56 protein-coding genes (2 of these 56 only partly in view) are annotated in these 57,026 nt (G+C 71.0%); 18 read left to right on the forward strand and 38 right to left on the reverse strand.

Annotation, left to right across the window (positions count from 1 at the left end; translation table 11 throughout):
• The 3 genes from ISU10_RS00890 to ISU10_RS00900 all read right to left on the reverse strand — a co-directional run.
• Positions 1–226, reverse strand: partial view of a M48 metallopeptidase family protein gene (locus tag ISU10_RS00890; protein ID WP_194694458.1) — the beginning only. Its footprint begins 305 nt before the window's first position; only the first 226 of its 531 coding nucleotides appear in the window; it begins with the start codon at positions 224–226; the stop codon falls past the left edge of the window.
• 44 nt (positions 227–270) lie between these two features.
• Positions 271–1,323, reverse strand: a complete 1,053-nt coding sequence (locus tag ISU10_RS00895) for a PHP domain-containing protein (RefSeq protein WP_370864487.1) — start codon at positions 1,321–1,323, stop codon at positions 271–273.
• A gap of 316 nt (positions 1,324–1,639) precedes the next feature.
• Positions 1,640–2,431: an enoyl-CoA hydratase/isomerase family protein gene (locus ISU10_RS00900; RefSeq protein ID WP_194694459.1), complete on the reverse strand. Its 792-nt coding sequence runs from the start codon at positions 2,429–2,431 to the stop codon at positions 1,640–1,642.
• A gap of 224 nt (positions 2,432–2,655) precedes the next feature.
• Here ISU10_RS00900 and ISU10_RS00905 point away from each other — a divergent pair, with 224 nt between their 5' ends.
• Together ISU10_RS00905 and ISU10_RS00910 are read left to right on the forward strand one after the other, a co-directional pair.
• Positions 2,656–2,814 carry a DUF5679 domain-containing protein gene (locus ISU10_RS00905; RefSeq protein WP_194694460.1) on the forward strand — a complete coding sequence of 53 codons (159 nt, stop codon included), beginning with the start codon at positions 2,656–2,658 and terminating at the stop codon, positions 2,812–2,814.
• Positions 2,815–2,944: 130 nt separating this feature from the next.
• Positions 2,945–3,802 (forward strand): hypothetical protein, encoded by an 858-nt coding sequence (locus ISU10_RS00910; protein ID WP_194694461.1) that lies wholly within the window; start codon positions 2,945–2,947, stop codon positions 3,800–3,802.
• Between the two features lie 21 nt (positions 3,803–3,823).
• Here ISU10_RS00910 and ISU10_RS00915 read toward each other — a convergent pair whose 3' ends face one another.
• The 6 genes from ISU10_RS00915 to ISU10_RS00940 form a co-directional block, all read right to left on the reverse strand.
• Positions 3,824–3,988: a hypothetical protein gene (locus ISU10_RS00915; protein WP_194694462.1), complete on the reverse strand. Its 165-nt coding sequence runs from the start codon at positions 3,986–3,988 to the stop codon at positions 3,824–3,826.
• Between the two features lie 141 nt (positions 3,989–4,129).
• Positions 4,130–4,405 (reverse strand): putative WhiB-interacting protein, encoded by a 276-nt coding sequence (locus ISU10_RS00920; RefSeq protein ID WP_503128327.1) that lies wholly within the window; start codon positions 4,403–4,405, stop codon positions 4,130–4,132.
• Positions 4,402–4,641 (reverse strand): putative WhiB-interacting protein, encoded by a 240-nt coding sequence (locus ISU10_RS00925; RefSeq protein ID WP_503128328.1) that lies wholly within the window; start codon positions 4,639–4,641, stop codon positions 4,402–4,404. The genes ISU10_RS00920 and ISU10_RS00925 overlap by 4 nt, the downstream gene beginning before the upstream one ends.
• Complete coding sequence (locus ISU10_RS00930; RefSeq protein WP_194694465.1) at positions 4,638–4,976, reverse strand: WhiB family transcriptional regulator; 339 nt, start codon at positions 4,974–4,976, stop codon at positions 4,638–4,640. Before ISU10_RS00930 ends, ISU10_RS00925 begins: the two co-directional genes overlap by 4 nt.
• A gap of 160 nt (positions 4,977–5,136) precedes the next feature.
• The gene (locus ISU10_RS00935; protein WP_194694466.1) at positions 5,137–5,346 is read right to left on the reverse strand and encodes a hypothetical protein; all 210 of its coding nucleotides are present in this window, start codon (positions 5,344–5,346) and stop codon (positions 5,137–5,139) included.
• A 159-nt stretch (positions 5,347–5,505) separates the two neighbouring features.
• The gene (locus ISU10_RS00940; RefSeq protein ID WP_194694467.1) at positions 5,506–7,539 is read right to left on the reverse strand and encodes an ATP-dependent DNA helicase UvrD2; all 2,034 of its coding nucleotides are present in this window, start codon (positions 7,537–7,539) and stop codon (positions 5,506–5,508) included.
• A gap of 107 nt (positions 7,540–7,646) precedes the next feature.
• On the opposite strand from ISU10_RS00940, the gene ISU10_RS00945 reads away from it, so the two are divergent.
• Positions 7,647–7,916 (forward strand): mycoredoxin, encoded by a 270-nt coding sequence (locus ISU10_RS00945; protein WP_194694468.1) that lies wholly within the window; start codon positions 7,647–7,649, stop codon positions 7,914–7,916.
• A 32-nt stretch (positions 7,917–7,948) separates the two neighbouring features.
• On the opposite strand, the gene ISU10_RS00950 is transcribed toward ISU10_RS00945, so the two are convergent.
• A complete protein-coding gene (locus ISU10_RS00950) occupies positions 7,949–9,625 on the reverse strand; it encodes an MFS transporter (protein WP_194694469.1) in 1,677 nt (558 codons plus the stop codon).
• A 2-nt stretch (positions 9,626–9,627) separates the two neighbouring features.
• Complete coding sequence (gene nudC, locus ISU10_RS00955; protein ID WP_194694470.1) at positions 9,628–10,557, reverse strand: NAD(+) diphosphatase; 930 nt, start codon at positions 10,555–10,557, stop codon at positions 9,628–9,630.
• A 19-nt stretch (positions 10,558–10,576) separates the two neighbouring features.
• Between nudC and deoD the strand changes: the two genes are divergently transcribed.
• Positions 10,577–11,290 (forward strand): purine-nucleoside phosphorylase, encoded by a 714-nt coding sequence (gene deoD / locus ISU10_RS00960; protein ID WP_194694471.1) that lies wholly within the window; start codon positions 10,577–10,579, stop codon positions 11,288–11,290.
• On the opposite strand, the gene ISU10_RS00965 is transcribed toward deoD, so the two are convergent.
• Entirely contained in the window at positions 11,277–14,507 is a 3,231-nt protein-coding gene (locus tag ISU10_RS00965) for an ATP-dependent helicase (protein WP_370864491.1), read from the reverse strand. The two genes, deoD and ISU10_RS00965, sit on opposite strands and share 14 nt — an antisense overlap.
• Positions 14,508–14,539: 32 nt before the next feature.
• Positions 14,540–17,764 (reverse strand): ATP-dependent helicase, encoded by a 3,225-nt coding sequence (locus tag ISU10_RS00970; protein ID WP_194694473.1) that lies wholly within the window; start codon positions 17,762–17,764, stop codon positions 14,540–14,542.
• 41 nt (positions 17,765–17,805) lie between these two features.
• On the opposite strand from ISU10_RS00970, the gene ISU10_RS00975 reads away from it, so the two are divergent.
• From ISU10_RS00975 to ISU10_RS00985, 3 genes are all read left to right on the forward strand, one after another.
• Positions 17,806–19,026 carry a CaiB/BaiF CoA transferase family protein gene (locus ISU10_RS00975; protein WP_194694474.1) on the forward strand — a complete coding sequence of 407 codons (1,221 nt, stop codon included), beginning with the start codon at positions 17,806–17,808 and terminating at the stop codon, positions 19,024–19,026.
• A 117-nt stretch (positions 19,027–19,143) separates the two neighbouring features.
• Complete coding sequence (locus tag ISU10_RS00980; RefSeq protein ID WP_370864492.1) at positions 19,144–19,551, forward strand: winged helix-turn-helix transcriptional regulator; 408 nt, start codon at positions 19,144–19,146, stop codon at positions 19,549–19,551.
• Entirely contained in the window at positions 19,548–20,051 is a 504-nt protein-coding gene (locus tag ISU10_RS00985; RefSeq protein ID WP_194694475.1) for a PaaI family thioesterase, read from the forward strand. Before ISU10_RS00980 ends, ISU10_RS00985 begins: the two co-directional genes overlap by 4 nt.
• 8 nt (positions 20,052–20,059) lie before the next feature.
• Here ISU10_RS00985 and bar read toward each other — a convergent pair whose 3' ends face one another.
• The 4 genes from bar to ISU10_RS01005 all read right to left on the reverse strand — a co-directional run bounded on the left by bar (position 20,060) and on the right by ISU10_RS01005 (position 25,016).
• Positions 20,060–21,154: a barbiturase gene (gene bar / locus ISU10_RS00990; protein WP_194694476.1), complete on the reverse strand. Its 1,095-nt coding sequence runs from the start codon at positions 21,152–21,154 to the stop codon at positions 20,060–20,062.
• Between the two features lie 20 nt (positions 21,155–21,174).
• Complete coding sequence (locus ISU10_RS00995; RefSeq protein WP_194694477.1) at positions 21,175–22,110, reverse strand: carbamate kinase; 936 nt, start codon at positions 22,108–22,110, stop codon at positions 21,175–21,177.
• Between the two features lie 70 nt (positions 22,111–22,180).
• Positions 22,181–23,446 carry an amino acid permease gene (locus tag ISU10_RS01000; protein ID WP_194694478.1) on the reverse strand — a complete coding sequence of 422 codons (1,266 nt, stop codon included), beginning with the start codon at positions 23,444–23,446 and terminating at the stop codon, positions 22,181–22,183.
• 124 nt (positions 23,447–23,570) lie between these two features.
• Complete coding sequence (locus ISU10_RS01005) at positions 23,571–25,016, reverse strand: MFS transporter (protein WP_370864494.1); 1,446 nt, start codon at positions 25,014–25,016, stop codon at positions 23,571–23,573.
• Positions 25,017–25,148: 132 nt separating this feature from the next.
• Between ISU10_RS01005 and ISU10_RS01010 the strand changes: the two genes are divergently transcribed.
• Entirely contained in the window at positions 25,149–25,697 is a 549-nt protein-coding gene (locus ISU10_RS01010; RefSeq protein ID WP_194694479.1) for a TetR/AcrR family transcriptional regulator, read from the forward strand.
• A gap of 186 nt (positions 25,698–25,883) precedes the next feature.
• On the opposite strand, the gene ISU10_RS01015 is transcribed toward ISU10_RS01010, so the two are convergent.
• Entirely contained in the window at positions 25,884–26,621 is a 738-nt protein-coding gene (locus ISU10_RS01015) for an SDR family oxidoreductase (protein WP_194694480.1), read from the reverse strand.
• A 10-nt stretch (positions 26,622–26,631) separates the two neighbouring features.
• The gene (locus ISU10_RS01020) at positions 26,632–27,309 is read right to left on the reverse strand and encodes an SDR family oxidoreductase (protein WP_194694481.1); all 678 of its coding nucleotides are present in this window, start codon (positions 27,307–27,309) and stop codon (positions 26,632–26,634) included.
• A 143-nt stretch (positions 27,310–27,452) separates the two neighbouring features.
• On the opposite strand from ISU10_RS01020, the gene ISU10_RS01025 reads away from it, so the two are divergent.
• From ISU10_RS01025 to ISU10_RS01035, 3 genes are all read left to right on the forward strand, one after another.
• Positions 27,453–27,908: a hypothetical protein gene (locus tag ISU10_RS01025; RefSeq protein WP_194694482.1), complete on the forward strand. Its 456-nt coding sequence runs from the start codon at positions 27,453–27,455 to the stop codon at positions 27,906–27,908.
• A complete protein-coding gene (locus tag ISU10_RS01030) occupies positions 27,905–29,398 on the forward strand; it encodes a multicopper oxidase family protein (RefSeq protein ID WP_370864496.1) in 1,494 nt (497 codons plus the stop codon). Before ISU10_RS01025 ends, ISU10_RS01030 begins: the two co-directional genes overlap by 4 nt.
• A gap of 81 nt (positions 29,399–29,479) precedes the next feature.
• Complete coding sequence (locus ISU10_RS01035; RefSeq protein ID WP_194694483.1) at positions 29,480–30,238, forward strand: SMI1/KNR4 family protein; 759 nt, start codon at positions 29,480–29,482, stop codon at positions 30,236–30,238.
• Between the two features lie 209 nt (positions 30,239–30,447).
• Here the strand turns inward: ISU10_RS01035 and ISU10_RS01040 are convergent, their stop codons facing one another.
• From ISU10_RS01040 to ISU10_RS01085, 10 genes are all read right to left on the reverse strand, one after another.
• Entirely contained in the window at positions 30,448–32,412 is a 1,965-nt protein-coding gene (locus tag ISU10_RS01040) for a hydantoinase B/oxoprolinase family protein (protein ID WP_194694484.1), read from the reverse strand.
• Complete coding sequence (locus ISU10_RS01045) at positions 32,412–34,511, reverse strand: hydantoinase/oxoprolinase family protein (RefSeq protein WP_194694485.1); 2,100 nt, start codon at positions 34,509–34,511, stop codon at positions 32,412–32,414. Before ISU10_RS01045 ends, ISU10_RS01040 begins: the two co-directional genes overlap by 1 nt.
• Before the next feature lie 48 nt (positions 34,512–34,559).
• Complete coding sequence (locus ISU10_RS01050; RefSeq protein ID WP_370864497.1) at positions 34,560–35,228, reverse strand: lysophospholipid acyltransferase family protein; 669 nt, start codon at positions 35,226–35,228, stop codon at positions 34,560–34,562.
• Between the two features lie 460 nt (positions 35,229–35,688).
• A complete protein-coding gene (locus ISU10_RS01055) occupies positions 35,689–36,387 on the reverse strand; it encodes an MOSC domain-containing protein (protein ID WP_194694486.1) in 699 nt (232 codons plus the stop codon).
• 421 nt (positions 36,388–36,808) lie between these two features.
• Positions 36,809–38,188 carry an amidase gene (locus ISU10_RS01060; RefSeq protein WP_194694487.1) on the reverse strand — a complete coding sequence of 460 codons (1,380 nt, stop codon included), beginning with the start codon at positions 38,186–38,188 and terminating at the stop codon, positions 36,809–36,811.
• Between the two features lie 83 nt (positions 38,189–38,271).
• A complete protein-coding gene (locus ISU10_RS01065) occupies positions 38,272–38,883 on the reverse strand; it encodes an SRPBCC family protein (RefSeq protein WP_194694488.1) in 612 nt (203 codons plus the stop codon).
• Complete coding sequence (gene cutA / locus ISU10_RS01070) at positions 38,880–41,279, reverse strand: aerobic carbon-monoxide dehydrogenase large subunit (protein ID WP_194694489.1); 2,400 nt, start codon at positions 41,277–41,279, stop codon at positions 38,880–38,882. Before cutA ends, ISU10_RS01065 begins: the two co-directional genes overlap by 4 nt.
• Positions 41,276–41,779 (reverse strand): (2Fe-2S)-binding protein, encoded by a 504-nt coding sequence (locus ISU10_RS01075; RefSeq protein WP_194694490.1) that lies wholly within the window; start codon positions 41,777–41,779, stop codon positions 41,276–41,278. The genes cutA and ISU10_RS01075 overlap by 4 nt, the downstream gene beginning before the upstream one ends.
• Entirely contained in the window at positions 41,776–42,606 is an 831-nt protein-coding gene (locus ISU10_RS01080) for an FAD binding domain-containing protein (protein WP_194694491.1), read from the reverse strand. The genes ISU10_RS01075 and ISU10_RS01080 overlap by 4 nt, the downstream gene beginning before the upstream one ends.
• A 94-nt stretch (positions 42,607–42,700) precedes the next feature.
• Positions 42,701–43,969: a PucR family transcriptional regulator gene (locus ISU10_RS01085; protein ID WP_194694492.1), complete on the reverse strand. Its 1,269-nt coding sequence runs from the start codon at positions 43,967–43,969 to the stop codon at positions 42,701–42,703.
• Positions 43,970–44,420: 451 nt separating this feature from the next.
• Between ISU10_RS01085 and ISU10_RS01090 the strand changes: the two genes are divergently transcribed.
• The 4 genes from ISU10_RS01090 to tpx are packed head-to-tail and all read left to right on the forward strand — an operon-like array spanning position 44,421 to position 48,238.
• Positions 44,421–44,921: an oxamate carbamoyltransferase subunit AllH family protein gene (locus tag ISU10_RS01090; protein ID WP_194694493.1), complete on the forward strand. Its 501-nt coding sequence runs from the start codon at positions 44,421–44,423 to the stop codon at positions 44,919–44,921.
• A complete protein-coding gene (locus ISU10_RS01095; protein ID WP_194694494.1) occupies positions 44,918–46,333 on the forward strand; it encodes an AllF/FdrA family protein in 1,416 nt (471 codons plus the stop codon). Before ISU10_RS01090 ends, ISU10_RS01095 begins: the two co-directional genes overlap by 4 nt.
• Complete coding sequence (locus tag ISU10_RS01100; protein ID WP_194694495.1) at positions 46,333–47,721, forward strand: YlbE family protein; 1,389 nt, start codon at positions 46,333–46,335, stop codon at positions 47,719–47,721. Before ISU10_RS01095 ends, ISU10_RS01100 begins: the two co-directional genes overlap by 1 nt.
• A 25-nt stretch (positions 47,722–47,746) precedes the next feature.
• Complete coding sequence (gene tpx, locus ISU10_RS01105) at positions 47,747–48,238, forward strand: thiol peroxidase (RefSeq protein ID WP_194694496.1); 492 nt, start codon at positions 47,747–47,749, stop codon at positions 48,236–48,238.
• A gap of 24 nt (positions 48,239–48,262) precedes the next feature.
• Here tpx and ISU10_RS01110 read toward each other — a convergent pair whose 3' ends face one another.
• From ISU10_RS01110 to moeZ, 8 genes are all read right to left on the reverse strand, one after another.
• The gene (locus ISU10_RS01110; protein ID WP_228499030.1) at positions 48,263–48,589 is read right to left on the reverse strand and encodes an MGMT family protein; all 327 of its coding nucleotides are present in this window, start codon (positions 48,587–48,589) and stop codon (positions 48,263–48,265) included.
• Positions 48,586–49,119, reverse strand: coding sequence for a hypothetical protein (locus ISU10_RS01115; protein WP_194694497.1), 534 nt, complete (start codon positions 49,117–49,119; stop codon positions 48,586–48,588). Before ISU10_RS01115 ends, ISU10_RS01110 begins: the two co-directional genes overlap by 4 nt.
• Positions 49,116–50,405, reverse strand: a complete 1,290-nt coding sequence (locus ISU10_RS01120; protein ID WP_194694498.1) for a DUF58 domain-containing protein — start codon at positions 50,403–50,405, stop codon at positions 49,116–49,118. Before ISU10_RS01120 ends, ISU10_RS01115 begins: the two co-directional genes overlap by 4 nt.
• 13 nt (positions 50,406–50,418) lie before the next feature.
• Complete coding sequence (locus ISU10_RS01125) at positions 50,419–51,423, reverse strand: AAA family ATPase (RefSeq protein ID WP_194694499.1); 1,005 nt, start codon at positions 51,421–51,423, stop codon at positions 50,419–50,421.
• A gap of 3 nt (positions 51,424–51,426) precedes the next feature.
• Positions 51,427–51,906: a hypothetical protein gene (locus tag ISU10_RS01130; protein WP_194694500.1), complete on the reverse strand. Its 480-nt coding sequence runs from the start codon at positions 51,904–51,906 to the stop codon at positions 51,427–51,429.
• The gene (locus ISU10_RS01135) at positions 51,903–52,625 is read right to left on the reverse strand and encodes a DUF4129 domain-containing protein (protein WP_194694501.1); all 723 of its coding nucleotides are present in this window, start codon (positions 52,623–52,625) and stop codon (positions 51,903–51,905) included. Before ISU10_RS01135 ends, ISU10_RS01130 begins: the two co-directional genes overlap by 4 nt.
• 195 nt (positions 52,626–52,820) lie before the next feature.
• On the reverse strand, positions 52,821–53,753 hold the full coding sequence (locus ISU10_RS01140) for a serine protease family protein (RefSeq protein ID WP_228499032.1): 933 nt from the start codon (positions 53,751–53,753) through the stop codon (positions 52,821–52,823).
• A 388-nt stretch (positions 53,754–54,141) separates the two neighbouring features.
• Positions 54,142–55,350, reverse strand: coding sequence for an adenylyltransferase/sulfurtransferase MoeZ (moeZ, locus tag ISU10_RS01145; RefSeq protein WP_194694502.1), 1,209 nt, complete (start codon positions 55,348–55,350; stop codon positions 54,142–54,144).
• 161 nt (positions 55,351–55,511) lie between these two features.
• Here moeZ and ISU10_RS01150 point away from each other — a divergent pair, with 161 nt between their 5' ends.
• The 3 genes from ISU10_RS01150 (at position 55,512) to ISU10_RS01160 (ending at position 56,766) form a co-directional block, all read left to right on the forward strand.
• Positions 55,512–56,162, forward strand: coding sequence for a TetR/AcrR family transcriptional regulator (locus ISU10_RS01150; protein WP_194694503.1), 651 nt, complete (start codon positions 55,512–55,514; stop codon positions 56,160–56,162).
• Between the two features lie 12 nt (positions 56,163–56,174).
• Positions 56,175–56,396: a DUF3107 domain-containing protein gene (locus ISU10_RS01155; protein WP_194694504.1), complete on the forward strand. Its 222-nt coding sequence runs from the start codon at positions 56,175–56,177 to the stop codon at positions 56,394–56,396.
• A 100-nt stretch (positions 56,397–56,496) separates the two neighbouring features.
• A complete protein-coding gene (locus tag ISU10_RS01160) occupies positions 56,497–56,766 on the forward strand; it encodes a GlsB/YeaQ/YmgE family stress response membrane protein (RefSeq protein ID WP_194694505.1) in 270 nt (89 codons plus the stop codon).
• 18 nt (positions 56,767–56,784) lie between these two features.
• On the opposite strand, the gene ISU10_RS01165 is transcribed toward ISU10_RS01160, so the two are convergent.
• Positions 56,785–57,026, reverse strand: the 3' end of a protein-coding gene (locus tag ISU10_RS01165; RefSeq protein ID WP_194694506.1) for a ferritin-like fold-containing protein. Its footprint extends 475 nt past the window's final position; 242 of the gene's 717 nt are visible here — the last part of the coding sequence; the start codon falls outside the window, past its right edge; its stop codon occupies positions 56,785–56,787.

Below are 57,026 nucleotides of genomic sequence, written 5' to 3' on the forward strand. Positions count from 1 at the left end.
CCTCGTTGAGCTCGGTCGCGCGGGCATGGAGATCCTCGTCGGTCGGACGCCGCCGGCGCTCGGACTTCTGGAGGCGGGCGACCATCGTCTCGACCCACTCGGCTTCCTGACGCCGAGTCAGCGAGGCGGGGATCAGCACGATGATCCGGTCTCCCTCGCGGTACGCCGAGACGGTGCGGCGGCGGCGCTTGGAGCGGCGTACCTCCACCTCGGAGTCCGGGGGCATGGCACTCACCGTAGCCCGAGAACCCAGCCACGTCAGCGGTCAGATCAACGTTGCGGGTTGGCCCACTCCAGCAGGCGTTCGCGGGGCCAGGTGTTGACGATCCGGTCGGCGTCGATGCCGGCCGCGTGCGCGCGTTCGCAGCCGTACTGCTGGAAGTCGAGCTGGCCAGGGGCGTGCGCGTCGCTGTCGATGGAGAACAAGCACCCCATGTCGCGGGCCAGCTCGAGGAGCTTGGTCGGCGGGTCACGGCGCTCGGGACGGGAGTTGATCTCGACGGCGACGTCGTGCTCGACGCACGCCTCGAAGACTGCCTTCGCGTCGAAGTCCGACGACGGACGCGTCCCACGGTTGCCCATCACCATCCGGCCCGTGCAGTGGCCGAGCACGTTGGTGCGCGGGTTGGCGATGGCGCCGATCATCCGCTTGGTCATCGGGGCCGCGTCCATGCGCAGCTTGCTGTGCACGCTGGCCACCCGGAGGTCGAGCTGGGCGAGCATCTCGTCGGTCTGGTCGAGCGAGCCGTCATCGAGGATGTCGACCTCGATGCCCTTGAGCAGGGTGAACTGCGACTCGCTCAGGTGCTCGTTGATCGCGTCGACGACGCCGAGCTGACGTTGCAGACGGGCGACGCTGAGGCCGTTGGCGACGGTGAGCCGCGGCGAGTGGTCGGTCAGCACCAGGTAGTCGTGACCGAGCTCGATGGCGGTGAAGGCCATCTCCTCGATCGGCGACCCACCGTCGGACCAGTCGGAGTGGGAGTGCAGGTCTCCCCTGAGCCTGGCTCGGACCTCGTCGCCGCCCTGCACGAGCGGCCCGAACGCGGCTTCCAGCTTGGCCAGGCGATCGGGCAGCCTGCCGTGGACGGCGTCGGTGATCACGCCGGCGGTGCTGGGGCCGATGCCGGACAGCTGGGTGAGCGTGCCGGCCTCGGCGCGGGCAACGACCTCGTCGGCCGGCAGCGGCAGGATCACCGCAGCCGCGTTGCGAAACGCCTGGATGCGGCGGGTCTCCTCACGTCCGCGCTCCATCAGGAACGCAATACGTCGCAAGGCAGCGACCGGCCCGCCGTCGTAGGTCTCCTCGGACAAGCCCGCCACTCCTCGAACTTTCTTCTGTCCACACCCCGTGGACGAGCCCCGACCACATCGTCGCTGGTCAGGGGCCTGCGCGCCGTTCTCGCACGACCTCTATCCACAGCCGGAGCCGACCCGAGGCTACCTGTCCACCGCTCCTGCACCGGTTCCGACGCGTTGTCCCCAGAGTTATCCACAGGCTGTCCACAGGCGACACGCCGGTCGCGTTGACCGCTCACCAGGCCCCGCCTAGCGTGGGCGACAGATGGGGCTCCCAGTCCGGGAGGCGACGTTCGCAAGGGGAAGGCAAACGTCGTCGCACGTTCGGGGAGCCCCTTCTTCATCTCCCGCGGAACTCGGGCCTACGCCGCTCACCAGCGGCGCGGATGCCCTCGTGCAGGTCCTCGGTCGCCAGGGTCACCGGTTGGGCGAGTGCCTCCCACTGCAGCGCAGCGTCGTACGTCTTGTGGGCGCCGTCGGCGAGGGCGAGCTTGGTCAGGCGGCTCGCGATCGGCGCCGTGGCAGCGATCCCGGCGGCCGTTTCCAGCACCTCGGCACCGAACGACGCGTCGTCGATCACCCGGGACACCAGGCCGAGCCGAAGCGCCTCGTCAGCGTCGACCGTGCGGCCGGTGAGCAGCAGGTCGCGCGCCGCCGCAGACCCGACCGCCTCGGGCAGCAACCAGGTGGCGGCCATGCCGGGATGCATGCCCAGCCGCACGAACGGCGCGCCCAAGCGTGCCGACGCCGCGGCGTACCTGATGTCGCAGGCCAGCGCCAGGCACAGGCCTGCGCCGATGGCCGGCCCGTTGACGGCTGCGATGGTCGGCACCTCGAGCGAGCGGATCGACAGCCAGGCCTGGTAGAACGCGATCATCCGCGTACGCAGGTCGTCGACGGTGGCGTCGGGCTCACTGACGATCCAGGAGGTGTCACCGCCCGAGCAGAACGCCGATCCCTCGCCCGTCACCACCACGACGCGCACGCTGCGATCGGCTCGCAGCCCCTCGATGGCGGCGACCCACGCGTCGGTCATCGGCCCCGACATGGCGTTGCGCTGGTCGGGGTTGTCGAGGGTCAGCAGGGCAACGCCGTCGCCGGGACGTTCGAGGCGGAGGTGCTCCAGGGGCATGGGCGCAGGGTACTGAGGCAACCCCTGATCGATCAGTGAGGCGTTTCACGTGTGGGAAGTGGGGGCAGACACGCCGAACCGCGCTTCGGTGCGCCTGTTTCACGCTCAGACGAGCGTGCCGTAGGGTCGAGAACGGCCTGGTGGCACCACCACTGGGCTTCCGGCGGGCTTCCCCGATATGCCCCGTCGCGACGACCGAGAACTGGATAGGCAAGGAGGCCGTCATGGCGGAGACCTGGAGCGGCGAGTTCTACTGCGTGAAGTGCAAGGAGAAGCGGGAGGCTGAGGGCGAGGTGCACGTCAACGACAAGGGCACCCGGATGGCCAAGGCCAAGTGCCCGGTCTGCGGCATCAACCTCAACCGCATCCTCGGTAAGGCCTGAGCTAGACCCACGATCTCCACGGCGGCGCCCCTGACCTGTGTCAGGTGGCGCCGTCGTTGCACGTCCGCACCCGGATGGTCTGTGGAGAGCGAACGTCGGACTGCCCGATGACGTGGCAGCCTGCCGGTTCGTGAGCACCGAGCATCCCCACCCCACGCCGTCGCGACCGGTACTGCGCCCCGGGCTGTCGGTCTACCGACGCGACGACACGCACCTGCAGGTCGGGCTCGACCACCCGGTTCTCGTACTGCCCGACAGCGACGGGATCCGCGGCCTGCTGCGTGACCTCGAGATCGGTGAGGGCTTGGGGCTGCTCTCGCCTGACGCGGGCGTGGCCCTGGCCACCCTGCTCGACGCGGACCTGGTGGTGGATCGCACCGAGGTGCTGGCCGCCCGCGACGACCGCTCCGGGCGAGAGCTGGCAGCCCTGGCCGCTCACGGTCCACACGCATCAGCTCGGGTCAAGGCACGCGCCACCTGCCAGGTCGCGCTCCACTCCCCCGAGCCCTGGCGGACGGTCGCGGCCGAGAGGCTGACGACCGCAGGCATCCCGCTGGCCCGCGCCGAGGAGCCCGGAACCGTCACCTTGGTCGTCTCCACCGGCGAGCCGCCACGCTCGCTGCTCGACGGCTTCACGCGCGAGGACCGCCCACACCTCGTCCTCACGCTGTACGCCGACCGGGCTCGCCTGGGACCGTTCGTGGCCCCGGGCGCCACGGCCTGCCTACGCTGCCTCGACGCGCATCTGGGTGAGAGCGACCCACGACGCGCGGTCGTGCTCCAACAGCTCGAGCACCGCGTGGCACCGACCCCGTGCGACTCCTTGCTGGGCCAGGCGGCGGTGGCGCTCGCCGTACGCGAGCTGATGTCCTACGCCGAGGGCGACCGGCCCGCCACGTGGTCGGCCACGCTCACCCTCAGCGCCGCCCTCGGCGAGCCCGTGCGCACGTGGCCGCGCCACCCGCACTGCGGCTGCAGCTGGGGTTGAGAGCCAGACCTCTGGCGGGGGCTACCACCACTCGGAGTCGAGCTTGGACTCCATCGCGCGCAGGTGCTCGCGCGAGCAGGTGTCGCAGTACGTGCGCTGACGACCGTTCTCGGTCGAGGTCGTCCAGGTCAACGTCGTGGTGTCGTCGGTAGCCGCCTGCCTGCCGCAGAAGTCGCAGGTCTTCACGAGGCGAGAGTACGCCGAGGTTCGGGGCCTGTCTGGAAGGTTCGGGGGCGCTGCAACCCACGCAAAGGGGCGGGATACCCGGACATCCGGGTATCCCGCCCCTGCGTGTCACCGCGATCAGGTCATCGGGGTGAGGTCGTGTCAGAGGGCGCGGGCAAGCGCGAGTCGCGCCTGCTGAGCGGCCCGCTCAGCCCTGCGGCTGAGTCGACGGGCAAGGACCATCTGGTGGCCTCGCCGCAGCTGCTGCGCCTCTCCCAGGCGCGCGCGCATCTGCGCGCGGGCCAGGTCTTCATGCATGAGATTCATCTTCGTGCTCCGGTTCTTGGTGGTCATGACGTGTGGTGGATTCCTTGTACTTCGGGTATGGACGCCGGTGCCCAGCTCGAGCTGGTGCCCCGAGTGCGTCCGATCGGTCAGATGGCGCGAGCCAGGACGAGCCGCGCCTGCTGCGCGGCCTGCTCCGCCTTACGGCTGAGTCGACGAGCCATGACCAGCTGGTGGCCACGGCGCAGCTGGTGCGCCTCTCCCAGGCGCGCGGTCATCTGGGCCCGCGCGAGGGCTTCGTGCATGGTGTTCATGTCAGTACTCCGGTTTCGGTTGGTCTTCATCTGCTGGTTTCGGGACTTTCGGCTAGGGGCGCCGGCCTGAGTCAGGCCGCCACCTCGTTCTTGCGCGGGCGGCCGCGCGGACGCTTCCGGGGGATCACCACTCCTTGCAGGAACAGCTCACCTCCCCAGACACCCCAGGGCTCACGCCGCTCCAGGGCTCCGTCGAGGCACAGGGCCTGGACCGGGCAGTCCTTGCACAGTGCCTTGGCGAACTCGACGTCCTGGGGCGACTCGGCGAACCACAGGTCCGAGTTGTTCACTCGGCACGGCAGCAGCTCGTCGTTCACCTGGTCGGCCGCGTCGTGGAGCTGGCCCAACGAGATCGCTTGTGGGATCTCCTCGGCAGCCACGCCCTCGCGGTCGAGAACAGTGATGGTCATGTCTCTCACCTCCTTCGTGACCTGATCGCTTGTTGGCTAGGTACTTGGCCCTTCTCAGGGCTTGTGTCTCCGGGGCCGGTTGGGTCCGGGGAAACACAAAGGCCGCGGATCCCGGTTTCGGGTTCCGCGGCCTGGAGGCTGCCGAGTGGTGTCGTGTCACCTAGCTCGGTGGTCTCCAGGCAGAGGTCCCCGGGAAATCGCCCTTGATGCGGCCCATGCCGGAAACGCGGGCACCAAGGACGACAGCGGTCGTCAGGGTGCACACGTCAACGCCGGCGGCGGCGCCGAGGGCGCGGCCGTAGGCGGGCATGCCGACGGACGACGGGATCTGCTCCGTCATCGCGATGTGCTTGGTGATCACTAGGGCCACCTCCTTCGGATCCTGTGGGCGCCGACTTTGTCAGGGTCGCTGTGCGCAGGCGTATTCGTTCGGAGCAGCAAGGTACCCCGGGGGCGTACAGGGGAGCAATTCTTTTTCGAGGTGTTTTGCCGAAGAGCCGTGATTTTTTTTCCGACAGCCCGGTGACCGTCACCCCACGAGGTCGAGAACGGCCTCGCCGTAGCGCTCGAGCTTGGCCTTGCCGATGCCGTTGATGCGCAGGAGGTCGGCCGCCGAGCGAGGCTTGTGCTCGGCGATGAGCTGCAAGGTGGCGTCGGTGAACACGACGTAGGCAGGCACGCTCTCCTCGGCGGCCTGGCCGGATCGCCAGGTGCGCAACAGCTCGAACAGCGTCTCGTCGTAGGACGCCGGGCAGTCGGCGCAGCGACCGCGCTTCTTCTCTGCACCGGTCGCCAGTGGCTTGCCGCACTCGCGACAGCTGATCACCTTGCGGCTGCGCGCACCGGGAGGCTGGACCGACGAGGCGGCCGGCAGCAGCGGGTCGAGGAACCGGGACGGCTTGCGGGTCGCCCGGCCACCCGGGTTGCGCGCCCACGCCCACGACACGGCGAGGGCGCGACGGGCGCGGGTGAGGCCGACGTAGAGCAGTCGGCGCTCCTCCTCGATCGCCGTCGGGGACTCGGCGTAGGTGATCGGGAGCGTGCCCTCGCAGACCCCGACGACGAACACGCAGTCCCACTCGAGGCCCTTGGCGGCGTGGAGGGTGGCCAAGGTGACGCCGTCTGCCTGCGGCGCGTGCTGCTCGGAGGCGCGACGGTCGAGCTCGTCGACGAAGACGCCGAGGTCATCGACGCCCGAGCCCGCGAGCTCAGCGGCCTGGTCGACCAGTGCTTGCAGCGACTCCCAGCGGTCGCGGGTCTGGCCCCGGGCAGCCGGCGCCTCGGGAGTCCACCCCATCACGCTGAGCACACCGCGGACGGCATCGAGCAGACCGTCGCCGGCGGTCGTGCCGCCACGGGCTGCACCACGCAGCCGGGTGACGGCCTCGCGTACTTCGGCGCGGTCGAAGAAGCGCGCCGCGCCGCGCACGACATAGGGGATGCTCCGGCCGGCAAGCGCCTCCTCGTAGGCCTCCGACTGGGCGTTGATGCGGAACAGCACCGCGACCTCGCCGGGCGGGGTGCCCTGGGCCACGACCTGGGCGATGGCGGCGGCGACGGCCTCGGCCTCGGCGACCTCGTCGGGGTAGGACGTGTAGGTCACCGCGCCCCCGGCCGGACTCTGCGCCTGGAGCCTCACCCCAGCACTAGGAGTGCCCGCGAGCAGGTCGTTGGCGGCCGCGACGACCTCGGGCGTGGACCGGTAGTTGCGGACCAGCTCGATCGAGGTGGTGTGGTCGTGCTTGCGGGGAAAGTCGCGCAGGTAGGACGCGTCGGCGCCCGCGAAGGAGTAGATCGTCTGGGCCGGGTCGCCCACAACGCAGATCTCGTCGCGACCGCCGAGCCAGAGGTCGAGAAGGGCCGACTGGATCGGCGAGACGTCCTGGTACTCGTCGACGACGAACCATTTGTACTGGCGGCGCACCTGGGCGGCCACTCGCTGGTCGTCGGCGAGCAGGCCCGCGGTGAGCAGGAGGACGTCCTCCATGTCCATGCGGGCCTGGGAGCGCTTGACCTCCTCGTAGCTGCCGAACACCCGGCCGACCGTCTCGGGGTCGAGCCCGCTGACCGAGCGGCCCGACCGCAGCGCCAGGCGGGCGTAGTCGTCGGGGGCGACGTTGCTGACCTTGGCCCACTCGACCTCGGATGCGATGTCGCGCAGCTGCGCTTTGTCGGGCCGGACCCGCTGTCGAGAGGCGGCGGTGGCGAGCATGCCCAGCTTGGACTCCGTGAGCGTGGGCAGCTCGGTGCCATGGACGTGGGGCCAGAAGTAGCGCAGCTGACGCAGGGCGGCGGAGTGGAAGGTGCGCGCCTGGACGCCGCCGGCACCCAGCATGCGCAGGCGTCCGCGCATCTCGCCGGCCGCTCTCGTGGTGAAGGTGACCGCCAGCACCTCGGTGGGCTGGTAGACGCCTGCCGCGACGCCGTGCGCGATCCGGTGGGTGATCGCACGGGTCTTGCCCGTGCCCGCGCCCGCGAGCACCCGCACCGGTCCGCGCAGTGCCTCGGCCACCTGTCGTTGCTCGGGGTCGAGGCCCTGCAAGATCGCGGCCGGGTCGAGCAACGGAACAACTCCTAGGACATGATGGTTGAGGATTTGACGAGCCCATCTCGGGCACCGACCTTGTAGTCGGCCAATCTAGACGCCGGAGGCGACACCCCTCGATGACCATGACAGGCACGACGCGCGACACGGGCACCGTCACCATGTACTCGACCCCCTGGTGCGGCTACTGCCACCGCCTCAAGAGCCAGCTCGACCGTGAGGGCATCGCCTACTCCGAGGTCGACATCGAGGAGCACCCCGAGGCCGCGGCGATCGTGGAGTCGGTCAACAACGGCAACCAGACGGTGCCGACGCTCGTCTACTCCGACGGCTCTGCCCAGACCAACCCGTCTGTCATCCAGGTCAAGGAGAAGCTCGCCGCGCTGGCGAGCTGAGCCGGTCGCCCGTCAGGCGGCAGTTTCGCCTGTCAGGTGGCCGTACGGCGTTCGTCCTCGGCAAGCAGTCCGGCGACCGCTCCGTCGGCCCAGTCCTCGGTGGGGGCGTGGCCGGTGACCGTAGCCACGAAGATCTCGTGGTCCAGCGCCAGGAGCGACCCCGACGTGAGGGCGACCACCGTCGCCGTGCGAGGTATCGAGTGGAGGAGGGCGACCTCGCCGAACGAGTCCCCGACCCCGAGGCGGCGCACCTCGAGATCGTCCTGGCTGACCTGGAGCTCGCCGCTCTCGACCATGTAGAACTCATCGCCGGTGTCGCCTTGTCGGACCACGACCTCGCCCGGCGCAACCGCGCGTCGGACGGCGGCGGCCGCCAGGCGTTCGAGGCAGACCTTCGGCAGCGAGCCCAGCACCTCGGTGCGCGAGACGACGGCCAGGGCCTCCGGGCTGGGGGTGGCACTCGACTCCAGGAACCGCAAGCCGGGCGCGCACAGCACGGGCACGAGGGCGGCGGCCAGTCCGACGGGCACCATCGCGTCATGCGTCCCGAGCCAGTCGGAGAGCGCGGGCGCGGCGATGGAGCCGAGGGCAGCCGTCGCGGCGCCCACGCCGAACAGCGCTCCCCAGGCCCGGCCCGCGACGTGGTCGGGCAGCCACCTGTTGAGCAGGGTCGCGCCGTGCGTGCCGGCCAGCGCGGCACCGGCGCCGCTCACGACCAGCAGGGCCGCCGCGAGAGGGATCTGCGAGGTCAGGCCGACCAGCGCCAGCGGCAGGCTGGTGAGGACCGAGCCCACGACGAACCACACGCGACCGTGCCCGTGGGTCACCATCGCGGCAGCCGAGCCCACGAAGGCTCCGACGCCGAGAGCGGCGAGCAGCGTGCCGGACGTCGAGTCGCCGTCGGAGGCGACGTCGTGCGCGTAGAGGATGACGAACGCCGTCACCAGGCCACTGAGCAGCCGTTGGGTCAAGAAGACCGCGAAGTGTGCCCGCCCACCACGTCGCATGAACAGCGAGACCCCTCCGACCGAGTCGCGCCAGAAGGACCGCCGGTACGCCGCATGGGTCGGCGGCTGGAACGGCGACCGGATGCTCACGGCGAGCCAGGCCGTGACGGCGTACACGACGGCCAGGGCGATGAACACGCCCTCCGGCCCCGCCGCGAAGAGCAGCGCGGTCGCACCCGCCGGTCCGGCCACCCCGCCGATGGCGTCGATCAGACCCCAGGCCGAGTTGGCTGGCAACAGACGGCGTGGCTCGCCCACGAGCTGCGGCAGCAGTGCCTGCATGCTGGGCTTGATCAGCCCCGACACCACCGACCCCACTGCCTGGACGACGACGAGCGCGACCAGTCCCAGGTCGAGGAGCACAACGCACGCAAGGAGCAGGGCCACGAGCACGAAGCACGCGTTGACCCCCGCGATGACGAGCGGGCGACGCACCCGGTCGGCAACCAGCGCTGCGGATCCGGCGGTCACCATCGAGGGCAGGACGCGTACGGCGCCGACCAGGCCGACCGCTGCCGGGCCACCGAGGTCGTAGGCGACCACCGAAGTGGCCAGGAACAGGGCCACATCGGTCGCCGACCTGGCTCCCACGATCAGCAGGAGTCTGCTGACGTTGCGGTCCACCATGCACTCGAGCAACGCCCGCCAACGGTTGAGCGGCGCGGGCTGCGCCGTGGAGCCCTGGGGCGCCGCCGAGGTCACGCTCACCAGCTCCCGGGCAGCGGACCGCCGTACCAGTGCTCGACGAGAGACCGGCTGATCGAGACGCCGCCCGGCAACACCAGGTCGCCGCTCTCGGCCCGCTCACGCATCTGCGCTCGCGTGAACCAGCGCGCGTCCTCGATCTCCCTGCCGTCGACGTTGATCTCGAGGGACTCGGCACGCCCGAGGAATCCCAGCATCAGCGAGGCGGGCAGTGGCCAGGGCTGGTTGCCGAAGTAGGTCACCTCGCCGACCCGCACCCCGACCTCCTCCCACACCTCGCGCCTCACGGCGTCCTCGAGCGTCTCGCCCGGCTCGAGGAACCCGGCGAGCGTCGAGTAGCGACCAGTGGGCCACGCCGACTGGCGTCCGAGCAGGAGCGCCTCGTCACGCGAGCCAGGTTCGCCGCAGGTGATCGCCATGATGACCGCAGGATCGGTGCGCGGGAACTGCGCCTTGCCGCACTGCGTGCACACCAGCTCCGCGCCGGCCAGGCGGGGTTCGAGGGTGCCCCCGCACCACGGGCAGAACCTGGTGGCCCAGTGCCACTCGGCCATCCCGACGGCGTGGAAGACCAGTGGCGCCTCGGCGAGGTCGGCACCTTCGGCATCCACACCTGCCAGGCGCGGCAGCACGGCCCGCAGACCGACCCACTCGCCCCGCTCGCCAGGGGCGTCCTCGGGGTCGACGATCAACGCGAACCACGCGCGCCCGTCGCGCTCGCCCAGCAGCACCCGCCGTCCGTCGTACGGCGCATCGGCCGGCGGCAACCACGGGATTGCCCCGTCGACCGGACGGATCCGGGTGCCGGCCACGACCAGCACGCGCGTCTCAGGATCCTCCCAGCGGGCGTCGAGCCAGGCGTCGTCGACCCGCCGCTCCCCAGCCCTGTCATGGGCGTTGGCGGCCAGATCCAGGTGCGGAAAGGACACGGGTGGGAGGCTAACCGCCATGAGCACCCATATCGGAGCCCAGCCCGGCGAGATCGCGCCCGTCGTCTTGCTGCCGGGCGACCCGCTGCGTGCGAAGTGGATCGCCGAGACCTACCTCGAGGAGGCGACGTGCTACTCCGAGGTACGCGGCATGCTCGGCTTCACCGGCACCTGGCAGGGCCACCGCGTGTCAGTGCAGGGCTCGGGGATGGGCCAGCCATCGATGGCGATCTACGTCAACGAGCTCTTCGACCAGTACGACGTGCAGTCGATCGTGCGGGTCGGCTCGTGCGGTGGGCTCTCCGAGAAGGTGGCCGTGCGCGACGTGATCATCGCCTCCGGGGCGTGCACCGACTCGGCGATGAACCGGATCACCTTCGAGGGCTTCGACTACGCGCCGGTGGCCGATTTCGGGCTGCTGCGCGCGGCGGTCGACGCGGCGGCGACGCGGGAGGCCACCACGCACGTAGGGCTGATCTTCTCCGCCGACTCGTCGTTCTACGCCAGCCGGCCGGAGCTGATGATGCGGATGGCCGGCTACGGCGTGCTCGGCGTGGAGATGGAGGCCAGCGCGCTCTACACGATCGCGGCGCGGTGGGGCCGCAAGGCGCTGGCCGTGTGCACTGTCTCCGACCACGTCGTGACCGGCGCGGAGACGTCGGCCTACGAGCGCGAGCGGACCTTGGCCGACATGGTCGAGATCGCGCTCGAGGCGGCGTTCAGCTCGGCGTGAGCCCAGGAACCAGCCCAGGAACCAGCCCAGGAACCAGCAGGGCCTCGAGCTCCGCGCGGCCGGGCAACGCATCGGGCTCGACGATGCGGCCGCTGCGCACGAAGTAGAACGCCGCGCGCACCTGCTCGACGGGCACGCCCGCCAGCTCGGCCCACGCCAGCCGGTAGAGAGCCAGCTGCAGCTCGTCGGCGTCGTCCTTGCGCGAGGTCTTCCAGTCCACGACCAGGTAGGCGGCCGCGGAGCCCTGCTGCTCGGCGTAGACCGCGTCGATACGGCCGCGCACGACCTGCCCATCGAGGACCAGAGCGAACGGCGCCTCGACGACATGAGGGGCTCGGTCGGCGAACGGCCCACGCTCGAAGGTCGCGATCAGGTCGGCGAGGTCGTCGTCGGAGTCGATGCCAGCGTCGCCCTGCCCGGGCAGCTCGTCGGGGTCGAAGAGGTCCTGCTGGCCGAACCGAGCCTCGACCCAGGCGTGGAAGCGGGTGCCGAACCTCGCGGCCGGCGATGGTTGGCGCGGCATCGGGCGAGCCAGCTCGCGGGCGAACGCCTCGGGCTCGGTGCGCAACCGGGACAACGCCGTCGCCGACAAGGAGGTGGGCAGCGGCACGTCGATGACCTGGTCACGGTCTGCCCGTGCCTCTGCGACCAGTCGGTCGAGCTCGACGTCCCAGTCGGCCACGCGCGCCGCCTCGATCATGTCCAGCCCGTCGTCGGCCGCGGACACGTCGGCCGCGGCGACGACCCGGGCCGCCTCGATCCGTAGGGCTGCCTCTCGGCCCGGCCCCGGCTCGGGCCACGGACGCGACGGGTCGACGGCGTCGTAGGGGTTAGCAGCACCCTTGACCGGCTTGTCGAGCCACGCATCGCCGACCGGCTCGCCCCAGGCCTCGAGCTGGTCGCGCACCACGGCCTGGTAGGCCGATGGTCCGAAGGGGGTGGCCCGCGTGCTCCAGAGGTAGGACGTGACGCTGAGGCGGTGCGCGGCGCGGGTGAACGCGACGTAGCCGAGCCGCAGCTCCTCCTCCTGGTCGTGGGCGCGGGTGTCGGCGCGGTAGGCGTCGAGCGCCGCCTTGTCGTAGCCGGCCAGCTGGGGCAGGTCGCGTGCGTCACCTCGCAGCGGTGCGGGCAGCACAGCGGGCGAGGAGGTCCACAGGGTGCGCGAGCGGTTGGAGGGGAACCGGGTCTCGCACACCCCCACCAGGAAGACGTGGTCCCACTCGAGGCCCTTGGCCCGGTGGACCGTGAGGAGCTTGACCGAGTCTGCTGCCGTCGGAGTGGCCAGGTCGAGGCCGTTGCCCTGGTCGTCCTCGGCGGTGAGGAAGGCCAGCAGCGCCGAGAGCGAGACGTCGCCGTCGACGGCTTGGAACTCCGCGACCGCCTTGACGAACAGGTCGAGGTTGTCGCGTCGCGCAGCAGCGGCCGGCGAGACGGCCGAGGCGAGCTCGATGTCGACGCCCGAGGTGTCGATGATCCGCCGCACGATGTCGAGCAGCGGCTCGCCAACGGTGGCGCGCAGCATCCGCAGCTCACTGGCGAGCAGGCGGAACCGGTCACGCGCCTCGGGTGAGTAGGGCCCGTCGCCAGGGTCCTCCAGAGCGTCGCCGAGCGAGGCGATCTCGGCGGGGTCGATGCCGTCAGCGATGCCGATGAGCTGGTCGGCCAAGGTGGCGGCGGTGCGCGGGCCGTGTCCGGCGAGCAGTGCGGCCCGGCGCGCCAGCAGGCTCAGGTCGCGGGGTCCGATCGCCCACCGCGGCCCGGTGAGCAGGGTCAGCAGCGCAGCGTTGGCGGTGACGTCGTTGAGCAGGTGCAAGGTGGCCACGACCTCGGCCACCTCGGGCAGTCGGATCAGGCCGGAGAGGCCGACGATCTCGACGGGCACGTCGCGAGCGGTGAGCGCGTCGAAGACGTCGGCGGCGTGGGCGTTGTCGCGGGTCAGCACGCCGACTCCCGACCATGAGGTGCCCGCCGCATGGGCCGCGATGACCTCGTCGGCCAGCCAGGTCAGCTCCTCGGCGTGGGTGCTCAGCACTCGCAACCCGACCTGGCCCTCCCCGGCGTCGTCCTTGGGAGCAAGCCGGACCACCTGCTCGGAGTACTTGTCGTGCAACGGCTCGGCCAGGCGGTTGGCGACCTCGAGGATGCGGCGGTCGGAGCGCCGGCTGACCGTGAGCGAGAAGGTGTCGGCGGCGCCGAAGGTGTCGGCGAAGTGCAAGATGTTGGAGACAGATGCTCCGCGCCAGCCGTAGATCGCCTGGTTGGGGTCGCCGACGGCAGTGACGGCGTGCCCGCCGCCGAACAGCCGCGACAGCATGGTGGCCTGCGCGACCGAGGTGTCTTGGTACTCGTCGAGCAGCACGATCCGGAACCGCTCGCGCTCCATGCCCCCGACCTCCGGCTGCTCGACGGCGAGTCGCGCCGCCAGCTCGATCTGGTCGGAGAAATCCATCAGGCCGAGGTCGCGCTTGAGGCGGCGGTAGCCGACGACCAGCTCCATCAGCTCGCGACGCCGCTCGATCGCGTGGATCGCCGTGGCCGGAGGGTCGAGGTAGGTCTTGCGGCCCTTGCCGGACTCCTCCTGCTCGAAGGCCCGCAGAAGCCCGGACTCGGCGTCGCGATCGAAGGCCAGCACCTCCGCGGGCGAGACGAGGTGCTCGCTCATCGCCCCGTCGAGGGCCAGGAGGTTCTGGATCGCCGTGGGCGGATGGTCGGTGAGGAACCGGACTTCGGCCGTGTGCCGCTCCACCACTCGAGCGCCGAGCTGGTAGCGAGAGGCGTCGCTGAGCACGCGGGTGTCGGGCTCGTGTCCGATCCGCAGGCCGTGGTCGGTGAGCAGGCTCGCGGCATAGGCGTTGTAGGTCGCGACGGTCGGCTCGAGGGTGTCGTCGACGTCGGTGCCCAGCTCGGGCAGCAGACCCGCGGCCAGCAGCGCCTCACGCACCTTGGCGCGCAGCTGGCTGGCTGCCTTGGTGGTGAAGGTCAAGCCGAGCACCTGGTCGGGCGTGACCTGGCCGGTCGCGACGAGGTAGACCACCCGGGCAGCCATCAGCGTGGTCTTGCCGGACCCCGCGCCCGCGATGACGACCGCCGGGGCCAGCGGCGCGCGGATCGCCTCCCACTGCTCGGGGCTGGGCGCGAAGTCCCAGCCCATCAGGGCGGCCAGGTCCTCGGCTGACTCCAACGACACCCCCACCTCTGGGCTCGTCTTCGGGCTCACCTCTGGGCTCACCTCTGGGCTCATCTTTGGGCTCACCTCTGGGTCACCGACCCGGCCCCCTGGATGGGACAGATCGCCGTGAAGGCACAGTCACGGCAATGGGTGCCGGCGACCGCGGGGAAGGTCTCGGCACGCACCAACGCGGCCGCCCGATCCAGCTGCGCGCGCAGCGCGGTGCGCTCCGGGCCGTCGTCGGGGAAGGCGGGTTGCTGCTGGACGAGCGCGGAATCGCCCTCGGGCAGGCCGAGCTGGACGAGCTCGGCGCCGCCGGACTCGTGGTGACCCTCGACGGCGCCGTGGTCGACCGCGTATTGGTAGAGGCCGAGCTGCACGTGTCGCTGCACCTCGGGCCCGGATGGCTTGCCCTTGTTGGTCTTGAGGTCGACCACGACGACGCGGCCCTCGGCGTCGAGCTCGAGCCGGTCGGCGTAGCCGTGGAGGCGGACCTGCTCGCCGCTCCCGAGCTCGACGACCGTCTCGAACCTCTCCTCGGTGCCGACCAGCTTGCGCGGGTTGTGCTCGTGCCACTCCAAGAAGCGCGTCAGCGCGACCTCGATGCGTTCGTGCTCGCGGGCAGCAGACCACGGCGTGCGGAAGTGCAGGCGCGCCCAGACCTCGTCGACGTGGCGCATCAGCAGGTCGAGGTCGGGCGCGACCTCGCCGACGGCGACGCGTTGGGCCAGGGCGTGCACGAGCTGACCGATGTTGGCCGACTGGTGGGCCGGACCGGCGCCACCTGCCTCGGCCATCAGGAACCACTGGGTCGGGCAGGTGGTGACGTGCTCGAGCATCGAGGCCGAGACGGGCACCGGCTGGTCGGGGTCACGGACCGGCTTGACCGACCGCGTGGCGGCACGGGTGCCCCACCATGCCGACGGGTCGGCCTGGGGAACCAGGGCACGCTCGTGGACCGTCTCGGCGGCCAGCCTGGCCAGGCGGCGTGCGGCGGCCGATCGCAGGGCCGGCGTGGTCTCGGGATCGGCGACGGTGCGGCGCAGCTCGCTCACCAGACCCGCAAGAGACAGCGGTCGGGCGGGGCGGCCCTCGACCTTCTCGACGGTGAGACCGAGCTCGGCGAGGAACCGCGACGGCTGCTCTCCGTCGTCCTCGGCTGACGAGACCGCCGTGACGACCAGCCGCGACCGAGCCCGGGTGCAGGCGACGTAGAACAGCCGGCGCTCCTCTTGGAGCAGCTCGCGAGTGGTCACCGGCGGTACCAGCTCACCACGCCCGATCCGGTCGGCCTGGAGCATCGTCGAACGTCGACGCAGGTCTGGCCAGGCGTCCTGCTGGACGTGGGCGACCACGACCAGGTCCCACTCCAGGCCCTTGGAGCGGTGTGCGGTCAGCAGCCGCACGGCCGCACCACGCACTCCCTGCTCGGCCAGGGTGTCGGCCGGGATCTGCTGGGCGACCAGGCGCGAGAGGAAGTCGCGTACGCCGGCCGGCCCGGTGACCGCTGCGGCGTCGCGCTTCTCGGCCTCGCGGGCAGCCACGTCGAACAGTGCCACCACCGAGTCGAGGTCGCGGTGGGCCCGCCGAGCCGCGCCGCCTCCGAACTCGACCCCGCGACGCAGCCTGCCCGGCCACTCGGTGCCGGACCACAGCGACCACAAGGCGTCCTCGGCCGTGCCGCCCTCGGCGAGCCCGTCGGCCGTGCGTCGCAGCAGGCTGTGCAGCGTCCGCGCGGCGGCTGCCTCCGGTCCGGTGAGGTCGTCGAGGAAGCCGTCTCGCAGCACCGCGAGGCGGATCAGCTCCTTGGAGGTCAGCGGCAGCCGGGACTCGTCATGGGCAACGGACTTCTCGCGCGTGCGCAGCAGCCGCGACAGGCGACGCGTGTCGCCGGCGTCGAGGCCGCCGAGAGGACCGAGGAGCAGGGACTCGGCGCGGGAGTGGTCGACGTAGTCGGCCGACCCGTCGTCGTCGTTGTCGATGTTGACCGCCGCCCGGAGGGCGTCGAGCAACGGCAGCACCGACGGGTCCTGCACGAGCGGCAGGTCGTCGCGAGCCACCTCGACCGGAACGCCCGCAGCGCCCAGGGACCGGCGCAGGGACGGGATCGTGGCGCGCCCGGACCGGACGAGAACGGCCATCTGGTCCCAGGCGACGCCGTCCTCGAGGTGGGCGCGGCGGAGCAGGTCGGCGAGGTGCTCGGCCTCGGCGCGCTCGGTGTCGAAGGTCAGCACGCGGGCCAGGCCCTCGTCGCCGGTGTCGGCGGCGACGGGGTGGAGGAACTCCTCACGCGCAGCAGCGTCGATCGCGCCGGGGAGGCCGATCCGCCCCGCCACCCGCTGGCTGGCGACCAGGAGCCGAGGTCCGAACCGGCGGGTCGTGCGCAGCGGCACCACCGGCGCGGGGCTGCCGTCGGCGCGAGGGAAGTCGGCAGGGAAGTCGAGGATGCCGCGCACCTCGGCGCCGCGGAACCCGTAGATCGACTGGTGGGGGTCGCCTACGACCACCAGGTCGCTCCCATCGCCTGCGATGGCGCGCAGCAGCGCGACCTGGCCAGGGTCGGTGTCTTGGTATTCGTCGACGAAGACGTGTCGAAACTGCCGCCGCAGCTCCTCACGATGAGCGGTCGCCTCGATCACCGCGCGACGGATCAGGTCGGCATAGTCGGTCGCGGACTGGTCGTCGAGGTTGTCGAGGTAGCTCTTGAGGAACAGGCCCGCGGCTACATAGGTAGGGACCTGCTCGCGCTCCCCCAGGGCAACGAGCTGGTCGGCCTCCATGCCCTTCTCACGCGCACGAGACAGCACCATCTGCACCTCGCGCGCGAAGCCGCGCGTCTCCAGCGCCCGGTCGAGCTCCTCGGGCCAGACCACCGACTCGGGCGTCGGACGCAGCAGCTCGCGGACCACGACGTCCTGCTCGGGTGCCGACAGGAGTCGTAGCGGGGCCCGGTAGAGCTCACGCGGCGCATAGCGCCGGATCAGGCCGTAGGCGAAGGAGTGGATGGTCGAGCACATCGCCGAGCCGGTGGTGCGGCCGAGCCGGGCGGTGACGCGATCGCGCAGCTGCTCGGCGGCCTTGCGGGAGAAGGTCAGGGCCAGCACCTGGGAGGGGTCGGCACCTCGGACCTCGATGCGCTCGACGATCGCCTCGACCAACGTCGTGGTCTTGCCGGTGCCCGGACCGGCCAGCACGAGCAGCGGTCCGCCCGGATGGTCGACGACGCGCTGCTGGTCGGCGTCGAGCGTGGGGGCCAGGGCCCGTGCGCTCTCGCGCACCAGACGGTAGGTCGTCCCCGTGGTCATGCGCTCACCTTGTCATCCGGCGCCGACAGTAGGTTGCGGGCATGAGCGAGTCGACGTACGACGCCCCGGCCGACTCCCAGGCCGATGGTCCGTTGGCCGATGGTCCGTTGGCCGACCTCGTCGTGGTCGACCTGACCCGGGCCCTGGCCGGGCCGCAGGCCGCGATGATGCTGGGCGACCTCGGCGCTCGCGTCATCAAGGTCGAGTCGGCGACCGGCGATGACACCCGGGCCTGGGGTCCGCCCTGGACGGGTGATCCCGGACCGGGGGACCCGCACGACTCGACGTACTTCATGTCCGCCAACCGCAACAAGGAGTCGATCGTCCTCGACCTCAAGGACGACGCCGACCGCACGGTGCTCGAGCGGCTCGTCGTCCGGGCCGACGTGCTGCTGGAGAACTTCCGCACCGGAGTCCTGGACCGCCTCGGTCTCACCGTGGCCAGACTCCACGAGCTCAACCCACGACTGGTCATCGGGAGCATCAGCGGGTTCGGCCACGACGGACCTGAGGCGGGGCGCGCCGGGTACGACCAGATCGCGCAGGGCGAGGGTGGCCTGATGAGCGTCACCGGCGTCGACCAGCCGACCAAGGTCGGCGTCCCGATCGCGGACCTGCTGGCCGGGATGAACCTCGCGTACGGCGTGGTGGCGGCGCTCCACGAACGCTCCCGGACCGGCCGTGGCCGGGTGGTGCGCACCTCGCTGCTGGCCGGCATCGTCGGGGTCCACGCCTTCCAGGGCACGCGGTGGACCCTGGCCGGGGAAGTGCCTGGCCTCAGCGGGTCCCACCACCCGGCGATCGCGCCGTACGGCATCTTCGCGACGTCGACCTCCCCCGTGCAGGTGGCGGTCGGGTCCGAGGGGCTGTGGCAGAAGTTCGCCCGGGCGATCGGGCTCGACCCCGGCGACGAGCGCTACGTGACCAACCGCCTCCGCGTCGCCCACCGCGACGAGCTTGTCGCCGACATCGAGACGGCCTTCGCCACGCACCCGGCCGAGCACTGGCTCGACCTGCTGCTGGACGTGGGCATCCCGGCCGGCAAGGTGCGCTCCATCGACGACGTCTACGAGTGGGAGCAGACCCGCTCGCAAGGGCTGGTGCTGGACGTCGACCACCCGGCCTACGGCACGCTGCGCCTGGCCGGGTCGCCGATCAGGTTCGATGACAACGCCTTCTCCGGGGGGCGGTCGCGGCACCGGCCGCCACCGCTGCTCGACGAGCACGGCAGCGCGATCCGGGCCTGGCTCGACGAGGGCTGAACCCCGTCAGCCGGTCCGCTCGCGTCCGACCAGAGCAACCGCCTGGGCGCAGAGCGTCGGGGCCGACGTACCACGACTAAGTTTGACTTTCGAACTCACTCGCCGCACAGTGGGCCCGTGACGCCGACAGCACAACGAGACGTGGGTCTCGTCGCGCTTGCCTCTCTCCCCGGTCGGCCTTGTGCCATCGCCGCTTCGCTCGAGGTGGTGGGCGAGCGGTGGGCCCTGCTCGTCGTCCGGGAGGTGGGCCTGGGCGCCCGGCGGTTCAACGAGATCGTCGAGGGCACCGGCGCGCCGCGGGACCGGATCGCCTCACGGCTGGCCACGCTGGTCGAGGCCGGGGTGCTGGAGAAGCGTCAGTACCAGTCCGCCCCGCCTCGCTACGAGTACCACCTGACGCCGTCGGGTCGCGACCTGCTGCCCGTGCTCGAAGCGCTGCTCGTGTGGGGGCGGCGCCATGCCGTGTCCCCCGATGACCCCGACCTGAAACGGCGCCGCTGGGCGCCCCTCGAGGAGGACGCATGACCTCGACCGAAGCCACCGTCCGCTCGAGGACGGTGACGTGGGACGACCCGATGGTGACGGCGGCCGCTGGCCGTGGCGAGGTGGGGCTGGACTTCCTGCAGCGCATGGTCGCCGGCGAGCTCCCGGGCCCCCCGATCGCGTCGCTCCTGAGGATGTCGCTGGTGTCGGTGTCGTCCGGCTCCGCGGTCTTCACGCTCGCCCCCGACGAGTCGATGTACAACCCGATCGGAGTCGTGCACGGCGGCATCGTCTGCACGCTCCTCGACTCGGCCCTGGGCTGCGCGCTCCACACGACCCTGCCAGCGGGCAAGGGCTACACGTCGGTCGAGATCAAGGTCAGCTACCTCAAGGCGGTGCGGTCGTCCTCGGGTCGGCTGACCGCGACCGGCCGCGTCGTGCGCGCCGGCTCCCGCGTCGGGTTCACCGAGGGCGAGGTGACCGACGAGTCCGGCGCCGTCGTCGCCACGGCTACCTCGACGCTGCTCGTCTTCGACCTCTGAGGCAGCGTCTACCCCAGGTCGACGATCGCCGCGACCGGCCCGCCACCGTCGGGGCCCTGGTGGGCGGCCGAGACGGAGACGAAGACGGCAGGGTCACCGGTGACCGCAGCAGTCACGCCACCGACGCACGACTTGATCTGGCGGTGCCAGTGGACGTCGGAGTCGTCGAGCATCGCATTGCGCCGACCACGCACCTGGCCGTCGGCAGAGGCCTCGCACTTGAGGAAGACGTTGACGAGCCTGCCGCCCAGGTCGGCGGTGTGCGGCCGGTCGGGCAGCTCGAGGCCCGCGGAGCGGATGGCCTCCCAGATGCCGTCCTGGTCAAGGGCGTCGTTCATCACCGAGTGACCGATGCGGTAGCGCCCACCCACGCCTGTCGCGTTGCCGACCACGACCACCTGCGCCTGGTCGAGCTCGACGCCCGACGAGCACGAGGCCACCGAGGAGTAGAGCGAGCGGTTGTGCATCACGTCGGCATCGGTCGGCATCTCGATCTCGCCGAGCGCGACGGCGATGCCGAGCGCCGTACAGCCGTTGGAGAGGTCCATCGACTGGTGCGTCTCCTCGGTCCACACCGTCTTGCCGCGCGACTTGGCGTCGCGGATCGTGTGGATCGTCAGCAGGGGGGTCTTGGTCTGCACGTAGTGGACGTCGGCCGGGTCGGTGATGCCTGCCCGCTCCATGGCGATCCGCACCGCAGCAGCGACCTTCTCGATCATCGGCGTGCGGCCGATGTCCTCGGGCAGCAGCTGCTCGCTCATCGCGAAGCCGACCGTCAGTCGCGGCTCGTCGGACGGCTCCGCGTCGGTGGTGGCGAAGATCGTCGCATGCGGGCTGATGACACCGTCGGTGCCGCCCGACCACACGATCGGGACCTGCTTGACCTGGTCGGCCGGAGCGCCCGCCGCGACCAGTGCCTCGCGAAACGCCCGGTCGGCGATGATCCGCGTGTAGTCGTTGACGCCGCCGTTGCCCTCGGTCTTCCCGATGATGGCGATGACCCGACGGGCGTCCATCACGCCCGCCTCGATCAGCTTGGTCAGCTCGGAGGCGTCGGCGACGGAGTGGATCGGCACCTTGCGGACCTCGATCGCAGCAGGCATGGGGAGTCCTTTCGTGGCGGTCAGTCAGGCAGTACGACGGTGCCGGCGCGGCCCTCGACCGCGTCGACGATGCTGTCCAGGTCGGTGATCACAGCCGGGTTGCCGGTGGCGCGCACGAATCGGCAGGCGGCATCCACCTTCGGGCCCATCGACCCGGACGCGAAATGGCCGTCTGCGGCGAAGGCCTCCAGCTGCGAGACCCCGACGCGACCGATGTCCTCGGCCTCGGGCGTGCCGTAACGCAGCACTGCGTGGGACACGTCGGTGGCGATCACCAGCACCTCGGTGCCCAGCGTCTGGCCGAGCAACGCCGCGCCGAGGTCCTTGTCGATCACGGCCTCGATCCCGCGCAGCGAGCCGTCGTCCTCGCGGACGACCGGGATTCCGCCGCCACCGTTGGCGACCACGACGAAGCCGGCATCCACCAGGGCCCGGACCGCAGGCGCGTCGAGGATCTCCCTCGGCTCGGGCGAGGCGACCACGCGCCGCCAGCCCTTCTCGCCCCGGTCCTCCCAGGTCTCGCCGTGCTCGACCAGCACGGCCGCCTCGTCGGCAGGGAGGAACCTGCCGATCGGCTTGGTGGGCTTGGCGAAGCCCGGGTCGTCGAGGCTGACCAGCGCACGCGTCACGAGCGCCGCCGTAGGTTTCTCGAGGCCGCGTCGGGCGAGCTCGGCGTCGAGGGCGTCCATCAGCACGAACCCGAGCGTGGCCTGGGTCTGCGCACCGCACCAGTCGAGCGGGACGGGGGGCACCACGGCGGCGGCGAGCTCGTTCTTGACCAGCAGGTTGCCGACCTGGGGGCCGTTGCCGTGGGTGATCACCACCTCGGCGCCCGTCTCGAGCAGCGCCGCCACGGATGCCATGGCGACCTCGGCCGCGGCGATCTGGTCCTCGGGGCGGGCCCGTCCCTCGGCGTTGGTCATGGCGTTGCCGCCCAGCGCCAGGAGGACCTTCATGGCCACGAACCTAACGGCGCGGACGAACCGCACCCACGGCACGAACCGCCAACGACGCCGGTCGGCGCTGTCAACGGTTGCCAGCGGCGGCTACGGGTCTTCGGCGCCGAAGCGTCCAGAGCACCCCGATCACGCCCACGACCACCGGCGCCAGCACCCGCCAGCCGGCCACCGCGACGAGGCCGACCGAGGCCGTGACCGAGATGACCGCGGCGAGCCTGCCCCAGCCAGCCAGCAGACGTGTGGCAGCCGCCGTGCCGGCGAGGTAGACCAGGGCGAAGGTCGCTGTCGTCATCAGCAACGTGGCGTCGGTGTCGCGGCGGAGCAGTCCCAGCAGCGCGGTGGTGAGCAGCGCGAGCCCGGCGACCAGCCCGAGGGCCCTTCGCGGCACCTGCTGGGCACCGCCGCGAGCAGCCAGCCACGTGGGCAGTGAGCCGTCGCGCGCCAGCGACGCACCAAGCTCGGCCGCTCCGGCGAAGTAGGTGTTGATGGTCGCGATGGTGAGCAGCACCGCGACCACGGTCATGGCCGGCCGGGCCGGCTCGCCGAGCGCCGTCACCAGGAGGTCGGACAGCGGCGCCGGCCCGGGGTCGGGACCGAGCACGGCGACGGTGCAGAACGCGACGCCGACGTAGAGCACCGCCACCACCACGAGCGCCACGGCGGCCGCGCGGGCGATGTCGCGGCTGGGCGTGTGATAGCGCCCCGAGAGCGACGCCACGATCTCCCATCCCACGAACGCCCAGAGCAGGATGCCGGCTGCACGGCCGATGCCCGAGACACCGTGCGGGGCGAACGGCGTCAGGTTGTCCGGGCTCGCCTGCGGCAGTGCCAGCACGATCACCAGCACCAGCAGCGTCGCGAGGACGGCCGCGATCGCCAGCTGGCTGCGGGCCGACGCCTCGATGCCGAACCAGTTCACAGCCGTCACCACCACGAGGATCAGGGCAGTGACGACCAGCGCCGTCTCGCGGCCGCGCCCCAGCGCGTCGGCGACGTAGTGGGCCGCGAAGCCGGCGGCCACCGGCGCCCCGGCCGGGATGGTGAAGAAGAAGGCCCAGCCGATCGCGGTCGAGGCCCGGTCGCCGAACGCCCGGCGTACGTAGGTCGTGACACCGCCCCCGTCGGGGAACCGGGACCCGAGGGCGGCGAACGACGCCGCGAACGCGACCGAGACCAGCAGCAACAGGCCCCAGGCCACCAGGCTCGCGGGACCGGCGGCCTCGGCAGCCAACGAGGGCAGCGAGATGATGCCCGTGCCGATCAGGGCACCGAGCGTCAGCGCCGCACCCTGCAGCGCCCCGATGCCGCCGCCCTCTCGCCGTACCTCCCGCACGGCGGCGATCCTGCCGCAGGGCACCGACAGGCACTTGTCACGCGGGGTTATGCCCCCTGACCACGTGCCGCGGCGCGTGATCAGAGGCCACAACCCCGCGTTACAAGTGGCGGGGGGCGGGTGCTCAGGCGGCGTCCACGAGAGCCTCCAGCTCGCCGGTCTCCTCGGGTACGTCGACGGGGCGGCGCCGGAGGTAGAGCAAGGTGCCGGCGACGATCACGGCCACGCCGGAGAAGAGGGCGGAGGTCAAGAACGCCTCGTGGGCTCCGGGGAGGAACTCGCCCGGCACCGCGTGGGCGGCGTACACGGACACGATCACCGCGACCCCGACGGCGCTGCCGAGCTGCTGGGTGGTCTGCAGCATGCCGCTCGCCGCGCCGGCGTGCTCGGGCTCGACGCCCGCGAGGACGGTGGCGGTGATGGGCATGAAGCAGAGCGCACCGCCGAGGCCACCGAGCAGCATCGGCACGAACACCGCACCCAGGTAGGTGCCGTCGGCGTCGGCGTTGCTGAGCAGCACGTAGCCGACCGTCAGCGCCGTGGCGCCGGTGACGACCAGCCGCAGCGCACCGAACCGAGCCATCAGCCACGGCGTGAACCGGGACATCGTGAAGATGCCCAGGCTGAAGGGGAGGAAGGCGAACCCGGACGCGAGCGGGCCGAAGCCGAGGACGCGCTGGACGTACTGGACGACGAGGAAGAACATCGACAGCTGCGCCCCGACGACCAGGGCCATCATGGCCAGCGCCGCGACCCGCGTGCGGTCACGCAGCAGGCTCGGCTGGATCATCGGGTGCGCCACTCGGCGCTCGGTGACCGTCAGGGCGACCAGGGCGAGTACGCCGACCACGAAGCCGCCGACGGTCCGGACCGAGGTCCAGCCGTGCTCGGGAGTGCCGATCAGCGCCCACACGAGCGAGACGGCACCCAGCGTGGCGGTCACCGCGCCGACGATGTCGAAGCGACCTGGCCGCTTCGGCGTCTCGGCCACGAACATCGGAGCCAGGATCAGCACGGCGACACCGATGGGCACGTTGATGAACAGGGTCCACCGCCACGAGGCGAGGTCGGTCAGCAGGCCGCCGAGCAGGAGCCCGATCGAGGCGCCACCCGAGGAGACGGCACCGAACAGTGCGAGCGCGCGGTTGCGCTCGGCGTCGTCGCGGGCACCCGTGGTCAGCAGCGCGAGCACGCTCGGCGCAGCCAGCGCCGCGCCGATGCCCTGCAGGGCACGAGCGGAGACCAGCAGGTCCGGGGTCGGCGCCAGCCCCCCGAGCAGCGAGCCGAGCACGAAGACGGCGAGCCCGACCTGGAAGACCACGAGCCGACCACGTACGTCGCCGAGCCGGCCGCCGAGCAGCAGCAGGCCGCCGAAGGCGAGGGTGTAGGCGTTGAGCACCCAGCTCAGCGAGGCAGGGCCGAACCCGAGGTCGGCGTCGATGCGCGGGAGGGCGACGTTCACGACCGTCGCGTCGAGCACCAGCATCAGCTGGGCCATCAGCACGATCAGCACGCCGGTGCGCGCCCGGTCGGCGGTGGGGCGAGGCAGAGAAGACAGGGAGAGAGTCACGAGAATCCGTTCTGGCCCTGCTCGCCGCACGCATGCTGCGGCGATTGACGGGCCGTCGTACACTTAGTGGAGAATGACTCCGGTTACCGGACCAACCATACGGAGACTGTCTCCGTTTAGCAAGTGGGAGCCATGCGAGCCGACGCCAAGCGCAACCGCGACCGCATCGTCGAGGTCGCCCGCGAGGTCTTCCGCGAGCGCGGGTACGACGCCTCGCTCGACGACATCGCCAAGCGTGCGGGCGTCGGTCCCGGCACCCTCTACCGCCACTTCCCCTCGCGTGACGCACTCCTCGACGCCGTCATGCAGGCGTGGGTCGACCGCGTCACCGACGCGACGGACAAGGCGCTGGTCTACGAGGGCTCGCCTCGTGAGTTCCTGGTGTCGTGGTTCGAGACGTACGTCGCCCTGATCAGCCTCCACAAGGGCGGCCCGGCCAAGATCACCTCCGCCATGGGCGTCGAGGACTCCCCCATCGCCACCAAGACTCGCGTGCTCCTCACCCAGACCCAGCGCGTCGTCGACCACCTGCGCGCCCAGGGCGCCCTGCGCGACGACATCGACGCGCTGCAGCTGTGCCGGCTCGCCGGTGGTGTCGCGGTCGTCGCCGACCAGGGCGGTCTCGACGCCGACGCCACGCGTCCGCTCCTCACCGTCCTCGCCGACGGTCTCCTGCGCTGAGCGGGCCCTACCCCCCAAGCGCATGAGAGCGCATCGTGCGGGCCGGGGCCGAGCGGCGGGGGCGCGAGAGCGAAACCTGCGCGGACTAGCCGCCGCCGACGCCGAAGCGCTCCTCGAGCTCGGCGAGGGAGCGGCCGACGTCGTCGATCGCGGTCTCGTCCTCGACCCGGGCCGCCCGGACCGTCGTCACCGGCCACCTGCCACGCGGAGCGTGGTGCCGGTGACGTAGGACGCCTGGTCGCTCATCAGCCAGCCGATCGCGTCGGCGACCTCGGCGGGCTCGCCGACACGACCCAGGGGCACGAGCGGACCGACCCGGTCGATACGACCGGGCTCGCCCGCATCGACGTGGATCGTGGTCCTCACGATGCCGGGCGCGACGCCGACCACGCGGATGCCCTCTCCCGCGACCTCGATCGCGAGGCCGGTCGTGAGCGCGTCGATGCCCGCCTTGGCCGCGGCGTACTGCACGTACTCGTGGGGCGCGCCCAGCGTCGCCGCACCCGACGAGACGTTGACGACCACGCCGCCCCGGCCGCCGCGGCTCCTGCTCATCAGCCGGACGGCCGCGCGGGCGCACAGCACGGCCGAGGTGAGGTTGAGGTCGATGGTCCGCCGGACGACGTCCGGCATGGTCTCGGCCAGTGGCCCGATGTGCAGCGTGGCTCCCGCGTTATTGACCAGGCCGGTGACCGTGCCGAGCCCGGACGCCCGCCGGAACAGCTGGTCCACCCCCTCGTCGGTCGTGACGTCGGCGCGCACGAGGTCGACGGCGCCACCGTGCGCACGCAGGCTCACGGCCGTGGCCTCGGCGGTCGCGTCGTCGGTGGCGTAGCCGAGGACCAGGTCGTGTCCGTCGCGCGCGAGCCGATGGGCGGTCGCGGCGCCGATGCCTCGCGTACCACCCGTGATAACCGTCAGCATGAGGCCGACCCTAGGGGCGAGCCAGGAGTGCCCGCAGCGTGAATGCTCCGGCCGGCAGTCCGTGGCGGTCGTAGTAGGCGAACATCGCGCGCAGACCCTCGGGCGCATCGTTCGCATCGTTCGCATCGACCCTCACGGCGGCGACGCCGGCTTCGGCGGCGAGCTCGGCGACACTCGCCTGGCGGGTCGCCAGCTCGTAGGTTGCCCCCACGTGCCCGTCCTGGACCAGCACCGTCGCCGCAACCCGGCCCAGGTCGGCGAGCTCGAGGAACCCGAACCTGGCGTGCACGTCGTAGGGCACCTCGATCGGGCGCGCCCCGCTCAGGTCGAAGTTCTGCAGGTAGACCCCGGGCTGCAGGATCGTCCAGTCCAGGCCCGAGGTGCGGACCCGATGCTCCGACTCGGCCTTGCCCAGGTGGTGCGGCATCTCGGGAAGGTACGGCGAGGCCACCGAGTGGTAGACGACCCGCTCGATGCCCGCGTCACGACAGGCCGACAGTGCGTGCTCGACGTACGCCGGCTCGTCCGGGTGGAAGTTCGGGGCGACGACGTACGCGGCGTCGCACCCGCGCAGTGCATCGGCGAGCGCGCCCCACTCACGGCGACCGACGGGCCGGGCCCCGACCCCGCGCTCCACCAGCGCCGAGCCCACCGCCTGCCCGGTCTTGCCGTTCCCTCCGACGATCACCACCTGCATGGTGCTGCAACCTACGACCTCGCCCTCGCGCACCACGGTCGATATCTGTCGGGACTCCGCAGCACTAAATGCGCGACAACACGCACAGAACCCGGCATCCTGTTCGCGTTACGTCGAGCTAGGGGGGCCTACCTATGAGGAACGCGTACCGGATTCTCGCCGGCATCATCTGCGTCGAGGTCGTCATCCAGGCCATGGCGGTGGTGTTCGCCGTCGCCGGCCTCGGGAAGTACATCACCGACGGCAACGTGGTCGACAAGGCTGCCTTGGAGTCGGAGGACCTCGAGTTCACCGGGGTCGTCGGGTTCATGGTGCACGGCATCAACGGGATGATGATCATCCCGCTGCTCGGCGTCGCGCTGCTGGTGATCTCCTTCTTCGCCAAGGTGCCGGGCGGCGTCAAGTGGGCCGGCATCGTGCTGGGATCCATCGTGGTGCAGGTCACCGCCGGTCTCCTCGGCCACGACGCGCCCTACATCGGCCTGATCCACGGCCTCAACGCCTTCATCCTGTTCGGCTCGGCCATGAACGCCGCACGGTTGGCACGCACCGCTGACGCGGGTGCAGCCAGCTCGCCCGTCGCTGCGTGACCGAGGAGCAGCCCGCTCCTCCGGCACCGCAGGTGCTGGTTGCCGTCAAGGCACGCTGGCGCCAGCTCGTCGCCATCGCGGCCGCGCTCGCGATCGTCCTCCCCCTGGCCTGGATGTGGTGGGACAGCCGGATGCCCGGCACCTACTCGGTCATGGACATGGGGTACGTCGACGCGGGCGGCGGCCCGGAGCCGATGGGCTCGATGGCGGCAGGCCATGCCGGGCACGAGATGACCAGCGTCGCCGACCTGGTCGCCGACCCCGGCCGCGAGCCCGACGTAGTCGTCGAGCTCACCGCCACGCAGGGGCAGGTGACGCTGGCCTCGGGTCGCAAGGTCGACGGCTTCATGTTCAACGGCACCTCGCCTGGGCCCACCATCGAGGCCACTGAGGGCGACCTGCTCGAAGTACGCGTGCACAACGACGACGTGGGCGAGGGCATCAGCGTGCACTGGCACGGCGTCGACGTGCCCAACGCCGAGGACGGAGTCGCGGGCGTCACCCAGGACGCGATCCGCGCGGGCGAGGACCACACCTACCGGTTCGTCGTCGACGACCCCGGCACCTACTGGTACCACTCCCACCAGGTGTCCCACACGCAGGTGCTGCGAGGACTGTTCGGGGCGCTCGTCGTCCATCATCGCGATGCCACCCAGGACGCCGACGTGCTCGCCGTCACGCACACCTATGGCGGCACGCGCACGCTGAACGGCGAGGAGGGCGTGGTCACCGAGGACGTCGCAGCCGGCGCGGTGGTGCGGGTGCGCATCGTCAACACCGACAACGGCGCGGCGCAGGCCTGGACGTCCGGTCCGTTCCAGGTGCTCGCGGTCGACGGACGAGACGTCAACGGACCCACCGACGTGGAGGGGCAGCGGGTCTCGGTGCCTGCGGGCGGGAGGTACGACCTCGAGGTGACCGCGCCGGCTCGCGTCCAGATCGGCTCGACCGCCCTGGTCCTCGGCGAGGACCCGGGAGAGGTACCGCAACCTCGCGAGAAGCTCGACATGCTGGCCTACGGTGAACCGGCGGCGCTGCCCTTCGACCCGACCGATCCCGACCGCACCTTCCGCTACTCCATCGGCCGGCGTCCGGGATTCCTCGACGGCAAGCCCGGCTTCTGGTGGTCGATCAACGGCCACCTGTGGCCCGACGTGCCGATGTACCTCGTCGAGGAGGGCGACGTGGTCGTCATGGAGATCGAGAACCACAGCGGCGAGGTGCACCCGATGCACCTGCACGGCCACCACGCGGTCGTCATCGCCCGAGACGGCAAGGCCGCAACGGGCAGTCCTTGGTGGGTCGACTCCCTCGACGTCGACAACGACGAGACCTTGACCATCGCCTTCCTCGCCGACAACCCCGGCATCTGGATGGACCACTGCCACAACCTCAAGCACGCCGTTCAAGGACTCGTGGCGCACCTGATGTACAGCGGCGTCGACACGCCGTACCGCCTCGGCGACGACAGCGGCAACGAGCCCGAGTAGCCGATTCGTCGGCAAGTCCGAGCGGAGGAAGTCCCGGTAAACCGCTGACGAATCAAGCGGGTGGCCGCACAGTAGGTCGCTATGGGCAACCTCAGCGACGAGCTCGTGCAGCGACTGCGAGCGCGAGCACTCGATCCCGCCGGCCGCTCGGGAGACGCCGCCTTGGCAGCGCAGAGCATCTCTGTAGGCGATGCTCTGGCCGCGCAGCGAGCCGAGCTGGCTGGGCAGCCGGCGGGCATCCAGGAGGGCGTGAACGAGTACCTGCAGGGCATGAGCTCACCGTTCGCCGGCATGATCCACAACGCCCTCACCGGCGACGGCAGGCAGGCCGGAGGCCTGCTCGGCGCGCTCTCGAGGCTGACCGGAGGCAAGCAGCTGTACGCGATGACCGGTTCAGGCCCGGTGTCCTTCGGCAGCTCGGCCGACCCGACGCCCGCGCCGCCTCCCGCCACCGAGACTGCTGTCGCGGACGCCGAGCACCGCCTGGGGTTTGCGCTACCGGGCGAACTTCGGCGCTTCTACCTGGAGGTTGCCGACGGTGGCGTCGGTCCGGGCGCCGGCGTCTACAGTCTCGACGAGCTCCTCGACAAGCACCGCGAGGTGACGTCCGAGCCGGTCGGCCCGCAAGGGCAGGACTGGCCGTCCACCCTGCTGCCGATCAGCGGCGAGGACTGGGACCTGGTATCGCTCGACCGTACGACGGGCCGCCTCGTCTACTGGGACCTCGAGGAGCTCGACGACGACGACGAGCTGCCCCCGGGCCAGCCCACCTGGGCCGCGTCGTTCGTCCCCGAGGCCGACAGCCTCCAGGCCTGGCTCAGCTCCTGGCTCGACGACTGACTGGACGGACCGGGGTGGTCGGGCGGTCGGGATCCCCGGACATCCGGGGATTCCGACACTGGTGACCCCGGCGGCCGCTCCGGAAGGCGTAGGGACCAGCCGTACGGGTCACAAGTTGCGGTCGGCCTGCCTGCTCACCCGAGGTGTAGACCGTCGAGGCTGCTCGTTCTCGACGTCGTAGCGAGCAATGCCTGCATGATCTCCGGCGCTCAACCGATGACGTCCACCGCCGCGTAGGCGGCCCCGTCGGCGAGCCGGGCGTACCCGGGGCCGCGGTCGAAGAACGGCGTCTGCTCCTGGTCGACCTTGTCGAGACCACGACCAGCGCGCTCGGCAGCAGTCGCGTCGGCGTCGTAGGCGAGGGAGTCGTCATCGAGCGAGCCCGTGAGCACCACGCCGTAGGACCTCAGGGCCGCCTGCGCCGACACCTTGCGCCAGATCACGTCCCTGACCACCAGGGACGGGTCGCGCGCCAACGGAGAGCCCCAGCCGCCGCCACCCGTCGTCCGGATCCGGATCACCTCGCCTGCCTTCACCGGCTCGCCGTCGGCGAGGGCGTCGACCTGGCGCTCGGCAGGCCCTCCGGGGTCGATGGTCACCTCGAACGGCGCACCCGCCAGGCCCCCACGAACACCCCAGCAAGCGAGGATCGAGCGGTCGGCGATGGACATGAAGTGGGCGTCCTTGAGCATCCGGATGTGCTTCTCGTACCCCAGCCCGCCGCGGTACTCCCCCGCGCCGCCGGAGTCCATCGCCAGCCCCAGCGACTCGACGCGGAACGGGAAGCGCGCCTCGGTGAACTCGCTCGGCAGATTTCGCGAGTCGGGGACGACGTGGATGGTGTCCTCGCCATCGGCGTAGTAACGCCCGCCGGAGCCGCCACCGAGGACCTCACGCATCAGGTAGGAACGGCCGTCGAGGTCCTCGCCGTACACACCCGTGTAGCGGATCGTCTCCTGGTCGGCGGGCATCTTGCCGTCGACCGCCTTGGCTACCACACCCGCGAGCACACCGAGCAGGCGCAGGATCACGAACGTGCGCGCGTTCGTCGGGGCCGGGAAGACCGGCGTCAGCAAGGTGCCGGGCTCGGGGAACCGCATCTCGATCAGCGGCACGATGCCCTCGTTGACGTCGAGCTCGGCCATCCGCTCGGGGGTGTCGGCCAGGTTGCGCAGGATCGGCGCCAGCCACTTCTTGAGGAACACGCCGTCGCTGTAGTCGCCGCAGTGGTTGATCGGGCCCTTGGCCTGTGCCGACGTGCCGTCGAAGTCCAGGATGATCCGCTCGCCATCGGGGTCGTCGGCGGCCGTGCGGGTCAGGGTGATCCTTTGCGTGTGCAGCATCGGCTCGTCGACGCCGTCGTGCTCGGCGTAGTCCTCCCAGACCCACGAGCCGACGGGGATCTTGGAGAGGATCTCGCGACGGTACGTCGTGGTGGTGCGGTCGATGATCGCGTCGAAGCAGGACTCCACGACGTCCACGCCGTAGCGGTCGAACAGCTCGCCCAGCCGCCGCGCGCCCATCAGGCAGGCCGAGCACTCGGCGTCGAGGTCGGCGGCCAGGCTCTCGGGCATCCGGGAGTTGCGGGTCATGATCGACAGGGCCGCCTTGTTGGGCACGCCGGCGTCCCACAAGCGGATCGGCGGCACCATCAGGCCCTCCTCGAAGACACTCGTCGCGTGGCTCGGCATCGACCCCGGAACCGCGCCGCCGATGTCGTCGTGGTGGCCGAAGGCCTGCACGAACGCCACCACCTCGCGCTCGCCGTCCGGCCCGGCGAACACCGGCACCGTCACGCAGAGGTCCGGCAGGTGGCCGATGCCGCCCTCGGAGCGGTAGACGTCGTTGTGGAAGAACACGTCGCCCTCGCGCATCTCCTGGATCGGGAAGTCACGAGCGACGGGGTGGACGAGCGCGGAGTACGAGCGACCGGTGAGCTTGCGCAGCAGCCGGTCGTGGATGCCGGCTCGGAAGTCGTGGGCGTCGCGGATCATCGGGCTGCGAGAGGTACGAGCGATGGCGGTCTCGACCTCCATCTCCACGGAAGCCAAGGATCCCTGGACGATCTCGACGAGCACCGGGTCTGCGCTCGCCCCGGCGTCCGGGGTCAGCGGGCCGAACGGGAACTGGGTCGGTGCGCGCCGCGATCCGCCGGTCGAGCTTGTCGAGACCATCAGTGGCTCCTCGTCACGATCAGGTTCAGGTACTCGTCTACCCGGACCTGGAAGCCCGGGTGGATCGGCACCGTCGACCCGAACTCCTCGATGATCACCGGCCCGGTCACCTCGCTGCCCGGCAGCAGGTCGGCCCGCGAGACGACCGGCGTGTCGACGTACCCGGCCTCGGCGTCGAAGCAGACCGACCTACTCTCACCGGGTCTCGTGACAGGCGCTGGCGCGCCTTGCTCGACCAGCGGCGAGGAACGCCGGATCTCAGGTCTCTTGATCGGCCCGATTCCCGAGACCCGCAGGTTCACCCACTCGACCTGCTGGGAGTCGTCGCCGGAGAAGTCGTAGCCGTAAAGAGCGCGATGCTCGGCGTGGAAGGCGTCGGCCACCGAGGTCAGCGCGCCAGCGTCGAGGGCGCCCTCAGGCACCGGGACGCGCACCTCGAAGGCCTGCCCGAAGTACCGCAGGTCGGCGGTCCTCTGGAACACGTGCTGCTCGGGCGCGAACCCCTCCTTGGTCAGGGCCTCGGCGGCCTGCGCGGCGAGGGCGCCGTACACGGTGGTCACGTCCTCCGCGTCGAGGCGCTCGGCGAGGGAGACGTGGGTCTGCACGTAGTCGTTCTTGACGTCGACGGTCAGCAGCCCGAACGCCGAGACGTTGCCGGGGTTGGGCGGGACGAGCACCGTCGGGATGCCGAGGATGTCCATCAGCCGGCACAGCAGCAACGAGCCCGAGCCGCCGAACGTCGTGAGCGTGAAGTCGCGGACGTCAAGGCCCCGCTTGACGGTGACCTGGCGCAGCGCGTTGGCCTGGTTCCACGCGGAGATCTCGAGGATGCCGGTCGCACACGACTCGGGCGTCAGGCCGAGCTTCGAGGCCAGCAGGTCCACGCCGTCACGCGCCACCTCGACGTCGAGCGGGATCTCGCCGCCGAGCAGGTGCGGCGGGATCCGGCCGAGCACGACGTGCGCGTCGGTGATCGTCACCTCGCTCCCGCCCTTGCCGTAGCAGAGCGGACCGGGGTCGGCGCCCGCCGAGTGGGGCCCGACCTTGAGCGTCCCCTCGGGCGAGAGCCACGCGATGGATCCGCCACCGGCACCGACCGTGACGACGTCGATCATCGGGATCTTGGACGGGTAGGCACCCACCGATCCCTCGGTCGTCAGCGTCGGCTCGCCGTCGATGACGACGGACACGTCGGTGGAGGTCCCGCCTCCGTCACTCGTGAGCACCTTGTCGAAGCCGGCGACCTGGGCGATGAGCGCCGCCCCGAGCGCCCCCGCGGCTGGACCGCTCAGCACGGTGGTGATCGGCTGGTGCACGACCTCGTCGGCCGACAGGACCCCACCGTTGGACTTCATCACGTAGAACGGCACGCGCCGCGCGCCGGCGTACTCCGAGAGCCGTCCCTTGATGTTGTTGACGTACGCCGCGAGCCGGGGCTTGACCGCCGCGTCGACCAGGGTGGTCATCGCGCGTTCGTACTCGCGGTACTCGCGCAGCACCTCGCTGGACAGCGACACCACGGCGTCCGGGTGCTCCTCGGTGAGGACGGCGCGAACCCGCTCCTCGTGCTCCGGGTTGGCATAGGCGTGCAGGAAGCAGACGCCGAGCGTGTTGATGCCTTGGTCGCGGAACCACCGAGCGACCGCCCGGGCGCCGGCCTCATCGAAGGGCCGCACCTCGGCGCCGGTGAAGTCGAGGCGCCCGCCGACGCCCTTGACCAGGTGGCGCGGGACGATCCGGTCGGGCTTGACCCAGAAGTAGGAGTTGCCGTAGCCGTCGGGCACCGACTGTCGGGCGATCTCGAGCATCGCCTCGTAGCCCTCGGTGGTGATGTAGCCGAGCGCGTCCACCTTCCCCTCGAGCAGCTGGTTGGTGGCGACGGTCGTGCCGTGGCTGACGGCGCTGATCGCGTCCCCGTCGCCCTCGGGCAGGCCGAGCAGCCCGAGCACCTTGTCGATGCCGGCCATGAAGCCGTCAGCCGGGTTGCCCGGCGTGGACGGGGTCTTGGTGGTGACCATCTCGCCGGAGTCCTCGTCGAAGGCGACGACGTCGGTGAAGGTGCCACCGGTGTCGATGCCGATGCGGATCCTGCGAGTCATGCGTCAAGTCTTGCGATGGCGTCGCGAGCGGGCGACGGCAACTAGTGCCTAAGCATCCGGCGCGCGGTCGTTGTAGACGCCAGCGGGCTCTTGGCCGGAGAGCATCTGGATCGCGGCCATGATCTCGTCGGTCACCTCGCGCCGGGCCCTCCCGAGCGGCACGCCGCTCCCGCGGCCGCTGAAGTCCAGCGCCTTGCCGAACTTGACGGTGACCTTGGCGACCTTGGGGTACCTCGACCCGATCGGCTGGATCCTCTCGGTGCCGACCAGCCCCACGGGCACCACCGGCACACCCGCGGTGAGCGCCAGGTGAGCGACGCCGGTGCGACCCCGGTAGAGGCGACCGTCGCGCGAACGGCTGCCCTCGGGGTAGATGCCGAACGCCTCGCCCCGACCGAGCACCTCCAGCGCCGTCTCCAGGCTGTCGATCGCCGCCTGGGTGTCCTCTCGGTCGACCGGGAGCATGCCCAGACCCTCGAACCAGAGCCGCTGCGCGGTGCCCTTGACCCCGCTGCCCTTGAAGTAGTCGGACTTGGCGAGGAAGACCACCTTGCGCGGCGCCACGGACGGGATCACGACCGAGTCCACGAAGCTGAGATGGTTGCTGGCCAAGATGACCCCACCGTCCTTCGGCACGTTCTGCAGGCCGAGGACCCGCGGTCGCCAGATCGCCTTGAGCAGCGGCGGTACGACGGCGTGGATCACCTCGTAGATCACCGGCCCATTGTGTCGCGATGAGACCGCCGTGTCGCAGGGGGTTCCTCCGCGGCCGTTGCGCGAGGTCTGCACCCAGGTCCGAGCGCGCTGCGCTCGCCGGAGAAATAGGTGAAGGGCCCTCGCGAGTATGAGTCGCAAGGGCCCTTCAGGTTGACCGGTACCGGTGACGCTTCCGATCGATCAGCCCTCCGTCTCCAGTCCCGACAGCTTCGTCACCCTGCTGCCGCCGCTGGGCTTGCGCCCGCGGTGTGGACCTTCGCCTTCCGGCTGATCCCGCTCTCCCCGGAGGGATTGCGTAGGAGAGTTCTATGTCCTGCGCGAGCCACCGCGCAAGAGGAAACCCCAAGAAAAATGGGGGAATTCTCGACATTGCCCCGTCGTCCACACGGATGGCCGATTCCTCCACAGGGATCGGCCCGTCATCCACAGGACCGGACCGCACCTGTGGACTCCGGCGCCGTCAGGACGGTCGTACCGGGTCGCCCACGGCGACGCGGCCGGGGCGGCGTACGTCGGCGTACACCGCCAGGCACAGCTCGCGGCTCTCGCCCAGCGCCCGGAGCCAGCGGGTCGTGGTGGTGAGGCCGTCTTGCGCCAGGTCGATGGTGCGGCAGCGTTCGACGCGCTCGACGACGGTGAGCCCGACGCCGCCCGCCGTCCCGATCTCGACGTCGCGCCCCACCCAGGTCTCCTCCTCGAAGGGCTCGGCAGTGTTCACCACCAGGTTGACCCGGAGCCGACGACGGTCGGCGTCGATGCCGAGCTCGCGCTCGCACCACGCGAGGGTCGCCGTGCCGACCAAGGACACCGAGCCGGCGTCGAAGTGGGTGACGCCCTGCTCGGGCAGCACCCGGACCGGGTCGCCGAACCTGGTGCTCAGCTCCGCGTCGAGCTCGCGGCTGCCGGCCGGCCAGGACGCACCGCCACGAGTGACGTGAACCGGCCCGTCCGGGGTTGTCGCTGCGGCGTAGTGGAAGACCTCGTCGCGGCGGCGGAACCGTCGGCTGTCCTTGCCCGCCGCGAACCGGCCCTCGTCGTCCACGACGGCGTACGCGCGGTCCCCGACCAGCCCCCGGGCGTCGACCTCGATCTGCTCGATCGCCTCACCACCCATGGACTTCACGGGGTAGCGGCGGATCTCGATCAGCTGGGCGGGCACGGCGTCAGCGTAGGTGACCCGATCTCCACAGATGAAGCACGTTCGTTGTGGACGAAGCCGACCCGGCTGTGGACGAACGCCTCACTCCTGTGGACGACACGCCGAACGCTGTGGAAGCAGGAGATTTCCTCGAAATAGTTGGGAATTCCCTCTTGCGGAGGGTCGTGAAGACCCCGTAGAACTCTCCTCACGAACTTCCTCCGGGGAGTTCGGGTCTCACGAAGGTGAGGGTCCACACGGTGGCTTCGGTCGCCGCGGCTCGCGGGTGACAGCTGGGTCGGGACCGGATCTGGAGCGAGGCGATCGCTGGGTCACCACGGCGGTCAACGAAGGGCCCTGGCACTCATACTGCCGGGGCCCTTCACCTATTTCACCGCCGAGCGGAGCTCGCCTGTCGGCGCTGCTGCCGCGCGCCGACCCCTCAGTCCAGGGCCTCGAAGGCCGCGGCGATCTCCAAGAGCCGGCGGTCGGCTCCGTGCCGGGCGACGATCTGCACGCCGACAGGCAACCCGTCACGCGTCGTGCCGGCCGGCACCGAGATGGCCGGGCAGCCGGTGACGGTGATGAAGTACGCCGACCGCATCCAGTCCAGGTAGGTCTGCATCGGCGTGCCGTTGATGTCGGCGGGGAACTCCTGGTCAGCCGGGAAGGGCGGCACCTGCGAGGTCGGCAGCACCAGCACGTCGTACCGCTCGAAGAACAGGCGCATCGTCTCGGCGAGTGCCGTGCGGTCGCGGTAGGCGCGGGCGACGTCGGCGCCGGTGAGCGACTCACCGGCCCGGATGTTGTCGGCGAGCGACCGCTTGAAGGCGTCGGGATGCTCAGCCAGCCGCTGGCCGAAGGTGGCCTGGAAGTGCCAGGCGCGCAAGGTACGGAAGGTCTGCTCGGCAAGCCCGAGTTCAGGCTGCGCCGCCACGACGCGCGCACCGGCGGCACCCATCGCGGTCCCCGCCGCCTCGACGACCGCTGCCACCTCGTGGTCGACCTCGATGGCGCCTGCGAGGTCGGGACTGAGCGCGACGCGGATCCCTCGCAGGGAGCCGCTGTTGAGCGGGGAGAAGCTCTGGCCCGGGTCACCCAGGGCGAGCGGGGCGCGCGCGTCCGGGCCGGCGATCACGCTCAGCAGCAGGGCGACGTCGCCGACGGTGCGCGCCATCGGGCCGCCCACCGAGGTCGTCTCCCACTGGTTGTCGCTGGGCCATTCGGGAACCCGGCCGAGGCTGGGCCGCAGACCCACCACGCCGCAGAACGAGGCGGGGTTGCGCAGCGACCCGCCCATGTCCGATCCCTCGGCCAGCGGCACCATGCCCGCTGCCAGCGCACAAGCCGCTCCCCCGCTCGACCCGCCGGCACTACGGGTGGAGTCGACCGGGTTGAGCGTCGTACCGAAGACGGTGTTGAAGGTGTGGCTCCCGGCCGCGAACTCCGGGACGTTCGTCTTGCCGATCGGCACCGCCCCCGCGTGTCTGATCCGCTCGACGATGAGCTCGTCGCGGTCCGGCACGTGGTCGGCGTACAGCGGGCTGCCGTACGTCGTTGGCCAACCGGCCACCTCGTGGGTGTCCTTGAACGCCCACGGCAGTCCGTGCAGCGGTCCTCGTTCGTCGTACGGCGTACGGTCGGCCTCGCTCGCTCCGTCTCTGGCTCGGTCCTCGTCCAGGCTGACGATCGCGTTGAGGTGGGAGTTCTTCTCAGCGATCCGCGCGAGGTGGAGGTCCATCAGCTCGGCGCACGAGATCCGCCGTGCCTGGAGCGCCGCGAGCATCTCGCGGGCCGTCGACTCGACGTTCAGGTCCCCCACTGGTCAGGCTTTCCCGTCGCGGGTCAGGTGAAGCTTTCCCTGACGTCCGACGGATTCCCCGGACATCCGGGGAAACCAACGCCTCACCGCCGCCGCCCGAACAGCGAGCCCGCGACGACGCCGAGCAGGACCAGGCCGGCGCCGACGGCGATGCCCTTGACGAAGTCGGACCGGGGGGAGATGGCGGGGGCGGTGAAGACCTGGCCGGCGACGGGGGTCTCGGCGGGAGTGCCCGTAGGAGCAGCGGCGGGCAAGGCCCCGCTCAGGGCCTTGTCGACGTTGCCGAAGAACTCGCCGGCCATCCGCTTGGAGACCGAGGTCAGCATCCGCTGGCCCACGCCGCCGATCATCCCGCCCACCACCGCGTCGGCGTCCCAGGTGACGAGCGTCGTCGCGTCGTCGATGGAGGAGAAGCCCACGTTGACGGTCGCGCCGATCGTGCCCGGCGCGCCGGTGCCGTCCAGCTTCATCACGAGCGACGACGGCTCGGAGAGGTCGGAGAGCACGCACGTGCCGGCGTAGGTGCCCTTGATCGCGGCCACGCCCGCGGTGACGGTCATGTCGTAGGAGTTCGCGCCGGTGGCGACCAGCCGCTCGCACCCGGGGATCGTCGCGACCAGCACCGCGGGGTCGAGCAGCGCGTCCCAGGCGCGCGACACGGGCGCGTGCAGGGTGTTCTCTCCGGCGATCCTCATGACGGCTCCTCCTGATGAAGACGGCGTAGGGCGAACAGCTCCGAGGGCGAGATCGGCATCGAGGTGATCGAGAACCCTTCGGCATCGGAGATCGCCGCGGCGAACACCGCCGCGGACGGGATCACGCCGGCCTCGCCCGCCCCCTTGATGCCGAGCGGGTTGAGCGGCGACGGGGTCTCGAGGTGGTCGATGTCGATCGAGGTGGGCACCTCGGTGACATACGGCATCAGGAAGTCCATGAACGACGCGTTGAGCAGCTGCCCGGACTCGTCGTAGGCCATCCGCTCGTAGAGCGCGCCGCCCACGCCCTGCGCCACGCCGCCGTGGATCTGGCCCTCGACGATCATCGGGTTGATCAGGTGGCCGCAGTCGTGCACCACGGCGTACTTGAGGATCTTGATCTCCGCGGTCAGCGGGTCGGTCTCGACGATCACCGCATGCATGCCGGAGGCGAAGGTCGCCCGCTCGGGCGAGTAGAAGTCCTTGCCCTCCAGCCCTGGCTCGTCGTCCTCGGCCACCGGTGGCTTGCCCGGGTCGCCGACCGAGAACTGCGTCGCCATCTTCGACTGCTCGTCGAAGGCGTAGCGCAGCGGGTTGGACAGCACCGCGATCGTGCCGAGGGCGATCGATGACGCGGGCGCCCCCTTCACCGACACGACACCGTCGGTGATCTCGAGGTCGTCCTCGCTCGCCTCGAGCGCATCGGCCGCGATCCGCAGCACCTTCTCGCGTGCCCGTGTCGCCGCGAGGTGGATCGCCGAGCCGCTCATCACCGCGGCGCGTGAGGCGAACGTGCCCACGGCGTACGGCATCCGGCGGGTGTCGCCCGTGACGACCTGGACGTCGGCGAGGGGTACGCCGAGCACGTCGGCCGCGATCTGCGCGAAGACCGTCGCATGGCCCTGCCCCTGCGTGGTCAGGCCCGTGGCGACCTTGACCTTCCCGGTGGTCTCGATGTGCACGTGGGCACCCTCGTAGGGACCCACCCCGGTGCCCTCGACGTAGCAGGCCAGCCCGATGCCGACCTGGCGACCCTGGGCGGCCATCTCGGCCTTGAACGCCGGGAACTCCTCCCAGCCGACCAGCGCCTTCAGCTTCTCCAGCGACGCCGGGTAGTCGCCGGAGTCGTACTCGAGCGCGCGACCGTCTTGGAAGATCAGGCCCTGGTCGTAGGGGAACTCGTCGGGCTGGATGAAGTTCAAGGCGCGTACGTCGGCTCGGTCCTTGCCGAGGTAGGCAGCGATGGCGTCCATCGTCCGCTCCATCACGAAGCAGCCCTGCGGTCGCCCGGCGCCGCGGTAGGGAGTCACCATCACCGTGTTGGTGAACAGCGACTCGAACCGCACCCGGTAGGCACCCGGTTTGTAGGGACCGAGCAGCTGGGTCGAGGTGATGATCGGGACGATCAGGCCGTACGGCGTGTAGGCGCCGTGGTCGTGCCAGAACTCGACGTCGAGCCCGAGCAGCCGACCGTCGTCGTCGAAGCCGACCTCGACGTGGTGGACCTGACCGCGCTCGTGGGCCGAGGAGATGAAGTGCTCGCGCCGGTCCTCGACGAACTTCACCGGCCGGCCCAGCAGGCGCGCCGCCAGAGGTACGAGCAGCTCCTCGGGCCACGGGTGGTTGATCTTGACCCCGAACCCACCGCCCACGTCGGGCGTCACCACGTCGACCTGGCCGAGGTCGAGGCCGAGCTTGACCGCGATGGCCGCACGCACGCCGGTCGAGGTCTGGGTCGAGGACCAGACGGTGAGGCGGTCGATGTCGCGGTCCCATCGGGCCACCGTGCCGCGGCCCTCCATCGGCTGGCAGGCGCTGCGCTCGACGGTGAGGTCGAGGGTCAGCACGTGCGGGGCGCCGGCGATCGCCGCCGGCGCGTCACCGTTGCTCTGCTCCATGCGGGCACCGACGTTGCCGGGCACGTCCTCGTGCACGAGAGCGGTGGCGGACCGCGCGGCCTCGATGCCGACCACCGGTGGCAGCACCTCGTAGTCGACGCGGATCCGGCCGACCGCGTCCTCGGCGACGTAGCGGTCGTCGGCCACCACGAAGGCGATCGCCTCACCGACGTAGTTGACCTCACCGTTGGCGAGTGCGTACTGCGTGCGCGCGTGGGTCAGCGTGGGGTGCGGGATCAGCAGCGGGAGCGGGTCGGCCATCGGGGCCGAGAGGTCCGCGAGGTCCTCGTAGGTCCACACCGCATGGACGCCCTCGAGGTCGAGGACGTCGTCGACGTGGACCTCCAGCACCTTGGCGTGGGCGTGTGGCGAGCGGAGTACGGCGGCATGCAGGGTGTGCGGACCGGCGTCGATGTCGTCGACGTACCTGCCCTGGCCGCGCAGGAACCGCTGGTCCTCGACCCGCTGGACGCGCGTGCCGAACAGCTTGGTGGTCATGGCTGCGCCCTCGTGGTCTCGGCATCCCGCAACTCGGCGGCCCGCAGCACGGACTTCACGATGTTCTGGTAGCCGGTGCAGCGGCACAGGTTGCCGGCGATCATGTCCCGCGCCTCGTCCTCGGTGGGCGACGGGTTCTCCTCGAGCCCGGCGGTGATCGTGGTCATGAAGCCGGGCGTGCAGAAGCCGCACTGCAGTCCGTGGCACTCGAGGAAAGCCTGCTGCACAGGGCCGAGCGAGTCGTCGGCGTTGGTCAGCCCCTCGACGGTGGTGATCTCGCAGTCGACAGCCGACACCGCGAACATCAGGCACGACCGCATCGGCCGCCCGTCGACGAGCACCGTGCAGGCACCGCACACGCCGTGCTCGCAGCCGACATGGGTACCGGTGAGGCCCAGCTCGTGACGCAGGGCGTCGGAGAGGAGACGGCGAGGTGGTACGGCGACGTCGTGCGCGACGCCGTTCACGTGCAGGCGGACGTGGTGGAGTTCCTCGCTCACGGCGCTGCCTTCATCCGGGCCATCTCCCTCGCCGCGGCCACGACCCGGGCCGTCAGCACGCGCACCAGCTGGGCCCGGTAGTCGGCACTCGCGTGGATGTCGTCACCCGGATCGAGCCGGGCGAGTGCGGTTTCGCCGAGGTCGGCCTCGGCGAGGTCGGTGAGGTCGACGACGGTTGGCACGTCGCACACGGAGAGGTAGCCGGCTCGCACGGAGTCACCGTCGACGAGCGCTGCCACGCCGCACAGCGCGTAGTCGCCGTGACGCCGCGCGACCTCCTCGAACGCGACGCCTGCGCGCTCCCCCAGCGCGGGGAACCAAGCAGACACAGCGATCTCGTCGTGATGCAGCGACGACTCCATCGGCCCCACGTAGAGGTCGTCGGCAGCGATCGTGCGCCGCCCACCCGGACCGGCGACGTCGACCGAGCCGCCCAGCAGCCGCAGCACCATCGGCATCTCGGCCGCCGCGTCGGCGTGGACGATCGAGCCGACGGTGGTGCCGCGGTTGCGGATGGTCGCGTGCGCGACGTTGGCCAGGGCCAGGCTGACGAGCGGCTGGACGCGGCGTACGTCCCCGGACGCCAGCACGTCAGCGTGCCGGGCCAAGGCGCCGATGCGTACGCCGTCGGGGCCGGCCTCGATCCCGTCGAGGTCCGGCAGGCCGTTGATGTCGACCAGTCGGGACGGAGACGCCAGCCGCATCGAGAGCAGCGGCACCAGGCTCTGCCCGCCCGCCAGCACCTTCGCCCCCGGGTCGCCGGCAAGGCCCGCCACCGCGTCGTCGAGCGACGCGGGCCGGACGTACTCGAAGGGAGCCGGCTTCACGACCGCCAGTCTGCCGCTCCTGCCTCCCGCCTTCACGCACCCCCGACGGCGAATCCTGACGAACCTTCTCCAGGGGTGCTGGCAGTCCTGGCGCTCAACCCGCGATCTCGAGCACCCTGAGGGCGACGGCCACGTCGAGGCGGAGGTGGGGGTCGGAGGAGAGCGGGCCGAGCAGGCGTTCGAGCTTGGAGACCCGGTAGCGCATGGTGTTGTAGTGGAAGAACTGCAAGCGCGCGGCCTCCGCGACGTTGAAGTTCGTGTCGAGCAGCACCTGCAGGGTCTCGCGCAGGTTGGCCGCATCGGTGGTCTGCTCGGTGAGGGGGCCGAGCACGTCGCGGGTGAAGGCGCGTAGCTCCTCGGCATCGGGGATCAGGGCGATCAGGCGGTGCAGGCCGAGCTCGTCGAAGAAGGTCGTGGAGCCCGTGCCGCGGACCCGCCGGCCGATCTCGACCGCCCGCCTGGCCTGGGCGTAGGCCTCGGGGAGCGCCGCGACGTCGGGCGCCACGCGACTGACCCCGACGGTGAAGCTGCGGCGACCGCCACCCTTGTCGCCGGCAACCCCGGTGACCACCCGGCGTACGACGTCGTGGCCCGGCCACGTCTCGGTGACGCGCTCGACGGTCACCGGCAGCAGCGTCACCACCTCGGAGCTGAAGTCGACGCTGGGGATGCCGGGGTCCAGCGCTTGGGAGACCTGGCGCCAGGCGGCCGAGAAGCGCTCTTGCCACGTGCGGCGCTGCTCTCGCGAGGCGGGCTTCTCCTCGCGAGGCTGCGGGTCGATCTCGGCGACCACGACGACTACGGGATGACCCAGGGTCCAGCCGAACGCGGACACGTGCTCCTCGACGTAGGACTCCTCCCCCACGCCACGCACGAGCAGGTCGCGCATGAAGTCGCCCTGGTACTTGTTCTCGACCGCCGACACGGCGCTCTGGCGCGTGATCAGCAGCGCGGCCACGATCGCCACGCGCTCGAGTGCGTGCACGTCGACCTCGGTGATCGGGCGGTCCAGTCGCAGACAGACCAGCCGCGCGAGGTCGGTGCCGCCGGCCGCGACCCGCAGCGATCGCACCTCGCCGACCTCGAGCAGCAGGCCGTCGTCCTTGACGCGTTCGACCCGGACCCGACCGGTGGCATCGACCAGGCGGCTCACGGCCAGCGCCTCACGCCCCTCCTGGCTGATGGCACTGGCCCGCTCGCGTCCGTCGGTCGAGGTGAAGACCACCTCGATGCCGAGGACGTCGGCTGCCTCGGCCGCGATCTGGTCGAGATCGCCCCCCTCGAGGACCAGGTGGGTCAGGGCCGTGTGCAGCGCGTCGATCCGGGCCAGCGCCAAGCTGGCCTCCTCATCGACCTTCATCATGGCCTCGTCCCTGTCAACACTTGGGGCGCTACCTCCCCATCGATTGGCATAACCTCACAGCGGCCAAATGTAACGGCGCCCGATAGCGTCGGGAAGCGTGGTCTCCGTGAGCGCCCCCGCCCGCGTGGTCGACCGTCTCCGCACGGCCCCCGACGGCCCGGTCCCGGTGCTACACCATTCGCCCCACGCGCTGTACGTCGAGGTGAACGGAGCCTGCGTCGGCGTGGTCGGTCCCGCCGCGGCCCAGGTCCCCTGTGCGCTACGCCTGTCCACAGGCACCGCGGGCGTGTCGGCGCTCGCGGTACTCGCGAAGCAGCCTGTGAGCCCCTATGTTGAACGCGGGACCCTGTGTCTGACCGGTCACCCCCTCCGGATCGGACGATTCGTGGATGTTCGCGTACCCCGAATCGACCCCAGCAGAGTCCTTCGGGCGGCGAGCCCGGCAACTGCGGTGGCGCGGCCCCCCCGACCGGCCGCAGGCGGCGCAGGGCTCGCCGCCCACTCTGCGGGCCGCGCCCACTCTGCGGGCCGTCAGCTTCCGGAGCTGTCGGTCACTGACGTCGTCGAGGGGTTGCCGGCGCTGCCCCGACGCATCGATGCCGGACTCCTCCGCGAGCTGGTCGGCAACGGCGGCGGACTGACGCCCCTCGGCGACGACGTGCTGTGCGGCTGGCTGGCGGTGCTGGTCGCGACCGGCCGGCTGACCGACGCCGTCACCGACGCCGTACGCGCCTCGCTCGACCGCACCACGGTCCTGTCGGCGACCTTGATCGACTGCGCGCTGCACGGGGAGGTGCTGCCGGAGTTCGTGACGTACCTCCGGGCCCTGGGCACCCCGGCGGAGGACGCCGCCCTCAGCAGGCTCACGGCCATCGGGCACACCTCCGGGGCCGGCCTGTGGTGGGGCGCGCGCCACGCACTGACCACGCTCGCGACCCAGGAGGCCGCATGACCGCCGGCAGGATCCACGTGGAGCTGAGGTCCGGCGCCTACGCCGACTCCGTGACACTGCTCCAGGTCAGCCGCGACGTGGCAGGCGTCGACGGGGTGTTGGCGGCGCAGGTCGCGATGGCGACGCCGCTCAACATCGATGTGCTCCGGGGCATGGGATTCGACGTACCTGCCTCGAGTCCCAACGACATGGTGGTCGCCGTTCGCGCAGCCGACGACGCCGCGCTAGGCCGCGGGCTCGCGGCCGTCGAGCAGTCGCTGGCAGCCGTTCGTCGACCCGGAGGAGCGACGACGGGCGGCCAGCAGCCCCACCGCACGTCCGCCTCGGCGCTGCGTGCGGTGCCCGACGGGCTGGTCCTGGTGTCGACTCCCGGACCGAGCGCGATCGTCGAGGCCGTCGACGCCCTCGACGCCGGCTGCGACGTGATGCTGTTCAGCGACAACGTGCCCGTCGAGCAGGAGGTCGCACTCAAGCGGCTGGCCGCCGCACGCGGACTGCTCGTGATGGGTCCCGACTGCGGGACAGCCGTCGTCGGCGGGCTCGGCCTGGGCTTCGCCAACGTCGTCCGCCCGGGCCCCGTCGGCATCGTCGCGGCCTCGGGTACGGGCTGCCAGCAGCTGCTCGCGCTGCTCGACCACGCAGGGGTCGGCGTCACATCCGCACTCGGCGTCGGCGGGCGCGACCTGTCGGCCGAGGTCGGCGGCCTCGCGACCCGGGAGGCGCTGCGCCGACTCGACCTCGATGACGACGTCGAGCTCATCGTGCTGATCTCCAAGCCACCCGCGCCGGAGGTGGCAGCCGACATCGAGGCGTACGTCGCCTCGCTCGGCACTCCGGTCGAGCTCGCGTTTCTCGGGCCCGGGCGCCCCGACCTGACGGCGGCCGCCGAGGCAGTGCTGCGACGGCTGGGACACGACGTACCGACGTGGCCGGTGCGCGTGCCGGGGGCCGCCCATCTGGGAGGACCGGGCACCCTGCTGCAGGGCCTGTTCGTCGGCGGCACCAACTGCACCGAGGCGCGCATCGTCGCCGAGTCCCTGCTGGGCACCGACGGTGGACATGGGTTCACCGACTTCGGCGATGACCAGTACACGAGCGGACGGGCCCATCCGATGATCGACCCGACCATCAGGCTCGAGCACCTCGCACGAGTGGCCGCCGACCCCACCACCGCCGTGGTGCTGCTCGACGTCGTCCTCGGACACGGCGCGGAGCCCGACCCGGCAGCCCTGCTGGCGCCCGCCATCGCGCAGGTTCCCCAACCGGTCGTGGTGAGCCTGGTCGGCACGGCCGACGACCCCCAGGACCGGGACCGCCAGGCCGCGCAGCTCGCGGCTGCCGGCGCCGAGGTGCACCTGTCCAACGCCGGCGCCGCACGCCGGGCGGTTGCCCTGCTGGGAGGTACGCCCTGATGGACACCCCCACCTCCGTCGTCGCCGTGGGCGCCGACCTGCTCGCATCGGCTGTGGAGTCCCAAGCCGTCCCGGTGACCCGCGTGGACTGGCGCCCGCCGATGCCGGGCACCGAGGACGACCTGGTCGAGGTCGCCCTCGACCCGCTGCGCGCCGACGCCAACGCGCGCGCGCTCGCGGCCGTGCTCGACGTCCAGGCGACCCTCGTCGACGTCGCTCCGGCCTCGGAGGTACTCGGCCTGGAGCCGGGCCAGTTCCTCCACGCCGGACCGCCGATCGAGTGGGGCCGAGCGTCCGGGCCGCTGCGGGGGGCGCTGCTGGGTGGCGCCGCCCTGGAGGGGCTCGTCGCGGACCCCGACGACGCCGTGGCGCTCTTCGAGTCGGGCTCCTCGGTCTCCCTCGAGCCCTGTCACCACCGCGGCACCGTCGGCCCGATGGCCGGCGTGGTCACGCCATCGATGTGGATGTGGGTGCTGGAGGACCAGCGCACGGGTCGGCGTGCGTTCTGCTCGCTCAACGAAGGCCTCGGCAAGGTACTGAGGTACGGCGCGTACTCACCGGACGTGCTCCAGCGGCTGCGCTGGATGGGTGGGGTGCTCGGGCCGTTGCTCCGGGCCGCCGTGCGCGCGAGCGATCCGGTCGACGTCACCGGCATCCTCACGCAGATGCTGCAGATGGGCGACGAGGCCCACAACCGCAACCGGGCCGGCACCTTGATGCTGCTGCGCGACCTGTCGCCGGCGCTGGTCTCGGCGGGCGACCCGGCCGACGTGGCCGACGTACTGCGGTTCGTCGGCGGCAACGACCACTTCTTCCTCAACCTGGCGATGCCGGCCTGCAAGCTCGCCCTCGACGCGGCCCGGGGCATCGACGGCTCGACCATGGTCGTGGCGATGGCCCGCAACGGCACCGACTTCGGCATCCAGGTCGCCGGCACGGGCGGCGAGTGGTTCACCGGGCCGGCGCAGCTCGCCGACGGCCTCTACCTGGGCGACTTCGGTCCCGACGACGCCAACCCCGACATCGGCGACTCGGCCATCACCGAGACAGCCGGCATCGGCGGCTTCGCGATGGCGACGGCGCCGGCCATCGTGCGGTTCGTGGGCGGCTCGGTGCCCGACGCGTTGGCCACTACCCAGCGGATGCACGAGATCACGCTGGGCGAGAACCCGCGCTGGCAGGTGCCGGTGCTGGAGTTCCAGGGCACGCCGACCGGCATCGACGTCACGATGGTCTGCCGGACGGGCATCCTGCCCCAGATCAACACCGGTATGGCCGGGCGGGTGGCGGGCGTCGGGCAGGTCGGCGCGGGGCTCGTCACTCCCCCTGCCGAGATCTTCCCGGCCGCGCTCTCCCGTCTCGCTGACCTGGCCCGCGCGCGAGGCTGATCCACCGCCCTGCTAGGAATGCAGCATGGCTACCACCCGGCTCGGAGAAGCAGAAGTCCACACCGTCGGCGAGCTGCCCGCCGTCGGCAGCGCGGCACCAGAGTTCACCTTGACCAACGGTGACTTCGCCGACGTCACCAAGACGCCGGGCAAGCGCACCATCCTCGACATCTTCCCGACCATCTCCACCGGCGTGTGCCAAGCCGGGGTCAGGGCGTTCGCCAAGCTGGCTCCCGGCCTCGACAACACCGAGATCATCGCGGTCTCCCAGGACCTGCCCCTGGCCGTGGCCAACTACTGCGGCGCGGAGGGGATCGAGGGACTGATCGTCGGCTCGGCGTTCCGCTCCGGCTTCGGCACCGACTACGGCATCACCATGGCCGACGGGAACTGGCGTGGCCTCCTGGCCCGCTCCGTCGTGGTCATCGACACCGACGGCACCGTCCTCCACACCCAGCTGACCCCCGCGATCGGCACCGAGCCCGACTACGAGGCCGCAGTCGCCGTCCTGCGCTGACCCCACGCCGAGTCGGCTTCGGCCTCAGAGCTCGGGCCTGAAGAAGGCGGCCTTGATGTCGACGTTGCCGGAGGCGCGCACGGGAGTGCCCTCCTCGAGGTAGCGCAACCGCGCCTCGCCCTGGTGGCTCGAGGGCAGCGAGCCGTCGGCGCGGACCACGCGCCACCACGGCACCGGCCCGCCGTGGGCAGCCATCACCGAGCCGACCAGCCGTGGTCCACCGCCGCCCATCACGGCTCCGACCACCTCGGCGATGGCACCGTAGGTCGTCACCCGGCCGCGCGGGACCTGCTCGACGCACTGCAGCACCCGCTCGGTGTAGTCGTCCCAGTCGATGCCGCTCGCGTTCATGCGTCCTCCGCCTGCGGCATCAGCGCCTGGATGACCGCCACGGCGACCACGGTCACCGACACCGCGACCGCCAGCCCGAGTACCCAGGCCGTGTGGGAGTCGGGCAGCTCCTCGACGCCGCGCGCGACCAGCCAGACCAGCACAGCCGGCACCAGGAGCAGGAGACCTCGTACGGCCCAGAGCCGGACAGCACCCGCGGCGACCGGCAGTCGCGGTGGCCCGTAGCCGAGGATCAGTGCCGCCAGGTGCGCCGCCAGCATCGCGGCCGCCGCCACGATCGCAGCAGCTGGTAAGCCGACCGGGTCGCTGGCGGCCCAGGCCCAACCGACCAGCAAGAGGACACCGGCGCCGACGACGGACTCCGGGAACAGGGCCCAGCCCGCCGCCAGCAGGAGTGCTGCGACGCCGAGCCACACGGGAGGTCGCGACGTGGCCAGCCCACGTGAGTAGAGCGCCGCCAACGTGCCGGCCACGATCACCGCGCGCAGCGCCCACTGGCCGCGGGTGCCGCCTCGCCAGTCGGGGATCATCGCGTGCGCACCTGGGGCAGCTGGGCGCGACGGGCCAAGCGGTGGAGCACGTCATCGAGGGTGCCGGGTCCGCGCCACGTCACGACCGGGCAGCCGTCGGCGGCCAGCGCGGTCAGCAGCTGGTCGCGCTCGGTGCGCCGCAGCCGCCACGCCAGGTCGGCGACGAAGCCGTCGGCGCCGTCGACAGCCAGCGTCCGAGCGTCCTCGGGGAGGGTGTCGACGGCCAGCACGGGAAGCCCGCGGCGGTGCAGCGAGGCCGTCGTGGTCGCGATCGCCTCGGACATCATCGGCGACAACACCACCACGACGGTGCCCGCGGTGACCGGGAACCGCAGCCGCTCGGCGGCATCGTCCGGCATCCGGGCGGGTCTGACGCTCGCGAGACGGCCCAGCAGCACCCGCAGGTGGCGAGGCCCCGATCCGAAGCCGACGAACTGCCAGGCGGCCCCGATGATCCGCAAGGCGACGCGGTCCCCGTGCCGCGAGAAGTGCTCGGCGAGCGCGGACGCTGCTCGCATCGTGACGTCGAGGCTGCTGGCACCGCCACCGACACCACCGGACCGACCCAGGTCGGCCAGGGCATCGACCACCAGCAGCACCCCGCTGTCCTCCTCGCCACGCGCCGTCACGACGTGGAGGTCACCGGTGCGCAGCGAGACGCGCCAGTTGATCCGGCGCAGACGGTCGCCCGCCTGGAAGTGCCGGATGCCGGCGAACTCCGTGCCGTCGCCCACGCGTCGCGACCGGTTGGCCCCGACGAGCCCGAGTGGTTGCGGCGCCTCGGCGGAGCTGTCGAACGGCGCCGAGGCCGGCAAGACAGCCATCTCGGCGCCGTGCTCCAGCACCGGACCCCAGCGATATCCGGCCCAGCGACTGGTCAGGGCGACCTTCTCCTCGCCGAGCGTGCGGCGACCCCAACGCCGCGGGCTGATCTCGAGCACCGGGACGCCGTCGCGCAGCAACCCGCTCACCCGCCCGGAGGCAGGGTGCAGAGCAACGTAGGGCGCCTGGGCGCTGATCCGGGTGACCTGCTCGGCACCTTCGTCATTGCTGAGGCTCAACCGCGACCGGGTGCCCTGACCCTCGTAGAGGGAGACGTGGTCGAGCTCGCCGCGAAGCACGGGCGAGCTCGACGGCCGCATCACCAGCGCGATCGCGGTCAGCACCACCAGCGGGGCCGCCATCACCACCAGGGCCGGCTCACCGAGCAGCACAGCTGCGCCCAGCAACAGCGCTCCGACCAGCAAGGAGCGGCTCAGGGCAGGTGTGACGGCCCATCTCCTCATCGAGCGTGGCCCCTCACTGCTCCGCCGGACGCTCGAAGGAGACGGCCCGCGCGGCCTCGAGGGTGGCCGGCGTCGCCACTGAGCCCAGCACGGAGTCAGCCACGCGAGGGCCACTCGCCTGGGTCATCCAGAGCTCCGGCTTGACGGTGATCCGGTGACCGAGCACAGCCCTGGCCACCGCCTTGACGTCCTCGGGGATGACGTAGTCACGTCCGCGCAGCACCGCCCAGCCGCGCGCCGCGAGCACCAGCCCGAGCGAGCCTCGAGGCGAGGACCCGGTGAGGACGTCGGCATGCTGACGGGTGGCGGCGACGAGGTCCACGCAGTAGCGACCGACGCTCTCGTCGACGGTCACCGTCTCGGTCGCCGCCTGCATCTCGAGCACACCCGCGGCATCGGTGACCTGGGTCAGGTCCACCTCCTCCTGCTGCCGGTCGAGGCGACGCGCGACCACGTCGTACTCCTCGTCGGAGGAGGGGTAGCCGAAGCTGACTCGCATCAGGAAGCGGTCGAGCTGGGCCTCGGGCAGCGGGTAGGTGCCTTCGTACTCGATCGGGTTGGCGGTGGCCAGCACGTGGAACGGCGCCGCGAGCAGGAAGGTCTCGCCCTCGACGGTGACTTGGCGCTCCTGCATCGCCTCGAGCAATGCCGACTGCGTCTTGGGAGGCGTGCGGTTGATCTCGTCGGCGAGCAGCAGTCCGGTGAACAGCGGACCCTTGCGGAACTCGAAGGTGCCGGCCCTCTGGTCGTAGAGGAACGACCCGGTCAGGTCAGCCGGCAGCAGGTCGGGAGTGAACTGAGCACGCGCGAAGTCGAGGCCGAGGACGCGCGCCAGCGAACGCGCCGCGAGCGTCTTGCCGAGTCCGGGATAGTCCTCGAGGAGCACGTGCCCCTTGGCGAGCACGGCGGCCAGCACCAGGGTCAGGGCGTTGCGCTTGCCGACCACGGCCTTCTCGACCTCGTCGAGCACCTGGCCGGCCAGTCGCGACGCGTCGGCCACCCGAGCATCAGTGGGCATGGGCTACAGCTCCTCTATCCGGCGGACACAGCGTTGGATCTCGTCGCGCGACAGTCTCCTCGGCGGCCCGGTCAGCACCCCGAACGCCTCCTCACCCAGGAGACGGAGGGCCGCCGGATCGGCGAGTGCCAGACCGTGGCGTTGGCGCAGCCTGCGGTCGGCCAGGTCGGCCAACCGGTCGCGCAGCGTGTGGTCGGCGACCCGGGCATCGAGGTGGCCCGAGATCGCGCGGGCGTACATGCCCAGGCGGCTGTCCTGCCCTGCCGGCCCCAGCGCTTGAACGGAGTCGACCGTCCAGTCCGGCGACTCGTTGACGGTGCCGACGTTGACCAGCGCCAAGACGGCGGTGGTGAAGGCGACGAGCAGCACCAGCGGCCAGAAGTGCCAGGTGCTGCCGTTGAGCGCCAAGACGCCCATCACGACGCCGAGCAGGAAGGCCGTGGCGCCGAGCCACCGCCACCAGAAGCGGGCCGCGCCGCTCATGGAGAGTCCGTCGTCGTCGCGAGGGAGTCGAAGATGCGGTCGAGGGCTGCGCGCGCATGCTGCCTGGCCTGCTCGGTGATCTCGTGGCGGGAGTGCCGGGCATCGCGGTAGAGGTCGGCCAGCTCGGTCACCGCGGCAGGATCGGCCGACAGCTGGTCGAGCACGCGCAGCGTGAACTCCGACGAGGTCTCCCACGAGGCCCGGTGCACGCCGACGGTCGCGGCCTGCTGCTCGAACAGGTGCCAGCACGCGACGATCGCGTTGCGCGGGCTCCCCTCGCTGAGCACGGTGCGCTGACGCGCGGCACCCCTGGTGACGGCATCGCCGAGCGCCGGAGGATCCAGGGTGTCGAAGGCGACCTCCTGGGGGTCTCGCTCGCGACGGCGCCGCCAGTTGAGCGTGAGCAGCCACCGCAGCCCGCTGAGCAGCACCGCCAGCACCACCAGGCCCGCGAGTCCGAAGGCAGTGACGGTCAGGATCAACCACAGCAGCTCGTGTCGCGGCCGGTCGCGGTCGGGGGCGTCGACGCCGCTGTCGGCGTTGTCGACGGCAGTCGGGCTGGGCTTGCTGTAGGACGGCTCCCTGCCACCCACCACCACGTCGCCGGGCGAGAGCGTGGCCGCCCACGTGATCATCACCAGGAGCAGGCCCACAGCGGCGAGCACCCCGACGAGGGCAGTGACCGACGCCCGCGCGCTCGAACCACCGCTGTCCGACATGCGCCCGAACCTAGTCGCGCCCACCCCCAGGGCGCCCGACTCCGTGGGTCACAGTCCTGTCACGGCGCGCAGACCTGACAGCTGCGACACGTGAGCGCGTGCGCCGTGGGGGCGCTCGGGCCCGGTGGAGGCGAGAGAGCCGCTGCCCCGCCCAGGCAGACACCGGACGGGGCAGCGGAACAGGGTGCGGCTAGCTCACAGCACGGGGTCGAACGGCTCGGTGCCGTTGACCAGCTGCAGACCCGAGATGCCCGAGTGGGCACGGGCGAACGCGAGCTCCTTGCCGAGGTCGCCGATGTTGTTGGAGGCGGGCAGGGGGGCGAGACCCAGCGTCGACAGCACGCCGATCGCCTTGCCGCCGGCGCTGAGGAACGCGGAGCCGGAGTCACCGGGCACGCCGGGCGTCAGGGTGTAGAGCGGGTGGCTCCAGCCACCGTCCGCGGCGTCGTCGCCGAGGCTGATGCCCGTGTGCGGCGAGAGCTGGGAGATCCCTGCCCGCAGACTCGAGTTGCCGTAGGTCCAGACCCGATCGCCCGCGACGGTGCCGTCGATGTCGATGCCGGTGGGTCCACCCCAGAACGGGATGCTCGGGTTGACCTTGGAGAGATCGCCCGCGTCGACCTTCACGAGCGCGAGGTCGTTGTAGGCGCAGGTGTTGGCGTCGGTCGTGCCCAAAGACTTCATGGTCAGCCACGACGAGTAGACGAGGGTGCCGTGGCCGAGGACGGTGCCTTCACTGAGCAGGGACCCGCCTTCGTTGAAGCTCACGCGGGTGCCGAGCGGCAGCGAGCCTGCCTGGCAGCCGTCGGTGTCAGTGGCGCTGCCCGTGCCGGCACAGTGCGCGGCGTACCCGACGTACACGTTGCCGGCGCTGTCGGTGTAGACGAAGTTCGCCGTGCACTGGGCGCCTTCGGTGTACATCATCGTGCCGGGGTGGATCTTGGCGGTGGCCGCCGGCGCCCACTGGCCGATGTCCTGGGCAGCAGTCGCCTGCGGTGCGCTCAGCACGGCCGCCGTGAGCATCACGGCGCCACCGACGGCGCCGAGAAGTCGCTGGAGATGCATGAAGGGATCGCCTTCCGTCGTGCGCGGTGTCGGGGTACGCCGCGTCGTTACGTAAGTGCTCAACTACCCAGCAGGCGTGGGGTTACGCACGACCAGAGGAGGTTGCGCAGCAACCGTCTCGAAACCACCGGAGACCGCTGGTTGAGGAGGTTGCGCAGCAACCGTCTCGAAACCACCGCTGGTTGAGGAGGTTGCGCAGCAACCGTCTCGAAACCACCGAAGGCGCCCAGCTCGCCTGGTTTCGAGACAGGCGCTAGCGCGCCTTCCTCAACCAGCAAGGGCTAGTACGAGGGTTGAGGAGGTTGCGCAGCAACCGTCTCGAAACCACCGAACGCCTCCCAGTCGCCACCGCTGGTTGAGGAGGTTGCGCAGCAACCGTCTCGAAACCATCAGGGTCGGCGTTGTCTGGTTTCGAGACAGGCGCTAGCACGCCTTCCTCAACCAGCAAGGGCTAGTACGAGGGTTGCGACGGGTCGATCTGGCGCACCCAGGCACTCACGCCGCCGCCGACGTGCACGGCGTCGGAGTAGCCGGCGCCCTTGACGATCGCCAGGGTCTCGGCCGAGCGGACCGCGGTCTTGCAGTACATGACGACCTGCTTGCCGGAGTCGACACCGGGCAGCTCCGCGAGCGCGTGACCGGTGAGGAACTCGCCCTTCGGGATCAGCACGGAGCCGGGGATCTTGTTGATCTCGTACTCGTTGGGCTCGCGCACGTCGACCAGCACGAAGTCGCGAGTGCCCTCCTCACGCTCCTTGAGCATGTGCTCGAGCGTGGTGACCGAGATGGTGGCTCCGGCAGCGGCGTCCATCGCCTCCTCGGAGATCGCGCCGCAGAAGCTCTCATAGTCGATGAGCTCGGTGACGGTGGCGTGCTCCCCGCACAGCGCGCAGTTGGGGTCCTTGCGGACCTTGAGCTTGCGCCACTCGAGCTCGAGAGCGTCGTAGATGACGAGCTTGCCGATGGCCGGGTCGCCGATGCCCGTCAGCAGCTTGATCGCCTCGTTGACCTGGATCGAGCCGATGCTGGCGCACAGCACGCCGAGCACACCGCCCTCAGCGCAGCTGGGCACCATGCCCGGCGGCGGCGGCTCGGGGTAGAGGCAGCGGTAGCAGGGAGCGTCGGGCGCTAGGGTCGGTGCGAACACCGAGGCCTGGCCGTCGAAGCGGTAGATCGAGCCCCACACGTAGGGGATGCCCAGGAAGTAGGCAGCGTCGTTGACCAGGTAGCGCGTGGCGAAGTTGTCGGTGCCATCGACGATCAGGTCGTAGCCCTCGAAGATCCGCATCACGTTGTCGTTGTCGAGGCGCTCCTCGTGGACGACCACGTTGACGTAGGGGTTGGTCTCGAGGACCGACTCCTTGGCGGACTGGGCCTTGGACCGGCCGACGTCGGACTGGCCATGGATGACTTGGCGCTGGAGGTTGGACTCGTCGACCTCGTCGAACTCCACGATGCCCAGGGTGCCCACGCCGGCAGCGGCCAGGTAGAGCAGGGCCGGGCTGCCGAGACCGCCGGCGCCGATGACGAGGACGCGCGCGTTCTTGAGCCGCTTCTGCCCGGCCATGCCGACGTCGGGGATGATCAGGTGCCGGCTGTACCGGCGTACCTCGTCGATGGTCAGCTCGTCAGCGGGCTCCACCAAAGGCGGGAAGGACACGTCTCTGCTCCAGTCAGGGGGTCAGCGGGTCGCCGCCGAAGGTTCCACGGCAGCTCCCGGGCAACGCCGCGGGGATCGTCCATGTTCCCTGCGTGCGCCGCTCCACCCGCGCCGCGTCCCGTCATCCGGACCGTTCCTACCGCCGAGTAGGCTCACCGACCGTGAGCGACGTCCGTGACTCTGGCCCCTCGGCGGGGCCACGTGGTGGCCGTCTTCCTCGCTCCGAACGCCGGGCGCAGCTGCTCGAGTCGGCGCTCGAGGTCTTCGTCGCGCAAGGCTTCCACGCCGCCGCGATGGACGACATCGCCGAGCGGGCCGGCGTCTCCAAGCCCGTGCTCTACCAGCACTTCCCCGGCAAGCTCGACCTCTACCTCGCGCTGCTCGACGCCTCCTGCGCCGCGATCGTCGACAACTGCCGCCAGGCGTTGGCGTCGACCCACGACAACAAGCAGCGGGTCGCCGCGACCATGGATGTCTTCTACGAGTACGTCGCGGGCGACAACGGAGCGTTCCGGCTCGTGTTCGAGAGCGACCTGAACAACGAGCCGGCCGTGCGCGAGCGCGTCGACAACGTCACGACCGACTGCGCCGCGATGATCGCCACGGTGATCCACGACGACACCGGCCTGCCCGATGCCGAGGCCAGGCTGCTCGCGGTGTCCCTGGTGGGAATGGCGCAAGTCAGCGCACGGTTCTGGCTGGCCGAGGCCACGGGCGTGAAGTCCCGCATCAAGCAAGGCGACGCCGCTGCCCTGGTCGCGGGCCTGGCGTGGCGCGGCATCCGCGGCTACCCCCTGACCGACGAGCACTGAGGAGAGTCCCCCATGGAGGTCAAGATCGGCGTCCAGCACGCACCCCGCGAGGTCGTGCTCGAGACCAACGAGACCGTCGACGAGGTCGAGAGGCAGGTCTCCGAGGCGGTCCAGAACAAGGGCACGTTGTCCATCGACGACGTACGTGGCCGCAAGATCCTGGTGCCCGGCGACAAGATCGCCTACGTCGAGATCGGCGGCGGCGTCTCAGGCCAGGTCGGCTTCCGCAGCTGACCCTGGTTCGACCCTGAATCCCTGCTCGCGGCCGTGATTTCACCGTGTCTGCGAGGGACGATCGATTCGGTCTGTCAGACGTCGTGAAAGGACAGAGAGCATGCTCGACTTGATCTTGATGATCATCGGCGGCGCCATCATCGGCTGGGTGGGCATGAAGCTCGCCCGCGGCAACGTCCGCATCCCGACCTGGCTCACCGTGGCCTGCGGCATCAGCGGCGTGCTGATCGGCAACTTCCTCTACACGCTGTTGTTCAAGGACAACACTCCCGGCTTCGACTGGTGGCGGCACGCCTGGCAGGTCGTGGTCGCAGCCGTGTTGGTGACCGCAGCCGCCAACTACCGCAGCAAGGGCCGCGTCAGGGTCTGACCGGCGCACTCGTCGTGGTCACGACGCGAGGCCGAGGTGGGACATCCGCTCGGCGTGGCGCTCGGTGATCCGGGTGAACATCCGGCCGATCGAGGCCAGGTCGAGGCCAGGTCTGTCGATGCCGCCGGCGAGGAGGGCCGAGAGGGACTCGCGCTCAGCAGCCACGCGCTGGGCCTGGGTCAGTGCCTCACCCATCAACCGCCTGCCCCACAGGGCGAGCCGGCCGGCGAGCGACGGCTGGGCGAGGATCGCCTGGCGGA

The sequence above is a fragment of the Nocardioides agariphilus genome (genome assembly GCF_015352445.1).
Lineage (GTDB): Bacteria > Actinomycetota > Actinomycetes > Propionibacteriales > Nocardioidaceae > Nocardioides > Nocardioides agariphilus.

Coding starts and splice junctions, on each gene's coding strand:
- ISU10_RS00900 (WP_194694459.1), bottom strand. CDS start 2,431: ATGCCCCTGGAGCACCTCCGCCTCGAACGTCCCGGCGACGGCGTTGCC.
- ISU10_RS00905 (WP_194694460.1), top strand. CDS start 2,656: ATGGCGGAGACCTGGAGCGGCGAGTTCTACTGCGTGAAGTGCAAGGAG.
- ISU10_RS00930 (WP_194694465.1), bottom strand. CDS start 4,976: ATGACCATCACTGTTCTCGACCGCGAGGGCGTGGCTGCCGAGGAGATC.
- ISU10_RS00945 (WP_194694468.1), top strand. CDS start 7,647: ATGACAGGCACGACGCGCGACACGGGCACCGTCACCATGTACTCGACC.
- deoD (WP_194694471.1), top strand. CDS start 10,577: ATGAGCACCCATATCGGAGCCCAGCCCGGCGAGATCGCGCCCGTCGTC.
- ISU10_RS00970 (WP_194694473.1), bottom strand. CDS start 17,764: ATGACCACGGGGACGACCTACCGTCTGGTGCGCGAGAGCGCACGGGCC.
- ISU10_RS00975 (WP_194694474.1), top strand. CDS start 17,806: ATGAGCGAGTCGACGTACGACGCCCCGGCCGACTCCCAGGCCGATGGT.
- ISU10_RS00985 (WP_194694475.1), top strand. CDS start 19,548: ATGACCTCGACCGAAGCCACCGTCCGCTCGAGGACGGTGACGTGGGAC.
- bar (WP_194694476.1), bottom strand. CDS start 21,154: ATGCCTGCTGCGATCGAGGTCCGCAAGGTGCCGATCCACTCCGTCGCC.
- ISU10_RS00995 (WP_194694477.1), bottom strand. CDS start 22,110: ATGAAGGTCCTCCTGGCGCTGGGCGGCAACGCCATGACCAACGCCGAG.
- ISU10_RS01010 (WP_194694479.1), top strand. CDS start 25,149: ATGCGAGCCGACGCCAAGCGCAACCGCGACCGCATCGTCGAGGTCGCC.
- ISU10_RS01015 (WP_194694480.1), bottom strand. CDS start 26,621: ATGCTGACGGTTATCACGGGTGGTACGCGAGGCATCGGCGCCGCGACC.
- ISU10_RS01025 (WP_194694482.1), top strand. CDS start 27,453: ATGAGGAACGCGTACCGGATTCTCGCCGGCATCATCTGCGTCGAGGTC.
- ISU10_RS01035 (WP_194694483.1), top strand. CDS start 29,480: ATGGGCAACCTCAGCGACGAGCTCGTGCAGCGACTGCGAGCGCGAGCA.
- ISU10_RS01040 (WP_194694484.1), bottom strand. CDS start 32,412: ATGGTCTCGACAAGCTCGACCGGCGGATCGCGGCGCGCACCGACCCAG.
- ISU10_RS01045 (WP_194694485.1), bottom strand. CDS start 34,511: ATGACTCGCAGGATCCGCATCGGCATCGACACCGGTGGCACCTTCACC.
- ISU10_RS01065 (WP_194694488.1), bottom strand. CDS start 38,883: ATGAGGATCGCCGGAGAGAACACCCTGCACGCGCCCGTGTCGCGCGCC.
- cutA (WP_194694489.1), bottom strand. CDS start 41,279: ATGACCACCAAGCTGTTCGGCACGCGCGTCCAGCGGGTCGAGGACCAG.
- ISU10_RS01085 (WP_194694492.1), bottom strand. CDS start 43,969: ATGATGAAGGTCGATGAGGAGGCCAGCTTGGCGCTGGCCCGGATCGAC.
- ISU10_RS01095 (WP_194694494.1), top strand. CDS start 44,918: ATGACCGCCGGCAGGATCCACGTGGAGCTGAGGTCCGGCGCCTACGCC.
- ISU10_RS01100 (WP_194694495.1), top strand. CDS start 46,333: ATGGACACCCCCACCTCCGTCGTCGCCGTGGGCGCCGACCTGCTCGCA.
- tpx (WP_194694496.1), top strand. CDS start 47,747: ATGGCTACCACCCGGCTCGGAGAAGCAGAAGTCCACACCGTCGGCGAG.
- ISU10_RS01110 (WP_228499030.1), bottom strand. CDS start 48,589: ATGAACGCGAGCGGCATCGACTGGGACGACTACACCGAGCGGGTGCTG.
- ISU10_RS01115 (WP_194694497.1), bottom strand. CDS start 49,119: ATGATCCCCGACTGGCGAGGCGGCACCCGCGGCCAGTGGGCGCTGCGC.
- ISU10_RS01120 (WP_194694498.1), bottom strand. CDS start 50,405: ATGAGGAGATGGGCCGTCACACCTGCCCTGAGCCGCTCCTTGCTGGTC.
- ISU10_RS01125 (WP_194694499.1), bottom strand. CDS start 51,423: ATGCCCACTGATGCTCGGGTGGCCGACGCGTCGCGACTGGCCGGCCAG.
- ISU10_RS01130 (WP_194694500.1), bottom strand. CDS start 51,906: ATGAGCGGCGCGGCCCGCTTCTGGTGGCGGTGGCTCGGCGCCACGGCC.
- ISU10_RS01135 (WP_194694501.1), bottom strand. CDS start 52,625: ATGTCGGACAGCGGTGGTTCGAGCGCGCGGGCGTCGGTCACTGCCCTC.
- ISU10_RS01155 (WP_194694504.1), top strand. CDS start 56,175: ATGGAGGTCAAGATCGGCGTCCAGCACGCACCCCGCGAGGTCGTGCTC.
- ISU10_RS01160 (WP_194694505.1), top strand. CDS start 56,497: ATGCTCGACTTGATCTTGATGATCATCGGCGGCGCCATCATCGGCTGG.